55 protein-coding genes are annotated in these 54,052 nt (G+C 67.5%); 43 read left to right on the top strand and 12 right to left on the bottom strand.

What is annotated here, in order from left to right:
* The first annotated feature begins 130 nt into the window (after positions 1–130).
* The 16 genes from BSZ39_RS02285 to BSZ39_RS02215 all read left to right on the top strand — a co-directional run bounded on the left by BSZ39_RS02285 (position 131) and on the right by BSZ39_RS02215 (position 17,349).
* Complete coding sequence (locus tag BSZ39_RS02285) at positions 131–358, top strand: hypothetical protein (RefSeq protein WP_073715777.1); 228 nt, start codon at positions 131–133, stop codon at positions 356–358.
* A 36-nt stretch (positions 359–394) separates the two neighbouring features.
* Positions 395–1,732, top strand: a complete 1,338-nt coding sequence (locus tag BSZ39_RS02280; RefSeq protein WP_073715776.1) for a glycoside hydrolase family 1 protein — start codon at positions 395–397, stop codon at positions 1,730–1,732.
* A 7-nt stretch (positions 1,733–1,739) separates the two neighbouring features.
* Positions 1,740–3,029 carry an MFS transporter gene (locus BSZ39_RS02275; RefSeq protein ID WP_073715775.1) on the top strand — a complete coding sequence of 430 codons (1,290 nt, stop codon included), beginning with the start codon at positions 1,740–1,742 and terminating at the stop codon, positions 3,027–3,029.
* Positions 3,030–3,033: 4 nt separating this feature from the next.
* The gene (locus tag BSZ39_RS02270) at positions 3,034–4,164 is read left to right on the top strand and encodes a glycoside hydrolase family 27 protein (RefSeq protein WP_083602871.1); all 1,131 of its coding nucleotides are present in this window, start codon (positions 3,034–3,036) and stop codon (positions 4,162–4,164) included.
* 81 nt (positions 4,165–4,245) lie between these two features.
* Positions 4,246–5,523: a hypothetical protein gene (locus BSZ39_RS02265; protein WP_073715773.1), complete on the top strand. Its 1,278-nt coding sequence runs from the start codon at positions 4,246–4,248 to the stop codon at positions 5,521–5,523.
* A gap of 2 nt (positions 5,524–5,525) precedes the next feature.
* The gene (locus BSZ39_RS02260; RefSeq protein WP_073715772.1) at positions 5,526–6,530 is read left to right on the top strand and encodes an HAD-IIA family hydrolase; all 1,005 of its coding nucleotides are present in this window, start codon (positions 5,526–5,528) and stop codon (positions 6,528–6,530) included.
* On the top strand, positions 6,527–6,688 hold the full coding sequence (locus BSZ39_RS13820) for a hypothetical protein (protein ID WP_158025072.1): 162 nt from the start codon (positions 6,527–6,529) through the stop codon (positions 6,686–6,688). The genes BSZ39_RS02260 and BSZ39_RS13820 overlap by 4 nt, the downstream gene beginning before the upstream one ends.
* Positions 6,688–7,533: a TlyA family RNA methyltransferase gene (locus BSZ39_RS02255; RefSeq protein WP_073715771.1), complete on the top strand. Its 846-nt coding sequence runs from the start codon at positions 6,688–6,690 to the stop codon at positions 7,531–7,533. The genes BSZ39_RS13820 and BSZ39_RS02255 overlap by 1 nt, the downstream gene beginning before the upstream one ends.
* Positions 7,530–8,360 carry an NAD kinase gene (locus BSZ39_RS02250; RefSeq protein ID WP_073715770.1) on the top strand — a complete coding sequence of 277 codons (831 nt, stop codon included), beginning with the start codon at positions 7,530–7,532 and terminating at the stop codon, positions 8,358–8,360. Before BSZ39_RS02255 ends, BSZ39_RS02250 begins: the two co-directional genes overlap by 4 nt.
* Positions 8,361–8,367: 7 nt before the next feature.
* Entirely contained in the window at positions 8,368–10,044 is a 1,677-nt protein-coding gene (gene recN, locus BSZ39_RS02245; protein WP_073715769.1) for a DNA repair protein RecN, read from the top strand.
* A gap of 10 nt (positions 10,045–10,054) precedes the next feature.
* The gene (gene steA / locus BSZ39_RS02240) at positions 10,055–11,239 is read left to right on the top strand and encodes a putative cytokinetic ring protein SteA (RefSeq protein WP_222842843.1); all 1,185 of its coding nucleotides are present in this window, start codon (positions 10,055–10,057) and stop codon (positions 11,237–11,239) included.
* 13 nt (positions 11,240–11,252) lie between these two features.
* Positions 11,253–12,227: a copper transporter gene (locus tag BSZ39_RS02235; protein WP_073715767.1), complete on the top strand. Its 975-nt coding sequence runs from the start codon at positions 11,253–11,255 to the stop codon at positions 12,225–12,227.
* 2 nt (positions 12,228–12,229) lie between these two features.
* A complete protein-coding gene (locus BSZ39_RS02230) occupies positions 12,230–13,015 on the top strand; it encodes a hypothetical protein (protein ID WP_073715766.1) in 786 nt (261 codons plus the stop codon).
* Positions 13,016–13,018: 3 nt separating this feature from the next.
* Entirely contained in the window at positions 13,019–14,614 is a 1,596-nt protein-coding gene (gene murJ / locus BSZ39_RS02225) for a murein biosynthesis integral membrane protein MurJ (protein ID WP_073715765.1), read from the top strand.
* On the top strand, positions 14,615–15,694 hold the full coding sequence (locus tag BSZ39_RS02220) for a glycosyltransferase (protein WP_073715764.1): 1,080 nt from the start codon (positions 14,615–14,617) through the stop codon (positions 15,692–15,694).
* Between the two features lie 11 nt (positions 15,695–15,705).
* The gene (locus BSZ39_RS02215; protein ID WP_187343223.1) at positions 15,706–17,349 is read left to right on the top strand and encodes a CTP synthase; all 1,644 of its coding nucleotides are present in this window, start codon (positions 15,706–15,708) and stop codon (positions 17,347–17,349) included.
* Positions 17,350–17,367: 18 nt separating this feature from the next.
* Here BSZ39_RS02215 and BSZ39_RS02210 read toward each other — a convergent pair whose 3' ends face one another.
* Positions 17,368–17,547: a hypothetical protein gene (locus BSZ39_RS02210; RefSeq protein ID WP_073715762.1), complete on the bottom strand. Its 180-nt coding sequence runs from the start codon at positions 17,545–17,547 to the stop codon at positions 17,368–17,370.
* Between the two features lie 236 nt (positions 17,548–17,783).
* On the opposite strand from BSZ39_RS02210, the gene BSZ39_RS02205 reads away from it, so the two are divergent.
* A complete protein-coding gene (locus BSZ39_RS02205; protein ID WP_073715761.1) occupies positions 17,784–18,701 on the top strand; it encodes an NUDIX domain-containing protein in 918 nt (305 codons plus the stop codon).
* On the top strand, positions 18,664–19,179 hold the full coding sequence (locus BSZ39_RS02200) for a pyridoxamine 5'-phosphate oxidase family protein (protein ID WP_073715760.1): 516 nt from the start codon (positions 18,664–18,666) through the stop codon (positions 19,177–19,179). The genes BSZ39_RS02205 and BSZ39_RS02200 overlap by 38 nt, the downstream gene beginning before the upstream one ends.
* Positions 19,180–19,895: 716 nt before the next feature.
* Here the strand turns inward: BSZ39_RS02200 and BSZ39_RS02195 are convergent.
* The 3 genes from BSZ39_RS02195 to BSZ39_RS02185 are packed head-to-tail and all read right to left on the bottom strand — an operon-like array spanning position 19,896 to position 22,465.
* On the bottom strand, positions 19,896–20,822 hold the full coding sequence (locus BSZ39_RS02195; protein ID WP_158025071.1) for a COX15/CtaA family protein: 927 nt from the start codon (positions 20,820–20,822) through the stop codon (positions 19,896–19,898).
* Positions 20,823–20,846: 24 nt separating this feature from the next.
* Positions 20,847–21,563: an ABC transporter permease gene (locus BSZ39_RS02190; protein ID WP_073715758.1), complete on the bottom strand. Its 717-nt coding sequence runs from the start codon at positions 21,561–21,563 to the stop codon at positions 20,847–20,849.
* The gene (locus BSZ39_RS02185) at positions 21,560–22,465 is read right to left on the bottom strand and encodes an ABC transporter ATP-binding protein (RefSeq protein WP_073715757.1); all 906 of its coding nucleotides are present in this window, start codon (positions 22,463–22,465) and stop codon (positions 21,560–21,562) included. The genes BSZ39_RS02190 and BSZ39_RS02185 overlap by 4 nt, the downstream gene beginning before the upstream one ends.
* 131 nt (positions 22,466–22,596) lie before the next feature.
* Here BSZ39_RS02185 and BSZ39_RS02180 point away from each other — a divergent pair, with 131 nt between their 5' ends.
* From BSZ39_RS02180 to BSZ39_RS02145, 8 genes are read left to right on the top strand one after another with little or no spacing between them, the layout of a single operon-like run.
* Positions 22,597–23,352, top strand: a complete 756-nt coding sequence (locus BSZ39_RS02180) for a helix-turn-helix transcriptional regulator (RefSeq protein WP_245792401.1) — start codon at positions 22,597–22,599, stop codon at positions 23,350–23,352.
* Positions 23,349–24,794: a Fe-S cluster assembly protein SufB gene (sufB, locus tag BSZ39_RS02175; protein WP_073715756.1), complete on the top strand. Its 1,446-nt coding sequence runs from the start codon at positions 23,349–23,351 to the stop codon at positions 24,792–24,794. The genes BSZ39_RS02180 and sufB overlap by 4 nt, the downstream gene beginning before the upstream one ends.
* Positions 24,795–24,796: 2 nt before the next feature.
* Entirely contained in the window at positions 24,797–25,990 is a 1,194-nt protein-coding gene (sufD, locus tag BSZ39_RS02170) for a Fe-S cluster assembly protein SufD (protein ID WP_222842840.1), read from the top strand.
* 13 nt (positions 25,991–26,003) lie between these two features.
* Entirely contained in the window at positions 26,004–26,762 is a 759-nt protein-coding gene (gene sufC / locus BSZ39_RS02165; protein WP_073715755.1) for a Fe-S cluster assembly ATPase SufC, read from the top strand.
* The gene (locus BSZ39_RS02160) at positions 26,762–28,033 is read left to right on the top strand and encodes an aminotransferase class V-fold PLP-dependent enzyme (RefSeq protein ID WP_073715754.1); all 1,272 of its coding nucleotides are present in this window, start codon (positions 26,762–26,764) and stop codon (positions 28,031–28,033) included. Before sufC ends, BSZ39_RS02160 begins: the two co-directional genes overlap by 1 nt.
* Positions 28,034–28,477 (top strand): Fe-S cluster assembly sulfur transfer protein SufU, encoded by a 444-nt coding sequence (gene sufU, locus BSZ39_RS02155; RefSeq protein ID WP_073715753.1) that lies wholly within the window; start codon positions 28,034–28,036, stop codon positions 28,475–28,477. It abuts the gene before it with no gap.
* Positions 28,478–28,491: 14 nt separating this feature from the next.
* The gene (locus BSZ39_RS02150) at positions 28,492–28,818 is read left to right on the top strand and encodes a metal-sulfur cluster assembly factor (protein WP_073715752.1); all 327 of its coding nucleotides are present in this window, start codon (positions 28,492–28,494) and stop codon (positions 28,816–28,818) included.
* A gap of 17 nt (positions 28,819–28,835) precedes the next feature.
* A complete protein-coding gene (locus BSZ39_RS02145) occupies positions 28,836–30,059 on the top strand; it encodes a CapA family protein (RefSeq protein WP_158025070.1) in 1,224 nt (407 codons plus the stop codon).
* Here BSZ39_RS02145 and BSZ39_RS14960 read toward each other — a convergent pair whose 3' ends face one another.
* On the bottom strand, positions 30,060–30,281 hold the full coding sequence (locus BSZ39_RS14960; RefSeq protein WP_222842839.1) for a neutral zinc metallopeptidase: 222 nt from the start codon (positions 30,279–30,281) through the stop codon (positions 30,060–30,062).
* 48 nt (positions 30,282–30,329) lie between these two features.
* On the bottom strand, positions 30,330–31,124 hold the full coding sequence (locus tag BSZ39_RS02135) for a class I SAM-dependent methyltransferase (RefSeq protein ID WP_158025069.1): 795 nt from the start codon (positions 31,122–31,124) through the stop codon (positions 30,330–30,332).
* 218 nt (positions 31,125–31,342) lie between these two features.
* On the opposite strand from BSZ39_RS02135, the gene BSZ39_RS14475 reads away from it, so the two are divergent.
* From BSZ39_RS14475 to BSZ39_RS02115, 4 genes are all read left to right on the top strand, one after another.
* Positions 31,343–33,103, top strand: a complete 1,761-nt coding sequence (locus tag BSZ39_RS14475) for an HNH endonuclease signature motif containing protein (RefSeq protein ID WP_073715750.1) — start codon at positions 31,343–31,345, stop codon at positions 33,101–33,103.
* Between the two features lie 89 nt (positions 33,104–33,192).
* Entirely contained in the window at positions 33,193–34,806 is a 1,614-nt protein-coding gene (locus BSZ39_RS02125) for an ABC-F family ATP-binding cassette domain-containing protein (RefSeq protein ID WP_073715749.1), read from the top strand.
* Between the two features lie 53 nt (positions 34,807–34,859).
* Positions 34,860–35,414, top strand: a complete 555-nt coding sequence (locus BSZ39_RS02120) for a hypothetical protein (RefSeq protein WP_073715748.1) — start codon at positions 34,860–34,862, stop codon at positions 35,412–35,414.
* A complete protein-coding gene (locus tag BSZ39_RS02115; protein WP_073715747.1) occupies positions 35,411–35,851 on the top strand; it encodes a hypothetical protein in 441 nt (146 codons plus the stop codon). The genes BSZ39_RS02120 and BSZ39_RS02115 overlap by 4 nt, the downstream gene beginning before the upstream one ends.
* Here the strand turns inward: BSZ39_RS02115 and BSZ39_RS02110 are convergent.
* Positions 35,848–36,612 carry an SURF1 family cytochrome oxidase biogenesis protein gene (locus tag BSZ39_RS02110; protein WP_073715746.1) on the bottom strand — a complete coding sequence of 255 codons (765 nt, stop codon included), beginning with the start codon at positions 36,610–36,612 and terminating at the stop codon, positions 35,848–35,850. The genes BSZ39_RS02115 and BSZ39_RS02110 overlap by 4 nt on opposite strands.
* Complete coding sequence (locus tag BSZ39_RS02105) at positions 36,609–36,986, bottom strand: DUF3099 domain-containing protein (RefSeq protein WP_073715745.1); 378 nt, start codon at positions 36,984–36,986, stop codon at positions 36,609–36,611. The genes BSZ39_RS02110 and BSZ39_RS02105 overlap by 4 nt, the downstream gene beginning before the upstream one ends.
* Before the next feature lie 74 nt (positions 36,987–37,060).
* Here BSZ39_RS02105 and fabG point away from each other — a divergent pair, with 74 nt between their 5' ends.
* The 3 genes from fabG to BSZ39_RS02090 are packed head-to-tail and all read left to right on the top strand — an operon-like array spanning position 37,061 to position 39,101.
* Positions 37,061–37,765 carry a 3-oxoacyl-ACP reductase FabG gene (gene fabG / locus BSZ39_RS02100; protein ID WP_073715744.1) on the top strand — a complete coding sequence of 235 codons (705 nt, stop codon included), beginning with the start codon at positions 37,061–37,063 and terminating at the stop codon, positions 37,763–37,765.
* A gap of 25 nt (positions 37,766–37,790) precedes the next feature.
* Positions 37,791–38,561, top strand: coding sequence for an enoyl-ACP reductase FabI (gene fabI / locus BSZ39_RS02095; RefSeq protein ID WP_073715743.1), 771 nt, complete (start codon positions 37,791–37,793; stop codon positions 38,559–38,561).
* A gap of 42 nt (positions 38,562–38,603) precedes the next feature.
* Positions 38,604–39,101: a SixA phosphatase family protein gene (locus BSZ39_RS02090; RefSeq protein ID WP_073715742.1), complete on the top strand. Its 498-nt coding sequence runs from the start codon at positions 38,604–38,606 to the stop codon at positions 39,099–39,101.
* On the opposite strand, the gene serB is transcribed toward BSZ39_RS02090, so the two are convergent.
* Both serB and BSZ39_RS02080 read right to left on the bottom strand, forming a co-directional pair.
* Positions 39,098–39,967, bottom strand: coding sequence for a phosphoserine phosphatase SerB (gene serB / locus BSZ39_RS02085; protein ID WP_245792400.1), 870 nt, complete (start codon positions 39,965–39,967; stop codon positions 39,098–39,100). The genes BSZ39_RS02090 and serB overlap by 4 nt on opposite strands.
* Complete coding sequence (locus tag BSZ39_RS02080; protein ID WP_073715741.1) at positions 39,964–41,202, bottom strand: glucose-1-phosphate adenylyltransferase; 1,239 nt, start codon at positions 41,200–41,202, stop codon at positions 39,964–39,966. The genes serB and BSZ39_RS02080 overlap by 4 nt, the downstream gene beginning before the upstream one ends.
* An 85-nt stretch (positions 41,203–41,287) precedes the next feature.
* On the opposite strand from BSZ39_RS02080, the gene glgA reads away from it, so the two are divergent.
* The 5 genes from glgA to BSZ39_RS02055 are packed head-to-tail and all read left to right on the top strand — an operon-like array spanning position 41,288 to position 45,399.
* Complete coding sequence (gene glgA / locus BSZ39_RS02075; protein WP_073715740.1) at positions 41,288–42,493, top strand: glycogen synthase; 1,206 nt, start codon at positions 41,288–41,290, stop codon at positions 42,491–42,493.
* A gap of 9 nt (positions 42,494–42,502) precedes the next feature.
* Positions 42,503–43,306: an ABC transporter ATP-binding protein gene (locus tag BSZ39_RS02070; protein ID WP_073715739.1), complete on the top strand. Its 804-nt coding sequence runs from the start codon at positions 42,503–42,505 to the stop codon at positions 43,304–43,306.
* A 26-nt stretch (positions 43,307–43,332) separates the two neighbouring features.
* Positions 43,333–43,782, top strand: coding sequence for an NfeD family protein (locus BSZ39_RS02065; RefSeq protein ID WP_073715738.1), 450 nt, complete (start codon positions 43,333–43,335; stop codon positions 43,780–43,782).
* Complete coding sequence (locus tag BSZ39_RS02060) at positions 43,775–44,971, top strand: SPFH domain-containing protein (protein WP_083602866.1); 1,197 nt, start codon at positions 43,775–43,777, stop codon at positions 44,969–44,971. Before BSZ39_RS02065 ends, BSZ39_RS02060 begins: the two co-directional genes overlap by 8 nt.
* Positions 44,968–45,399, top strand: a complete 432-nt coding sequence (locus BSZ39_RS02055; protein WP_073715737.1) for a thiol-disulfide oxidoreductase DCC family protein — start codon at positions 44,968–44,970, stop codon at positions 45,397–45,399. The genes BSZ39_RS02060 and BSZ39_RS02055 overlap by 4 nt, the downstream gene beginning before the upstream one ends.
* On the opposite strand, the gene BSZ39_RS02050 is transcribed toward BSZ39_RS02055, so the two are convergent.
* Entirely contained in the window at positions 45,396–46,604 is a 1,209-nt protein-coding gene (locus BSZ39_RS02050; protein ID WP_073715736.1) for a TsoY family (seleno)protein, read from the bottom strand. The two genes, BSZ39_RS02055 and BSZ39_RS02050, sit on opposite strands and share 4 nt — an antisense overlap.
* Positions 46,605–46,686: 82 nt before the next feature.
* Between BSZ39_RS02050 and BSZ39_RS02045 the strand changes: the two genes are divergently transcribed.
* Entirely contained in the window at positions 46,687–47,535 is an 849-nt protein-coding gene (locus BSZ39_RS02045; RefSeq protein ID WP_158025068.1) for a pseudouridine synthase, read from the top strand.
* Here BSZ39_RS02045 and BSZ39_RS02040 read toward each other — a convergent pair.
* Positions 47,516–48,046: a YbhB/YbcL family Raf kinase inhibitor-like protein gene (locus BSZ39_RS02040; protein ID WP_073715734.1), complete on the bottom strand. Its 531-nt coding sequence runs from the start codon at positions 48,044–48,046 to the stop codon at positions 47,516–47,518. The two genes, BSZ39_RS02045 and BSZ39_RS02040, sit on opposite strands and share 20 nt — an antisense overlap.
* Before the next feature lie 162 nt (positions 48,047–48,208).
* On the opposite strand from BSZ39_RS02040, the gene BSZ39_RS02035 reads away from it, so the two are divergent.
* From BSZ39_RS02035 to BSZ39_RS13355, 4 genes are all read left to right on the top strand, one after another.
* The gene (locus BSZ39_RS02035; RefSeq protein WP_143180327.1) at positions 48,209–48,823 is read left to right on the top strand and encodes a hypothetical protein; all 615 of its coding nucleotides are present in this window, start codon (positions 48,209–48,211) and stop codon (positions 48,821–48,823) included.
* Entirely contained in the window at positions 48,820–50,364 is a 1,545-nt protein-coding gene (locus tag BSZ39_RS02030) for a DNA polymerase Y family protein (RefSeq protein ID WP_158025067.1), read from the top strand. Before BSZ39_RS02035 ends, BSZ39_RS02030 begins: the two co-directional genes overlap by 4 nt.
* Positions 50,357–53,524 carry an error-prone DNA polymerase gene (locus BSZ39_RS02025; protein ID WP_073715731.1) on the top strand — a complete coding sequence of 1,056 codons (3,168 nt, stop codon included), beginning with the start codon at positions 50,357–50,359 and terminating at the stop codon, positions 53,522–53,524. Before BSZ39_RS02030 ends, BSZ39_RS02025 begins: the two co-directional genes overlap by 8 nt.
* 73 nt (positions 53,525–53,597) lie before the next feature.
* Positions 53,598–53,864: a hypothetical protein gene (locus BSZ39_RS13355; protein ID WP_143180326.1), complete on the top strand. Its 267-nt coding sequence runs from the start codon at positions 53,598–53,600 to the stop codon at positions 53,862–53,864.
* Positions 53,865–54,052 lie beyond the last annotated feature (188 nt).

The following is a 54,052-nucleotide window of genomic DNA, read 5'->3' as shown; positions in this document are numbered from 1 at the left end:
ATGGTACTGCACCCGAAGGGGTGTGGGAGAGTAGGACACCGCCGACACACCCCAAAACCGTGTGGCCCCACCAACAAGGTGGGGCCACCGGCATAGCTAGGCCATTATTGCCAGCTCCTTCAATGACGCTATGACGCAATATCTGGCCGAATCTAGCTCTATCACCCCCGATATGATTGACGGATTCTTCGTCGGCTGGCCTAATCCACCAAGCGCTGGGACGCTTATCAAGGTCATGGACAGCAGCGCCATCGACCGGTGCTGTGACGCTGACGTCCTGCCGTATTACGAAAAGCTAGGCTTCATCACCGGCGAGTCGGCCTGCATTCGAAACCCCCAAGCCCTCACCGCTATTTGACGCCGATCACGGGTGCGCTCATGGATAATAGAGGGCATGACTGTGACACCTCGGCCCCTCAACGGGCTCCTCATCGGAACCGCCTCGGCAGCGACCCAGATCGAAGGAGGTGACACCAACAACAACTGGTATGAGTGGGCCGAAACCGGACACATCGCCGACGGATCCTCACCGGTACGAGCCAATGACCACTGGAACCGGTGGCAGGAAGACAACGAGCTCATGGCCGAACTCGGCTTCCCGATTGCCCGCATCGGTCTGGAATGGTCGCGAATCGAACCGAGCCCGGGCGAATTCTCGACCGCAGTCCTGGACCGCTACCGCGAGGAGATCAGCGACCTGGTCAACAAGGGCATCCGGCCGCTCGTCACGCTCCACCACTTTTCCAACCCACTCTGGCTGCAGCGCGCCGGCCAATGGACCAACCCCCACGTCGTCGACCGCTTCCTGCGCTACACGCGCGTCGTCGTGAGTGCCCTCAGTGACCTTGTTTCCGAATGGTGCACGATCAACGAACCCAACGTTTACGCCGTCCAAGCGCACCTGCTTCGCGAAGCACCGCCCGGCAACGTCAACTTGAGGCACGTGCTTGCGGTGCTACGGCACATGGCGATCGCGCACTTGAAGGCCTATGACCTCATCCACGAGATCAGCCCCGACGCTACGGTGACGTTCGCGCATCATCTGCGCGAATTCGAGCCGAAAAACCCCAAGAATCCGATCCACCGCGCCTTCAGCGCCTTTGACGCCTACGCCTTCCAGGACATGGTAACGAGCGCCTTCGGGCAGGGTATCTTCGGGCCGCTGCTCGGCCGCTCCCCGGTCGGGCGCGGAACCTACGTCGATGTGATTGGGATGAACTACTACACCCGCAGCGCCGTCATGGGCCTGACCGACGGCGTCTTCGACGGTGTCCCCGTTAACGATCTCGGCTGGGAGATCCGCCCCGACGGGCTCGTCGTCTGCGCACGCACCCTGCATGAGGCGCTCGGTGTGCCGGTATGGATCACGGAAAACGGCTGCGCCGACAACGGCGACGAAACCTCGCTGGAGAGCTTCCGGCCCCGCTTCCTCGCCGACCACCTCGCCGCGATCCTCGATTCGGACGTCCCGATTGACCGCTATTACCACTGGTGTTTCGTCGATAACTGGGAGTGGTCCGAAGGTGAGATCCCGCGGTTCGGGCTTGTCTACCATCACTACCCGACGCACCGGCGGATCGTGAAGCCCTCGGCCCGGATGCTGCGAGACATCATCGCTGCCGATGCGCTGGACGCCGAGATCGTCGCCGCCTACACCTCCGGCCAGCGCTACCGCACCCCGGAGACCATCAACGCTGCCGGCACGAACCATGCCACCGACCCGACAGCCTAGGGCGACCATGGACGCGACACTCGCCGATGATCGTCCCCTCGTCTCAAAGGGGTGGATCGGCTCCTACGGGGTCATGTACCTCGGCATCAACATCGCCTGGTCCGCGCCCTCCCAGCTCCTCATCGCCAACCAGATCCTCGCCTGGCATCCGGAGGACAAGGAGGCGCGGTTCGCTTTCATCATGTCGCTCGGCGGCCTGCTAGGACTCGTCGTCAGCCCGCTCGTCGGCATCCTGTCCGATAAGACGCGCACGCGGTTCGGCCGGCGGGCGCCCTGGATCGTCATCGGTGCGGTGTGTGCTGCCGCGAGCCTCGTCGCTCTCGCCTTCAGCCCCAACTACGTGCTGCTCGTCATCGGGTGGGCGGCCTTCCAGATCTTTATCGCGGCGGCGGTGAATGCGTCGCAGGCGATTCCGCCCGACCGGGTCTCGCGTCAGCAGTACGGCGTCGTCTCCGGCGTGATGGGCATCGGCTGGACGATGGCACTCGTCGTCGGAACCCTGCTCGGCGAATCGTTGCCGCTCGTCGCCGCGTATCTCGCGAGTGCGGCCCTGCTGCTCGCGCTGTGCGTTCCGTACCTCATCTGGCATAACAAGGCCTCGGTGCTGCCCACCCAGGACGACCAGGTCGCGGAATCCTCGGCGCTCACAGCGGCGAGCCGAGGAGCCGTCATGGACGCCGAACTCGTCGGCGGGTTCACCCACCGCACAGAAACGGCGGCGCGGTCGCTCGCCGACTACCGAGACTTCATGTGGGTGTTTATCTCCCGACTCGCGGCGACGCTCGGCAACACCGTCGCGCTGTTCTACCTGCTGTACTACCTGCGCGACCACATCAAGCTCGCCGACCCCGACCAGGGAGTCCTCATCCTGACCGTGATCTACGCGGTCGTCGTCATCGGTGCCTCCATCCTTTCTGGCCGAGCCTCGGATGCGGCCGGCGTGCGGAAACCCTTCGTGTTCTTCAGCTGCCTGGGCCTCGCGGGTGCCTGTCTCGTCATGGCGTTCGCGCATTCCTTTACTGCCGTCATCATCGCCGCCGTCGTGCTCGGAGCGAGCTGGGGGACGTTTACGGCGATCGATCAGGCACTCATCAACCAGGTGCTGCCGTATGCCAACACGCGCGGGCGCGACATTGGGTTCATGTCGATGGCCGTCGCGCTCCCGAACCTCGCCTCGCCCGTCCTCGCCGCATTCGCACTCCTCGTGCTCGGCGGCTACCCGGGCCTGTACCTGATCTCCGGGCTGTTAGCCGTCATTGGCGCGATCAGCGTGCTCGCCGTCCGGGGCTCGCGCTAGTGGCATGCTGAGTACGCGCCCGGCGCCGACAATGGGGTGGAACTCGTGGAATGCCTATCGCTGTTACGACATCAACCAGCACGTCATACTCGCCAACGCCGACGCCCTCATCCGCCTCGGACTGGTCGAGTCCGGCTACGACACCGTCGTCGTCGATGACGGCTGGCAGGCGCCCGAGCGCGACGGCGCAGGCGCGTTGCGGGCGTGTCCCCGGCGGTTCCCGCGCGGAATGGCCTGGCTCGGAGAACAGCTGCACGCCCGCGGCTTGAAGTTTGGCCTCTACCTGGCTCCGGGGCGGCGTACTTGCGCGCAGTATTGGGATGCCTACGGGCGCACGACCCGCAGCGGAGCCGCGAGCAGACCGCGATGGCCTATCACGCTTCGCGCTCGCCTCGGGCTGCTGGCACCGGATATCGCCGACGTCTCGGCACCGCCCGCGAGCGGCGACCTCGGCTCTTATCGGAGCGAAGCGGCCGACCTGAGCCAACTGCTCGACTGGGGCGTGGACTACCTGAAATACGACTGGTGTCGAGCCGAAATCGGCACCGCCTATACCGAGCGCCGCGAGGCATTTGCCCTCATGGGGCACCTGATCGAAGACTCGGCCCGCGAGATGACGTATTCGATCAGCGAGTACGGCGAAAGCGAGCCGTGGCGGTGGGCGGGCCAATTCGCGAACTCCTGGCGGATGACCCCGGATATCGCCGCGCGGCCGTCCGCCATCTTCGCCATTGCCCGCGCGAGCGCCGCTCACGGAGCCGCGACCCGCCCCGGGCATGTGGGCGACGCCGACATGCTCCAGGTCGGCAACGTCGCCCTGCCAGCACGCTTGCGCCGCGAGCTCGACCGCACCCACTTGCTGCTGTGGGCCATGCTTGCCTCCCCGCTCATGATTGGCACCGACCTTCGTCAGCTGGCCGCGACCGATCCCGTCGTCGCGGCGCTGCGCAACCCCGAGGCACTGGCGGTCAGCCAGCACGCGGACGTGAGCTGTGCGGAGCTGGTGGCTCAGGAGGGAGCCGTTGATGTCTACGAGCGGAGCCTTGCAGGCGAACGCGTGCGATTACGTGTTAATACTTCGTGGCGGTGGCGCGGCGGGCTCCCGGGTTACGGATCTGAGCTGCGCAGGTTGTGAGATCACCGATGCCGCCCATTCCTGTCTGGACGCGGTCCGTCCATTAGGCTTAGGGGAGTAGATAACCCGATAGAGGACACCATGAACGAACACGACTCTTCCGACCGCCGCAACGACGACGGCGATCGATACGACAAGCCCCGAGGCAACCGCGAGGGCAGGGACCGTTACCGGAAGAGTTCGGGATCCTACGGGGACCGGGACGACCGCCGTGGCGGGTACCGCAAGAACTACGGGGATCGTGATGATCGCCGTGGTGGTTATCGCAAGAGCTGGGGCGATCGGGATGATCGTCGTGGCGGCTACCGCAAGTCCTATGGGGACCGCGATGACCGTCGTGGTGGGTACCGCAAGGACTTTGGCGACCGGGATGATCGTCGTGGCGGCTACCGCAAGTCCTATGGGGACCGCGATGACCGTCGTGGTGGGTACCGGAAGGATTTCGGGGATCGGGATGGTCGCCGCGGCGGCTATCGCAAAAACTTTGGCGATCGCGACGATCGGCGCGGTGGATACCGCAAGGACCATGGTGATCGGGATGATCGTCGTGGCGGCTACCGGCGCGGCAGCGATCGCGATGACCGCCGGGGTGGCTACCGTAAGGACTTAGGAGATCGCAAGGACCGCCAGTTCCGGGACCGCGACCAGCGCGACGAGGCCCCGATCAACACCAAGGGGGACCCGGAGCTGAGCGAGGAGATCACGCCGGACCTGCTGGATCCGGCGATGCGTAAGCATCTGCAGACGCTGTCGAAGGAAAACGGCGACCTCGTGGCGCGTCACCTCGTCATGGCGGGCGCGCTGCTGAACGACGACCCGCAGACCGCCCACGAGCACGCGCTCGCCGCGCAGCGTCACGGTGGCCGCGTCGGCATCGTGCGCGAGGCCCTCGCGATGACGTCCTACGCCGTCGGCGCCTATAACCTCGCGCTGCGCGAGATCCACGCGCTGCGGCGCCTCACCGGGACGAACGCGCACGTCGTGATCGAGGCCGACTGCGAGCGCGGCATGGGCCGGCCCGAGCGGGCTCTGGAAGTCATTTCCGAGGTCGACCGGGACACGCTCACCGACCAGTTCAGGGTCGAACTCGCGCTCGTCGAATCCGGCGCGCGCTCCGACCTGGGCGAAAGCGAAGCGGGCCTGCTCGTCGTCGAGGACGAGCTCACGCAGTCCTATGACGATGACCTGAAGGCTCGGCTGCTGTCGGTGAAGGCCGACCGGCTAGAAGAACTCGAGCGCACCGAGGAGGCCGAAGCGGCCCGCGCCGAGGCGCTCCGTCTCGACCCGGACGTGCTCGGCGCCGAAGGCCCCGAAGGTGAAGCGATCGACGAGGAGATCACCCTCGTCGAAGACGAGTAGCCATGAGCGCACTCGGCTCCCAGTTCGACCTGGCGCTGTGCGACCTCGACGGGGTCGCCTTCCACGGGCAGAACCCGATCCCGAGCGCCGTTACCGGTATCGCGGCGGCGCGGGAGGCGGGCCTGCCGTTCGTGTTCGTCACCAATAACGCCTCGCGCACACCGGGCCAGGTCGCCGACCACCTGAGTGGCCTCGGCGTGCCGACCCCGCCCGAGCAGATCATGACCTCGGCAATGGCCGCCGCGTACCTGTGCGCGAAGCGCTACGAGCGCGGCACGCTCGTCCTCGTGGTCGGTGGCGACGGGCTACGCGAGGCCCTGACGAACGAGGACATGCGCCTGACCGAATCCGCGGCCGACCGGCCCGACGTCGTCGTGCAAGGTCTCGCCAAGGACGTGGGGTGGGCGCAGCTGTCGGAGGCGGTCCTCGCGATCAACGCGGGCGCGGAGCACATTGCGACGAACCTCGACTCGACGCTGCCCACCGAGCGCGGCTTTGAGATCGGCAACGGCTCGCTCGTCGCCGCCGTCGTCAACGCCACCGGCATCACGCCGACCTCGACCGGCAAGCCGGAGCCCGAGATCTTCCTCGCGACCGCCGCCAAACACGGGGCTAGCGCCCCCGTCGTCATCGGCGACCGGCTCAATACCGACATCGCCGGGGGAGTGGCGGCCAAGCTCCCGACCGTCCACGTCCTCACGGGCGTGAGCGATGCCCGCGATGTCGTGCTCGCGGCGCCGCACGAGCGCCCCACCTATCAGTTGCTCGACCTCACTGAGCTCACCGAGCCCTACGAGGCGGCCGAGGTGGCTGCCGACGGGCGCGCCACGTGCGGCGATGCGAGCGCCAAAGTCACCGGCGGACGACTCACGGTCGGTGACGACCAGGTCCTCGCCGACGGCGTCGCCGTGGACCGCTATACCTACCGCGCGCTCGTTGCTGCGGCCTGGCACGCCGCTGATGCGGGCGAGAGTATCGAAGCCCCGATTTTTACGGTGACATCATGAGCCAGCCGACCCCGAAGGACCACGCGCGGCAAACCGCGAGCCCCGCCGAGCTTCTCGCCTCGCTCGAGGACACCCCGCTCGAGCAGCACCCGGAGGTCTTCACGGCCATCCACGAGCGCCTCACCGATACCCTGAGCCGAGGCGAGCAGGAGCGCTAATGGCGAAGCTGGCCCGGATCGATGCGGAACTCGTGCGCCGCAACCTCGCCACCTCGCGCACGCATGCGCGCGACCTCATCGAGGCCGGCCGCGTCACCCTCGACGGGACGAAAGTCGACAAGGTCGCGCGGCAGGTCAACCCCGCCCAGGCGATCGAAGTCATCGAAGCCGCCGGCGAGCGGTGGGCCTCGCGCGGTGCCCACAAGCTCCTAGGCGCGCTCGAATACTTAGGCGATGATGCGCCTGTCATCGAGGGCGTGCGGGCCCTGGACGCCGGAGCGTCCACGGGCGGATTCACCGACGTGCTGCTGCGCCGCGGCGCGGCGAGCGTCGTCGCGGTCGACGTCGGCTACGGCCAGCTGGATTGGCGGCTGCAATCCGATGACCGCGTCGAGGTCCACGACCGCACGAACGTGCGCCACCTCGAGGCCGCGGACATTGCGCCCGCGCCGAGTCTCGTCGTCGCGGACCTGTCGTTCATTTCGCTCACCCTCGTGATCCCCGCGCTCGCGCGGTCGGTCGCGAGCGACGCGATGTACCTGCTCATGGTCAAACCCCAGTTCGAGATCGGCAAGGACCGGCTGCCCAAGGGCGCCGTCGTGCGCGATCCCGAGATGCACTACGAGACGGTCGCCGCGGTCGCCGCCAGCTCGCTCGACGCCGGATTGCGGCTGTGGGCGGTCGCGCCGTCCCCGCTGCCGGGGCCGGCCGGTAACGTCGAATACTTCATCGCCCTCGCCGGGCCCAAGGTGCACCCGCCGCGGCCCGCGCTCACCGGCGATGATCTGGCGGCCGCGATCCGGGCCGCCATCGCCGATGGACCGGCGGGAAGGAGCGCCCCGTGAAGACCATCGGCATCGTCTGCCGTGCCGCCGAGGCCGACCGGGCCCGCATTCCCATGGTCACGCGGCTCATCGAAGAAGCCGGCGGTCGCGTCGTCGGTGAAGAAGACCTCAAAACCTCCGACGTCGTCCTCGTGCTCGGCGGCGACGGCACGATCCTACGCGCCGCCGAGGGCGTGCGCGGCACGGAGATCCCCGTCATCGGCGTGAATTTCGGCCACGTGGGCTTCCTCGCTGAGGCCGATCCCGAATCGCTCTCCGATGTCGTGTCCCGCCTCGTCGCGGGCGAGTACACCGTCGAGACCCGCACGACGCTCGCCGTCACCGTCACCCAGCCCGACGGGTCCACCGAAGAGGGCTGGGCGCTGAACGAACTCGCGCTCGACAAGGTCGAACGCGCCCGGATGGTCGACCTCACGATCGGCGTTGACGAGCACCCGATCTCCTCCTACTCCTGCGACGCGCTCGTCGTGTCCACCCCGACCGGGTCGACCGCCTACGCGTTTTCCGCGGGCGGGCCCGTCGTCTGGCCCGACGTCGAGGCCCTGCTCATCGTGCCCATCGCCGCGCACGCGCTGTTCGCTCGCCCGCTCGTCGTCGCACCCGATTCGATCATCACCGTCGTCATGAACGAGACCGGCTTCGTCGACGGCGAACTGTGGTGCGATGGCCGCCGCTCCCTTGCCGCGCCCGTCGGCTCCCACATCGAAATCCGGCGCTCGGCCGAGCCCGTCCACCTGGCACGCCTGTGGACATCGCCCTTCTCAGGCCGCCTCGTGGCAAAATTCAAACTGCCCGTCCGCTCCTGGAAACACCCCGATAAATCCTGACGCGTTCATGATCGAAAAGCTCACGTGCACGAATATCGGCGTCATCGCCCGCGCTGACCTGTCCCTCGCCGAGGGCCTCACGGTCATCACAGGCGAGACCGGCGCCGGTAAAACGATGCTGCTCACCGCGATCGGGCTCATCGCGGGCGAACGCGCCGAGTCCTCCCGCGTGCGCGCCGGTGCCGAGCGCGCCACCGTCGACGCAGTCCTCACCGATCCGGCCGACGCCGCCGCGCTGCAGACGATTGCCGACGGGGTCGACGGGGAGCTCGACGATGACGCCCTGCTCATCTCGCGCACCGTGCCCGCGAGCGGTCGGGCGCGCGCGATGCTCGCCGGGCGGCCCGTGCCCGCCGGGGTGCTCGCCGAGGTCGCCGAACGCTACCTCACGATCCACGGCCAGTCCGAGCAGCTGAAACTGCGCAGCGAAGCCCAACAGCGCGCGATCCTCGACGGCTATGGCGGCGATGCCATCGCCGCGGCACTGGCCACCTACCGCGAGGCGTACCGGGCCGCGAAGGCCGCGCGCGACCATCTCGCGGGCCTGCAGGAGTCCTCGACCGAACGCGCCCAGCGCGCCGCCGCCCTAAACGCGGGGATCGCCGCGATCGACGAGGTCGAACCCGAGGTAGGGGAGGACGAGGCGCTGAAGGCGCGCGCCGAACGCCTCACCAATATCGACGAGCTGCGCCGCGGCGTCGAAAACGCCTACGGCCTGCTCACGGCCCGCGAGGACGCGGCCACCAATGTCCTCGCGGAGGCCGAACGGGCCCTCACGCAGGCGAGCCAGGTCGACGAGACGCTAGAGCCGCAGCTCTCCCAACTCTCCGATGCGGGAACGCTGCTCGCCGACGTCGCCGCGCACCTGTCGAGCTACCTGTCCGACCTCGACGTCGCGCCCGGCGAGCTCGACCAGATCCACGCGCGCCGCGCCGCGATCACCCAGCTGCTGCGCCTGTACGGCCCCAAAATCTCCGACGCACTTGCCTGGCGCGAGTCGGCCAAGGCAGAGCTGCACGCGATCGACGATTCGCCCGCGGCCATGGCCGAGGCCGAAAAGGCCGCCCGCGAGACCGCCGCAGCGCTCGCCGCCGCCGCGAAGGCCCTCACCTGCGCCCGCGCGGCCGCCGGAAAGGAACTCGGCGAGGCGATCACGGCCGAGCTCGCCGGCCTCGCGATGCCGAACGCGCGCGTGCGCATCTGGCTGGAGGAGATCGAGCCCGCGCCGCACGGCGCCGACCGCATCGCCTTCGAGCTGTCCGCGCACGCAAAGGCGGCCTTCGTGCCGCTCGCGCAGGGTGCTTCCGGCGGCGAGCTCTCCCGCCTCATGCTCGCACTCGAAGTCTGCATCGCCGCGTCCCAGCCGCCTCGCACGTTCGTCTTCGATGAGATCGACGCCGGCATCGGCGGCGAGACCGCCACCCGCGTCGGCGCCCGCCTCGCCCGCCTCGCCGCCCACCACCAGGTCATCGTCGTCACCCACGTCGCCCAGGTCGCCGCGTTCGCCGCCGGCCACATCGTCATCCGCAAGGACGAAGACGCCTCCGGCGCGACCACGAGCGCGAGCGAAGTGAGTGGTAGCGAGCGCACGGCGGAGGTCGCGCGCATGCTCGGCGGAACCGACTCGGATGTCGCACTTTCGCATGCCAATGAGCTGATCCGGGCCGCAACCGTGGCACGATAGCCCCGTGAGACTGTTTTCTTCCCGCCGCTCCCCGGCGGTCGTTGCCGACGATGGGACCATCACCGGTCCGGTCCAGGTCGACCCGCGCACGAAATACCTCACGAAGCGCCTCACGCCCGGCTCGATCGCTGTGATCGACCACGCCGACCTCGATCGGGTCGCCGCCGAGGGCCTCGTGCTCGCGCGCCCCGCGGCCGTGCTCAACGCGGCCAAATCGACGACGGGCCGCTACCCGAACCTCGGACCCGGCATCCTGCTCGACGCGGGCATCCCGCTCATCGACGACCTCGGCGGCACCGTCATGGACCTGCGCGACGGCCAAGAGGTCCGCATCTCGGGCGAGGAGGTCTACGCGGGCGACGAACTCGTCGCCGCGGGTTCCATGCTCACGGCCGCAAAGCTCGCCGAAAACATGCAGGCCTCCCGCGCCGGGCTGTCCCATCAGCTCGAGGCATTCGCCGCGAACACGATGGACTACTTGAACCGCGAGCGCGACCTGCTGCTCGACGGCGTCGGCATCCCCGACGTGAAAACGAACTTCGAGGGCCGCCACGCGCTCATCGTCGTACGCGGCTACCACTACAAAGAAGACCTCACGATGCTGCGCTCATACGTGCGCGAATACAAGCCGATCATCATCGGTGTCGACGGCGGCGCCGACGCGGTCTTCGAAGCAGGCTTCACGCCCGACATGATCGTCGGCGATATGGACTCCGTATCCGACAAGGCCCTGCAATCGGGCGCCGAGATCGTCGTGCACGCCTATCGTGATGGCCGCGCGCCCGGCAAATCCCGCGTCGAGAACCTCGGCGTCGACCACGTCGTCTTCCCCGCCGCCGGCACGAGCGAGGACATCGCGATGTTGCTCGCCGACGAGCGCGGCGCCGAACTCGTCGTCGCCGTCGGCACCCACGCCACCCTCATCGAATTCCTCGACAAGGGGCGTGCGGGCATGTCCTCGACGTTCCTCACCCGGCTGCGCGTCGGCTCCAAACTCGTCGACGCGAAGGGCGTCTCGCGCCTGTACCGCACCCGCATCTCCACCTGGCAGCTCTTCCTCCTCGCGTTCGCGGGGATCGTCGCGCTGCTCGTCGCCATCATCTCCACGACCGCGGGCCAGACCCTCCTCGGGCTATCCGGCGCGTGGTTGGACGACCTGTGGAACTTCATCCGGCAACTTTTTAGCTCCTCTTGACACGTAGGTATCCATGATTGATTTTCGCTACCACCTCGTCTCACTGATCTCGGTCTTCCTCGCGCTCGCGGTGGGGATCGTGCTCGGTGCCGGACCGCTTCGCGAAGGCATCTCCGACACCCTCACCGGTCAAGTCCAGGAGCTGCGCACCGACCGCGATAACCTGCGCAAGGATCTCGACAAGACCCAGCGCGAGGTCACCGGCCGCGGCGATGTACTCGGCGCCGTCCAAAACGAGGCCGTCACCGGCCTGCTCGCGGGCCAGAAGGTCACGATCGTGACCCTACCGGGCGCCGGCGATATCGACGCCGTGAGCGCCGCCCTCACCCAGGCGGGCGCCGAGGTCGTCGCGCATTCCACGGTCTCCGACGCGATCGTCAACCCCGATACCGCGGCCTTCCGCTCCTCGTTCGCCTCCCAGCTCACCGGCTACCTCGCGAAGCAGCCCGCGGCCGACGCCACGACCGAGGAGATCCTCGGCCAGGCCCTCGCCCAGTCCTTCGCCAAGGGCAAGCAGGGCAACGAGAACGCCGCGACGCTGCACGAATTCCTCACGAAGAACGACCCGCCGTTCGTCACCGTCGTCGCCGAGGCGAGCCACAAGCCCACGGCCGCCGTCGTCATCGGCCCGCCACACACCCAGGTCAAGGCCGAAGACGCCGCCAAGGTGCGCGAGGCCGACCTCGCCTATGCGCGCCTCGCGCAGGGTATCGCCGATGTCATGCCGACGGTGCTCGTCGGCTCCGCGACCGCCGATACCGACCTCGTCAGCGTCCTGCGGGCCTCCGCGCTCGTGGAGACCATGACCGCCGTCGACTCCGTCGGTACGCCCGTCGCGTCGATCAACGTCCCGCGCGCGCTCGCGGCGGCGATCACCGGCACGAAGGGCCAATACGGCATCGAGACCGGCGCGGCGAGCCCACTCGCCCCGCACACCCCCGTGCCGAGCGAGCCCGCCCCGAGCGAGAGCCCGACGGGCGGAGAGTAGCGATGCCCGCCCTCCTCGCCGCCCTCGCCGGTGGCACCGTCACGGCTTTCACCGCGAAGACCCTCGACGAGGGACAAACTCGCGACGTCTTCGTCCGCACCAACCACGCGGGTGAGCCCGTGAGCCTGTCGGAGGGGACCGGCGTCGCCGTCTCGTGCGCGACGACCGCGCTGCTCGTGCGCGATGACCCCGCCCTGCTCGCAGCCTGCGCTGCGGGCGCGCTCGGCGCGCTCGATGACCACCGCGAGGACACGAGCGCCAAAGGCCTGAAGGGCCACCTGCAGGCCCTGTCGCGCGGCCAGCTCACCACGGGCGGCGCGAAGCTCCTCGGCATCTCGGCCGCCGCGCTCGTCGCGGCGACGATGATCGCCCGCGAGCGCGATGGCGGCGCCCACGTCGTCGATATCGCGACCGATGCGGCGCTCATCGCCGGGGGAGCGAACCTCATGAACCTCTTCGACCTGCGCCCCGGCCGCGCTCTGAAGGTCGGCGCGCTGCTCACCGCGCTCGGCTCGCACCGCCGCAGCCACGCCGCGGGCCTCGCGGGCGCGATCGCCGCCGCGCTGCCGGGCGACCTGAAGGGCCGCACGATGCTCGGTGATACCGGCGCCAATGCGCTCGGCGCCTCGATCGGCGCTCTGCTCGCGCGCCTGCCCTCCCGGTCCGCGCGCCTCGCGCTCGCCGCGTCCTTCGTCGGCCTCATCCTCGCGAGCGAAAAAGTCTCGTTTTCCGCCGTCATCGACGCAAACCCGGCGCTTTCCGCCATCGATATGTGGGGCCGGAGCTAACCCATGGCGCGCCGCCCGCTCCTGACGTCGATCGTCGGGGCCGCCTCGATGATCGCGATCATCACGCTGGCCTCCCGCCTGGTCGGCTTTGTGCGCTGGCTCGTCCAGTCCTGGACGCTGCACGGCGGCTCGCCCACCGCGGGCGGCTATGCCGCGGCGAACCAGATCCCGAACGTCCTATTCGAGGTCGTGGCCGGCGGCGCCCTCGCTGGGGTCGTCGTGCCCCTCATCGCCTCGCCGCTCGCGACGAAACTGTCCAAGGACGTCAACCGGACCGCCTCCGCGCTGCTCACCACGACGCTCGCGATTCTCATCCCGCTCGCCGTCATTGTCTGGGCGGCCGCGGAGCCGATCGCGCATCTGCTGCCGCCGCCCGCGGGCGCCACGCCCGAACTCGCCGCCGACCAGTACGCGCTGATGGCGCGCCTGCTCGCGATCTTCGCCTGGCAGATCCCGCTGTACGGCATCTCGATCGTGCTCTCGGGCATCCTGCAGGCTCACCGTGCCTTCTTCTGGCCCGCGACCGCGCCGCTGCTGTCCTCCCTCGTCGTCATCGCCTCCTACCTGTGGTTCGGTGTCCTCGCGGCAGGCAACCAAAAGGACCCCGGAGCGCTGTCCGACCTCGCGGTCTCGGTCCTGGGGTGGGGCACGACGCTCGGGGTCGCGGCCCTGTCGCTGCCGCTGTTCTTCCCCGCCCACCGGCTCGGCGTGCGCTGGCGCCCGACGTTCTCCTTCCCACCGGGAGCGGCAAAGCGCGCGGGCCGGCTCGCCACCGCGGGCATCGGCGTCCTGCTCGCCCAGCAGGCCTCCGTCGTCGCGATTCTGTGGCTCTCACCGTTCGGGGGAGATGCCGGAACCCTCTCGATCTTCCAACTCGCCCAGGCCGTCTACGTCCTGCCGTACGCGATCGGCGTCGTCCCGATCGTAACCGCCGTCTTCCCGGCGCTCTCCGGCGCCGCGGCCGCGGGGGAGTCCGTCCGCGCCGCCCAGCTCACGACCCGCTCCACGCGCCTCATCCTCGCCGTCTCGCTCGCCGGGGTCGGCGTCCTCATCGCCTCCGCCCCCGCGATCCCGACGCTCTTTCGCGTCGGCGACGAGATGGCCTTCGCGATCTACGCCTTCGCGCCCGCCCTGCCCGGCTACGCGCTCCTGCTGCACTTCACGCGCGTCCTATACGCGCTCGAGCGCACCGCGCTGGCGGGCGTTGCCGGGATCGTCGGCTGGGGCGGCGTCGCGCTCGCGTCGATCATCGGCGTCCTCCTCGTGCGCGGCGAGGACGGCTCACGCACCGACACGCTCATCGCGTTCGGCATCGCCCACGTCATCGGCCTCAGCATCGCGGCCGTCATCCTTTCGCTCGGCGTCGTGCGCGCCGCCGGCCGCGAAGCCGTCGCGGGGCTCGCCCGCTCCGCCGCCATCGCGCTCATCCCGGCCGCGCTCGGGGCCGGCATCGGCCACCTCGCAGCCACCGCCATCCTTGGCCCGTCGGTGCCGATCGCGCTCGTCGCCGCCGCGGTCGGCGCTCTCATCCCGCTCGCGCTTGTCGCGGGCGCCGTCTGCCTCACTGATCGCAACGTCCTGAAGGCGGTGTCGGTGTAAATGCGCCTCATCGAAATGACCGGAACGACCGCCGGGGGAGTGCGCTCCCACCTCATCGACGTGCTCGGGCTGCTCGGCGCCGACCACCAGGTCGCGCTGCTCGCGCCCACCTCCGTCATCGACTCCCTCACCGACGCCGAACTCGCGGGCGCCCGCACCGTGCCGATCCAGGTCTCGACGCGCCCCTCCGCACGCGACGCCGCGAGCCTGGCGCTCGTACGCCGCTGGGCGCGCAGCTGCGACGTCATCCACGCCCACACCCTGCGCGCGGGCGCGCTCGCCGTCCTCGCTTGCATCGGCCTGACCGACCCGCCGCGCATCGTCGTCACGCTGCACAACATGCCCGTCGGCTCCACCGCCGTGCGCGCCACCGGCGAGGCGCTCTTTCGCATCGTCGCCTCCGGCGCCGACCGCATCCTCGGCGTCTCCCCGGATCTCGTCGCCAAGGCCGAGTCCCTCGGGGCGCTCGCCGACCTCGCGATCGTGCCCGCCGCGCCCGACCCGACGATCGCGCCGACTCCCGCGCGCTCGCAATCCCCGACGCTGCTCACGGTCGGGCGGCTCAGCCACCAAAAGGGTCTCGACCTGCTGCTCGACGCCGCCGAGATCCTTGTTCAGTCCCAGCCGAAGCTCCAGTGGCTCGTCGCGGGCGATGGACCGATGCGCGAAGCGCTGCGCGCCGAGACCGAGCACCGCAACCTGCCCGTCGAACTCCTCGGCCGCCGCGATGACATCGCGAGCCTGCTGCGTTCGGCCACCCTCGTGGTGCAAACCTCGCGCTGGGAGGGCCAGCCCGTCGCGATCCAAGAAGCGCTGCACGCCGGCGCGGCCATCGTCGCGACCGACGTCGGCGGCACGGGCGTCGTCCTCGGAGAGGACTACCCGCTCGTCGAACCGAGCGCCGAAGCCCTCGCCGCCGCGATCGACATTCTGCTCGACGACGACACGCTGCGAGAGGAACGCGAAAAGATGAGCATAAAACGCGCGAGTCAGTTGCCGACTCTTGCAGGTCTTGCGGACCAGCTCACGAATGAGCTTCGCCTCTTCCCGCCGCTACAATCAGGGGCGCAGACGCGATAAACTGGTGGTCCGTGGTAAAACTTTCTGAACCCGGACCCGCCCACATCTTCGTCACCGGCGGCGTTGCTTCTTCTCTTGGTAAGGGCCTGACGGCCTCCTCTCTCGGTCGCCTCCTGCGTTCGCGCGGCCTGTCGATCGCGATGCAAAAGCTCGACCCGTACGTCAACGTCGATCCCGGCACGATGAACCCGTTCCAGCACGGCGAAGTCTTCGTCACGACCGACGGCGCCGAAACCGACCTCGACATCGGCCACTACGAACGCTTCCTCGACGTCGAACTCACCGGCGCCGCGAACGCGACGACCGGCCAGGTCTACTCGACGGTCATCGCAAAGGAACGTCGCGGTGACTACCTCGGCGACACGGTCCAGGTCATCCCGCATATCGTCGACGAGATCAAGGCGCGGATGCGCGCCCAGGCGAGCGATGACGTCGACGTCATCATCACCGAGATCGGCGGCACCGTAGGTGATATCGAATCGCTGCCGTTCCTCGAAGCGGCCCGCCAGGTCCGTCAGGACCTCGGCCGCGACCGCGTCGCCTTCCTGCACGTCTCCCTTGTCCCGTTCCTGCCCAGCGCGGGCGAGCTGAAGACCAAGCCGACGCAGCATTCCGTCGCGCAACTGCGCTCAATCGGTATCCAGCCCGACGCGCTTATCTGCCGCACCGACCGCGACCTGCCCGAGGGCGTGAAGAAGAAGCTCGCGCTCATGTGCGACGTCGACCGCGACGCCGTCATCACGTGCCGCGACGCCTCCTCGATCTACGAAATCCCCGCCGTGCTGCACGCCGAGGGGCTCGACGCCTACCTCGTCCAGCGCCTCTCGATGCGCTTTTGCGACGTCGATTGGCGTGAATGGGACACCGTCCTTACCGCCGTGCGCGAACCCAAGGCCGAGGTCGAGATCGCGCTCGTCGGCAAGTACATCGATTTGAAGGACGCCTACCTATCGATCACCGAGGCGCTCGCCGCGGGCGGCTTCGCCCACCGGGCCCGCGTGAACATCCGTTGGGTTGCCGCCGATGACTGCGAAACGCCCGAGGGTGCCGCTCGCGCGCTCGCCGGGGTGGACGGCATCATCGTGCCGGGCGGTTTCGGCGCGCGCGGCATCGACGGCAAGATTGGCGCGCTGCGCCATGCCCGCGAGAACGGACTACCGGCGCTCGGTATCTGCCTTGGCCTGCAGGCCGCCGTCATCGAATACGCGCGCAACGTGCTGGGCCTTGAACACGCGTCGTCGACCGAGTTCGATGAGAACTCCGCCGTGCCCGTCATCGCGACGATGGCCGAACAGGAAGACGTCCTTGCCGGCGGCGACCTCGGCGGCACGATGCGCCTTGGCGCCTATCCCGCGACCCTCACCGAGGGCAGCCTTGTCGCCGAGACCTACGGCGCCACCCAGGTCAGCGAGCGGCACCGCCACCGCTACGAGGTCAATAACTCCTACCGCGAGGCACTGTCCGATGCCGGACTCGTCTTTTCCGGCACGTCACCGGACGGCGGCCTCGTCGAGTTCATCGAACTGCCGCGTGAGGTCCACCGGTACTACGTCGCGACGCAGGCGCACCCGGAATTCACGTCCCGACCGACGCGCCCGCACCCGCTGTTCGCGGGCCTCATCGGCGCAGCGCTTACGGGCGCTGGATCACGCTGAGCCTGTTGCCCTCCTGAATCAACAGGCGAGGAGCCGAAGCTCCGAGGTTCGCGTCTCGAACGGCGTGGTAAAGCCGACCGTTCCGACGTTGGACAGCAGGACGTGGGACGTTTGCTGCAGCGCGGGTGGCACCGATTCACCTAGCAGAGAGATCGTCGTCGCGTTGTTACTGTTCTTTTCGAATTGGCGTGCCGTCACGTCCTTCGGCCCGGCGACCGGGTCTCCTCGACACTCGCAGCCGAGGGCTCGCCTTACGCATCGGTCGTCCACTGCATGCGAACCGCCGTGTTCTTCTCCAGCACGAGGCGCTGCTGCGCATTGGCCTCCCTGGCAAGGGCTACGAACGGTCAAAGGTGGCGAGGCATCATCGACTCGAATGGGAACGTCATAAAACTCCCGATAGTGATCCGGCTTTTCGGCGCCATAATGGAGGCATGAGACACCTTCCGGGACGCCGCGAATCCGCCATTGCTGACCGTCACGATGTCGAGCGGGAGGTCATCTCCTCCCGCCGAGCGTTTGAGGGGAAGGTCGTGAACGTTCGGATCGATGAGGTCCAGCTTGCTGCCGGGCAGGAATCGGTGCGACGGGACGTGGTGGAGCATCCCGGAGCCGCCGCCGTCATCGCGATCAATGACCAGGATGAGATAGCCTTCATCCAGCAGTACCGGCATCCCGTCCGCGCCGAGCTGTGGGAAATCCCAGCCGGGCTGCTCGATGTCGAAGGCGAAGACCCGAAAGAGACCGCGCGCCGCGAGCTGCGCGAAGAGGTCGATCTTATTGCGGGACGGATCGACAAGCTCATGACGCTCGCGCTCAGCCCGGGCGGTTCGGATGAGTTCGTCCACGTCTATCTCGCAACGGACCTGACCCCAGCCGAGAAACCCTTTGATCGGGGCGAGGAAGAAGCCGAATTCGAACTCACCTGGGTGCCGGCTAAGGAAGCGATAAGGGCCATCATGAGTGGCAATATCGCCAACGCGAGCACGGTCGCCGCGGTCATCGCCGGTTTCGCGAAGAAAGAGCAGCTGGCGGCCGCGCAGCAGCCCAGACCGAAGGCGGCGGAAAAACCCACGATGCGGCTCATGGTGGACTACTCGGGCCCCGCGCTGTGGTTACTGGGCGGCGACGCGCCCGAAGTGAGCGATGAGAAACTCGCGGCAGATCTTGACAACTGGAACGAGCACTTCCAGAACTCCTATGACTGGGAGACGGGTTGGCGTACGAAGGCGGACGCCGATCAGCATTTCGCGGCCGCGCAAGAACTCCTGCCGCGCGTGCAAGCGCATTTCCCGAACTACTACGTCTATCACGATGTCTGGGAGACCCGGTATCAGGCCGACGAGTCATGAGGCGCGCGGAAAAAGTTTTTCGGATATCTGCGCGCGGCTTGCTACGGCGACCACGGAGCGGACCGCCTTCACTGCCGGCTACCTCGGCACGGTCGATGCCGACCAGAGCCCTCAGGTCCGCACGGTCATCCTGCGGAGCTTCGAATCTGACCAGTTCGTCGTCTCCTTCGCGACCGCCCGGCGATCACATAAGTTTTTCGAGCTTTCTGCCAACCCCGCGGCAGCGTTCACGCTGCACGACGATATGGTCCAGCTGCGCCTGACGGGACACGTGGCAGAAGACTGCGCAGCCGCGACGCGCAATCGGATCTGGCAGGGCTTCGCGGAGCATACGCGCGCGCAGTTCGCCTCGTTTGAGGATTTCGCGTGGCTGAATCTCACCGTCGCAGCATTCGACTGGCTCGACCTCACGGCGAGTGAACGGTGGCGCGGGCAGCGCGCCGAGCCGGGTTGGCAGATCCGGCCGGTCGCGCTCTAAGCGAGCATCGCACGGATTCTGGTCGACGACAGATGGGGGCGACACATCGTAAGAAACCATTGAAAGGATGGTAAGTAGTCGCCAGAATTGAGTAAAGAACTCTTCCCCTCGGGTTCGTCACATCATGGCGTCCCTGTTCACTGCCGGAAGGAGGAAAATTTACCAGCGTTTTGGTGTCGCGCGGCGAGGAAAGCTACAGCTGGGACAAGTACGCGACGCTTAAGGCGCCGGAAGTCACGTTGTCTGGCGACGTGTGGACGCTCAGTGGCCAACTGCAGGAACACCTCGGGCCGACGGACGGATCACTCCGATCACCGAGGTTCCGGGCGAGGTCACGGGATCCGTTGACCACCTCCTGGCGGCAGACAAAAAGGTCTTCACACTCGACGGTAAGGAAGCGACGAAGATTTCGCTCACGACCTGCTTCCGTAAAGGCGGCCCAAATGGGTTCGTTAAGAGGTTCGAGATGACTGGCGATTTCGACGACCACCTGGCGACCGTGACCGTCAACTACCTAGATAACGGTGATCCCGACCGGATCGACCTGTTGCAGGCTGATCGGAAGACTAAGACTCCGAGCAGCTTCGTGTGGAGCTCTCTGCAAAAATCGGGCCCTGCCTTTGGTAAGGAAGGCAAAAAGTTTGCCGTGGGTGGCAACATGGCGGACAACATGGACGAGAGCCACTCGATCGAACTCGCGACCGAATGCGACGAGTTTAGAGACCAAGACGACTATTGGGTTCGCGCGAGTTCGAACGAGTATCGAGCGCGTAGCTGCGCGCGATCGCCCACGTGATGGCGACGACGGTCAGGCCCGAACCGAGCATATGCGCAACGACGAGAGCCGGATGCAGTCCGGTGAAGTACTGGATGTAACCGAGCAGGCCCTGGGCGAGTAAAACGCCCACGACAACGAGCCACGGCCGGGCAGCCAACGAACTGCGCTTGGCAACGAGGTAGGTCGCGATGGCGACGAGAATGACGAGCACCCAGGCGGCGCCCGCGTGGATGCGGGTGATGAAAAGCGGATCGATCGCGAACCGGTACGGCTTATCGGCATCCCCCGAGTGCGGGCCGGTGCCCGTGACGACGACACCGATGATGGCGACCGCGACCTTCACAGCAGCGATCGCAACATGTAGAGACGTTTCGAGGCGGGGGAGCGCAGCGGGGTCCGTTGCACGCGGCCGGTAGAGCCGGTAGACGAGATACGTCGAAAGCGAGACGAGCCCGAGGGATAGCGCCATGTGCAGGCCGACGACGGCCGGATGGAGCGTCACCCAGACACTGATGCCACCGACGACCGCCTGCACGATAATGAGCGCGAGGACCGCCCAGGCATAGGGACGCACATCGCGCCGCGTGGGCGCGGACTTACGGTACAGCGACCAGATCAGCGCGAGAGCAATAATGCCGAGCACCCCCGTGAGCGTCCGGTTGCCGAACTCGATGATCGGGTGCCACGTGGACTCCTCGTGGAAGACCGGCGCGAACTGCCCGGGCTCGCACATCGGCCACGTCGAGCAACCGAGCCCGGAGCCGGTCACGCGCACGGCACCTCCGGTCACGATAATGCCGACTTGGGCCACGAGGTTTGCGATCGACAGGCGTCGCTGAAGGGCGTCATTCACGGGGGTATCCACGCTTGCCATCCTATCGCGGGCCGCCTATTCCCAACGAAAGACGCGCACCGCGAGGGCCGAGAGCACAGCCGCCCACGCGGCTACGACGATCAGGGGAACGAGCGCGAGATTCCCGAGCGCGGCGGCACGCATCGCCTCGCCGAGCGCCCCGAAGGGAGTGAACGCGAGGAAGTAACCCGTCAGGTGCTTTCCGACGGGCACGAGGACGCCGCCGGCGACCACCATGAGGACGAACGCAATATTCGCGACGGCGAGCACGGCCTCGGTGCGCAGCGTACCGCCCAGGCACATTCCGAGCGCGACGAAGGCGAGCGTCCCGAGGGCAACGGTGATGGCGATCAGGAGCAGGCTCGCGCCGCTTACCGGACGCCACCCGCCAAGGATCCACGCGATGGCACACAGTACGAGGACCTGAGCCGCGACGATGATCGCGACGGCGATCGCCTTGCCCAGCAGCAGGCCGCGCGGACCCAGGGGTGTCGTCGCGAGCATACGCAGCACACCCCAGCGGCGATCGAAGGCGACCGCGATCGACTGCGAGGTGAACCCCGAGGCGATGACGGCCATCGCGAGCGAACCCGCGAGGGCGTGGGCGGCCTTCGGCTCGGGCAGGCCGAGCGCGTCGATATGCAGGAGCGCGACAAGCGCGATGATCGGCATGATGAAGGCGACCATGAGCTGTTCGCCATTGCGCAAGATCGCACGCGTCTCCCACGACGCCTGGGTCAGTGCGGTGCTCACTTCTCGTCCTCCCTCGTCAGCGCCAGGAACACGTTCTCCAGGCTCCGCGGCCGCACGTTTACCTCGAGATCGCTAAGCCCGCGCGCGAGCAGTTCACTCGTGAGGCGGTGCATGACCTCGGCGCTCGATCGCGGCACCTCGATCGTCGTATCCGCGCCATCGATGAGCTGGCCATCCACGGCGCGCGCTAGCGAGTCTGCGTCCGCGACCTGCCCACCGAGCGTGATGAGGGTGCCGCCGGTGAGGTCGGCGACGGTGCCGTTCGCGACGACCGTGCCGCGGTTGATGACGACGATCCGGTCGGCGAGCTGCTCGGCCTCATCCATGAGGTGGGTCGTGAGCACGATCGACGCGCCCCGCTCGCGCACCCGCTGCAGCAGCTGCCACAGCTCTCGGCGCGAATGGGGGTCGACACCCGCGGAGGGCTCATCGAGGAAGAGGAGATCCGGCTCGCCGATCATCGCGCAGCCAATCGCGACCCGCTGGCGTTCACCGCCCGACAACCGGCGCACGGCCGTCGAGAGCCGATCGGTCAGCCCGAGGGAGGCAGCAAGCGCACGTTCCGCGCCCGCGCGCCGGTGCAGTTTTGCCACGTGGGCCAGCACGGCGCCCGCACTCGGTGCCTGCGGCAGGCCACCTCCTTGCACCATGACGCCGACACGCCGACGCAACTCGGGGGCGCTCGCGGGATCGAGCCGGTCTTTGCCGAGCACGCGGATCGCGCCGGAATCGGGGGAGCGAAGGCCCGCGCAGCATTCGATCGTCGTCGTCTTGCCGGCGCCATTAGGGCCGAGCACCGCGGTGATCTCGCCCCCTTCGGCAGTAAAACTCACCTCATCGACGACGCGGCGAGTGCTATAGGACTTCACGAGGTCCAAAACCTCAAGAGCTGGGGATGGCACCCACCCAGCCTACCTATGGGCGGATGGGGCGATTAGATGAGAACTGCCCCATGAAGGTATACCTTGGTTGTCGGGAATGAATTAAGCAATAAAAATGTTGTTTTAGTCAGGACCGGAAGGAGGAGCGCATCGTGTCAACCACACTGCCACCGCGTAGCGAGGACGACGGAACGCGCCTCGTTCCGCGCCGCTCCGGCGATCACGAGCTCACTGAGGACGGCGCCACCCGCGCCCGTATCCTCGACCTCATTATCGAGCGCGGTCCGATTACCGCGCGCGAGCTCGCCAAGCACCTGGATCTCACCGCGGCGGCCGTCCGCCGCCACCTGGGGACCCTCGAAACGCACGGAGAAATCACCGACTACGAGGGCGCGAGCCACACCGTACGTGGCCGTGGCCGCCCCGCCCGTCACTTCGTCGCCACCGACGAGGGGCGCGGGGGAGCCGCCAATCCCTACAGCGCCCTCGCCTCTGACGCGCTTTTGCAGCTGGCGACGATCGCCGGCGACGAGGCCGTCCAGACCTTTGCCCGCAACCGCTTCGATACGCTCGCCGAGTCCTACCGGCCCGTTGTCGAAGCCGCCGGTGACGACCCGCTGGCACGCGCCGAGGCCCTCGCCGCAGCGCTCACAAAGGACGGTTTCGCCGCGACGGTTCGCCCCGTCGGCGACGGCGGGATCGCCCTGCAGCTGTGCCAGGGCCACTGCCCGGTACAGGCCGTCGCCGAAAACTTCCCGCAGCTGTGTGAGGCCGAAACCGAGGCCTTCTCGCGACTCTTGGGAGTCCACGTGCAGCGCCTCGCGACCCTCGCGTCCGGCGAACACGTCTGCACCACACACGTTCCCCTGTTCATCCCCCCTCGCCGAGATTCGGAAGGAAATTCATGACGACAGATACCAGCCAGGCACCCCAGCCGGCTCCGAGCACCGATGAGGAGATCATTAACTCCATCGGTGCATACAACTACGGCTGGCATGATCCCGATGTCGCCGGCGCTTCCGCTCGGCGTGGCCTGAGCGAGGAAGTCGTCCGCGATATCTCCGCACTGAAGGGCGAACCCGAGTGGATGCTCAAGCGCCGCCTGCGTGCCCTCGACCTGTTCGACAAGAAGCCGATGCCCACGTGGGGCGCGGACGTCTCCGACATCGACTTCGACAACATCAAGTACTTCGTGCGCTCCACGGAAAAGCAGGCCACCAGCTGGGAAGACCTGCCCGAGGACATCAAGAACACCTACGACCGGCTCGGCATCCCCGAGGCGGAAAAACAGCGCCTCGTCGCGGGCGTTGCCGCGCAGTACGAATCCGAAGTCGTCTACCACCAGATCCGCGAGGACCTGGAGCAGCAGGGCGTCATCTTCCTCGACACCGACACCGGCTTGAAGGAACACCCCGAACTGTTTCAGGAGTACTTCGGCACCGTCATTCCTGCCGGCGATAACAAGTTCGCGGCCCTGAACACCGCCGTGTGGTCGGGCGGCTCCTTCGTCTACGTCCCGCCCGGCGTGCACGTGGAGATCCCGCTGCAGGCCTACTTCCGCATCAACACGGAAAACATGGGCCAGTTCGAGCGCACGCTCATCATCGCCGACGAGGGCTCCTACGTGCACTACGTCGAGGGCTGCACCGCGCCGATCTACAAGACCGACTCGCTGCACTCGGCCGTCGTCGAAATCATCGTGAAGAAGGACGCCCGCGTCCGCTACACGACGATCCAGAACTGGTCGAACAACGTCTACAACCTCGTCACCAAGCGCACGACCGTCGAGGCCGGCGGCACCATGGAATGGGTCGACGGCAACATCGGCTCCAAGGTGACCATGAAGTACCCGGCCGTCTACCTCATGGGCGAGCACGCCCGAGGCGAGACCCTGTCGATCGCGTTCGCGGGCGAAGGCCAGCACCAGGACACCGGCTCCAAGATGGTGCACATGGCGCCGCACACCTCCTCGTCGATTGTCTCCAAGTCGGTGGCGCGTAACGGTGGCCGCTCCTCCTACCGCGGACTCGTCCAGGTGATGGAAAACGCCAAGCATTCCAAATCCAACGTGCTGTGTGACGCGCTACTCGTCGACCAGATCTCCCGGTCCGACACCTACCCGTATGTCGACGTGCGCACCGACGACGTCGAGATGGGACACGAAGCGACCGTCTCCAAGGTGAGCGAGGACCAGCTGTTCTACCTCATGAGCCGCGGCATGGAAGAAACCGAAGCCATGGCCATGATCGTGCGTGGGTTCGTCGAACCGATCGCGCGCGAGCTGCCGATGGAATACGCGCTCGAACTCAACCGACTTATTGAACTTCAGATGGAAGGATCCGTGGGCTAACCGTGACCACACTGTCAACCGATCATTCGCGAGCCGAACTCGCCGGCGACCACACCCACGGCTCAACTCCGGCAGCTGACAAGGCGGATAAGCCGCGTTCCTTCGAGCTCGCAGACTTCCCGGTCCCGGCCGGCCGCGAAGAAGACTGGCGCTTCACGCCGATCAAGCGGATGTCCGACCTCTTCGCCGATACGCTCACCGGCCCGGCACCGTCGATTAGGTTCGAGGGCTCCGACCTGACGGCCGAGGGCCTGCCGTTTGACGTCACGACCGACGAGTGTCCGTGCGTGGGCTCGGTCGGCGCGCCCGCCGACCGCACCTCCGTCGTCGCCTGGGCCAACCGTGGCACCCCGACGTGCATTACCGTCGGCGAATCCGCCTCCCGCCCGCTCGTCTTCGACATCGTCGGCGACTCGCGCGAGGCCGCGGCTCAGCACGTGACCATCAACATCGCCGACGGCGTCGAGGCGACGATCGTCTTGCGCCACACCGGCAGCGTTCAGCTGACCCAGACCGTCGAGATCGACGCGGGCGCCGATTCGGACGTCACGATCGTTAGCACCCAGGAATGGGACGACGACGCTGTGCACGCCGCCTCGCACCGCATCTCGGCTGGGAAGGACGCCGTCGTCAAGCACATCGTCGTCACCCTCGGTGCCGACCTCGTGCGGATCACGACCGACGTCGAATTCGCCGGTGAAGGCGCCGACGTCGAGCTCCTCGGCGTCTACTTCACCGACGCCGGCCAGCACCACGAGCACCGCCTTTTTGTGGAGCACCGCCTGCCGAACTGCGTCTCCGATGCGACCTACAAGGGCGCGCTGCAGGGCAAGGACGCGCACGCCGTATGGGTCGGCGACGTCCTCATCGGTCACGATGCGACCGGCACCGACACCTACGAGCTGAACCGCAACCTGCTGCTGACCGAAGGCGCCCGCGCCGACAGCGTGCCGAACCTCGAGATCGAAACCGGCGAGATCGCCGGCGCCGGCCACGCCTCTGCGACCGGCCGCTTCGACGACGAGCAGCTGTTCTACCTCATGAGCCGCGGCGTGCCCGAAGACCTCGCCCGCCGCCTCGTCGTGCGCGGCTTCTTCGCCGAGCTCATCAACCGCATCGGCGTGCCCGAGGTGCAAGACCGCCTCATCGCCGCGATCGAAGCGGAACTCGACCAGACCATGGCCCTCATCAAGTAAGGAACACGCAACCTTGTCCACTCTGGAAATTAAGAACCTGCACGTCCAGGTCGAGACGAACGACGGCCCGAAGCAGATCCTGCGCGGCGTCGACCTCACCATCAACTCCGGCGAGATCCACGCCATCATGGGCCCGAACGGCTCTGGCAAGTCCACCCTCGCCTACTCGATCGCGGGCCACCCGAAGTACGAAGTTACCGAGGGCGAGATCCTGCTCGACGGCGAAGACGTCCTCGAGATGAGCGTCGACGAGCGCGCCAAGGCGGGCCTTTTCCTCGCGATGCAGTACCCGGTCGAGGTCCCCGGCGTGTCCGTCTCCAACTTCCTGCGCACCGCCCGCACCGCGGTCGACGGCGAAGCCCCGAAGCTGCGCACCTGGGTCGGCGAAGTCAAGGACGCCATGGAGCGCCTGCGCATGAACCCCGACTTCGCGAACCGCGACGTCAACTCGGGCTTCTCCGGCGGCGAGAAGAAGCGCCACGAGATCCTGCAGATGGAGCTGCTGCGCCCGAAGTTCGGCATTCTCGATGAGACCGACTCCGGCCTCGACATCGACGCCCTGCGCATCGTGTCCGAGGGCGTCAACCGCGTCCACGAGGAGACCAACACGGGCATCATGCTCATCACGCACTACACGCGCATCCTCAACTACATCAAGCCCGACTTCGTCCACGTCTTCGTCGACGGTCGCGTCGCTGAACAGGGCGGCGGAGAGCTCGCCGAGCGTCTCGAAGCCGAAGGTTACGACCGCTTCTTGCAGGCAGCGCACTAATGCCGACTTCGCCCGTGGTGACGCGCTCCGACTTTCCCGCGTTGGAGCGCAACCTCGGCGATGTCCAGCTGACGTACCTGGATTCGGCGGCGACGGCGCTCAAACCGCAGGTCGTCATCGACGCCGAATCCGATTTCTACGCCCGTCTGGATGGCGCCGTGCATCGCGGCGCCCACCAGGTCGCCGTCGAAGCCACCGAAATCTACGAGGGCACCCGCGCGAAAGTCGCGGCCTTCATCGGCGCGGCTACCGAGGAAATCGTCTGGACCAAGAACGCGACGGAGGGGTTCAACCTCGTCGCCTACGGCATCCTCAACGCGACCCTCGACGATAGGGCTAACCCGGGCAGCGTCGATGAGCGCCTCGCGATCCGTCCCGGCGACACGATCGCCGTGACGCAGGTCGAACACCACGCGAACTTCGTGCCGTGGCAGCAGCTCGCCGCGCGCACCGGCGCCGAGTTCCACGTCGTGCCCGTCCGCCCCGACGGCACGATCGACCTCGAGGCGCTTGCCGACCTTCCCGAGCGCACCCGCGTGCTCGCGTTCACGCACGCCTCGAACGTCACCGGCGCCCTCACCGACGTCGCGGCGATGGTCGCGGTGGCCCGCGAACGCGGCGCTCTCACGGTGCTCGACGCGTGCCAATCCGCGGCGCATCTGCCGCTCGACATGGGCGAGCTGGGCGTCGATTTCGCGGCGATGAGCGCGCACAAGATGATGGGGCCGACGGGCGTCGGCATCCTGTACGGCCGCTCCGAGCTTCTGGCCGCGCTGCCGCCGTTCATCACGGGCGGCTCGATGGTCGCCCTCGTGACCGAACAGGCGACGCGGTTCATGCCCGCGCCGATGAAGTTCGAGGCCGGCACGCAGATGACCGCGCAAATCGCGGGCCTGTCCGCCGCCATCGATTATTTGAACGGCGTCGGGATGGGCAAGGTCGCGGCCTACGACCTCGAACTCGGCGACTACCTCCTGCAGGCCGTGCGCGCCACGCCCGGCGCCCGCATCATCGGTCCCGAGTCCGGCGAGCGGCTCGGCCTCGTCGCCTTCGCGCTCGGCGACGTGCACCCGCACGACGTCGGCCAGTACCTCGACGCTGCCGGCATCGCGGTGCGCGTCGGGCACCACTGTGCCCAACCCGTCCACCGCGCGCTCGGCGTGCAATCCTCCACGCGCGCGTCGATCGGCCCCTACACGACCCGCGCCGACATCGATCGCTTCGCCGATCGCCTCGCCGGCGTCCGGCCCTTCTTCCAAGGAACCGCCTAAATGGACGCAATGGAACAGCTCTACCAGCAGATCATCCTCGACCACTCCAAGGCCCGCCACGGCGGGGCCCTGCTCACTGACTACGACGGTGAGTCCTTCCAGGTCAACACGACGTGCGGCGACCAGGTGCTGCTGCGCGTCGACATGGACGGGGACCGCGTCGCGCGCATCGGCTGGGAGGGCGAAGGCTGCTCGATCTCGCAGGCATCGCTGTCCGTGATGCACGACATGACCGAGGGCGAAGCCGTCGCCGACATCGACCACCTCGCCGGAATTTTTCGCGACATGATGCATTCGCGCGGCGATTTTCCGGACGATCTGCTCGACGAGCTCGACGACGCCTCGGCCTTCGTCGGCGTCGCGAAATTCCCCGCCCGCGTCAAATGCGCGCTGCTCGGCTGGATCGCCCTGGCCGACGCCATCGCCGACGCGAAGCAGAAATAGGAGACAATAGCCCCATGACTACCGACCCGCAGCCTACGACCGCCGCCGACGTCGAAGAGGCGATGCGCGACGTCATCGACCCCGAGCTCGGCATCAACGTCGTCGATCTCGGCCTCGTCTACGGCGTCAACATTGAGCCCGACGGCACCGCCGTCATCGACATGACGCTCACGTCCGCCGCCTGCCCGCTGACGGACGTCATCGAGGACCAGACGTACTCGTGCCTCCAGGGCCTCGTGAAGGACTCGCGCATCAACTGGGTCTGGATGCCGCCGTGGGGTCCGGACAAGATCACGCCGGAGGGCCGCGACCAGCTGCGCGCCCTCGGATTCAACGTCTAGCACGGTACGCTAGCGGGGTGAAACGCCGCCTGATTTCTGCCGCCTTCGTGGCGTGCGCACTGTCCGCTTGTACCGCGTCGTCGGCTCCGAACGAGCCGTTGGCGAGCCCGACGACGATCACGCCGTGGCCCTCCGATGCCGCCACGACGACGCAGCCGGCGGTCACGTTCACCCTCGTCTCGGCGGGCGACGTCCTGCCGCACACCTCGCTGTTCCAGGCGGCGAAGACGGCCGACGGCTATGACTTCACGCCGAACATGGCCGCGTCGAAGCCCTTCGTTGAGGGCGCGGATATCGCGCTGTGCTCGCTCGAGGTTCCGATCGCACCCGAGGGCACGAAACCCAGCGGCTACCCGATGTTCGGCGCGCCCAAACAGCTCATCGGCGACCTGAAAACCCTCGGTTGGGACGGCTGCACCTTCGCGACGAACCACACCGCCGACCGTGGCTGGGACGGCCTGAAAACTACGCTCGACGCCTTCGACGCGGCGGGACTCGGCGTCACCGGCGTCGGCCGGACGAACGACGAGCGCCTCGCCCCGCGCTACTACCGCGTCGAAAAAGACGGCCGCAGCTTCACGCTCGCGCACGTGTCCGGCACCTATGGCCTGAACGGCATGCCCGACCCCGGCAAGAAGCAGGGCTTCCAGGCCGTCAACATGCTCGAAGACATCGCCGACGCGGCCAAGCGCGCCAAGGACGCCGGCGCCGACATCGTCATCGCGAGCCCGCACTGGGGCATCGAATACCAGATGAAACCGAACGACGAACAGCGCGCCATCGGCCAACAGCTCGCCGACACCGGCGTCGTCGACGCGATCATCGGCACCCACCCGCACGTGCCGCAGGAGGTCGCCGAACTTGCCGGCAAGGACGGCAAGAAGGTCCCGATCGTCTACTCGACGGGCAACTTCTGGTCCGGGCAGGACGAAAAATGCTGCACGCGCGAGACCGCGACGGGCCTCATCGCCCAGCTGGCCATCACCGTCGACGACGACGGCGCGCGCGTCGGCGCGATGAAATACACGCCCGTGACGATGGACCTCGACGCCCGCCGCCACCACTTCATGCTGTCCTCGCTCGTCGACGGCGACCGCCCGAAGGGCGTCACGCTCAAGCCCGACCGCATCAAGGCACGCTGGGACGCGCTCCTGAAGGTCATGGGCGACGAGCACCTGGAGAAGAACCCGCCCAAGGGCGGCGCCAAGGTCACGCTCGTCGACGCCCCCAAGAAGGGCTAGCTAGGGCTGCTGGACCGACCAGGTATCGCACGCCTGCATCCAGCCATGCTTGAACCCTTGCGTAAACCACTTCATGCGCTGCTCGGCGCTGCCGTGCGTCCACGTCTCGGGCGAGACCCGGCCCTGCTGCTGGGCGCTGCCGCGGCCCGGTGCCGCCGATCGGCGCGGTCGAGGGATCGCCGCCCAAGAACATGTAGAGCAAGAGGAATAACAGGCCGCCAAGACCGCCGACGCCGCCGGCGACAAGGTGGTGAGCCGTAACCGCTCTCGTTAAGGCGTCAGGCGTTCGTATACCCAGGCGACGCACGTGTACGGCAGGCTCACGAGGTCGTCCTCGCCATAGCCGAGATGCTCGTTGAGGTACCACCGCAGGTTGTCCTGCATGCGACCGCGCACGGCCTCGCTCGCGGCGAGATACGACGATCGGGTCCGCGCCAGAGCCATGACGTCGCGGGGGAGGAGGTCCTGGGTGAAGGACGACGTGAGACGCCGCGGCACGCCAAAATACGGCGCCAGGTCGCGGTAGCCGCGGGTGAGGTGGACATCGCCGCTGCGCATGATCCGCGTGAGTCGGTGCACCCACGCCACCTCGGTATCGAACTGGTTCCAGATGAGAACGAGATGGCCGCCGGGCGCTAGCAGCCGGTGCGCCTCAGCGCTCGCCGCGATCTCGTCGACCCAATGCCAGGATTGCGCATACGTCATGACCGACGCGCACCCGTCCGCGAGCCCGGTCGCCTCGCCGCGGGCATCGACGACGCACACGTGGGGGAGCCGGGCCGCCAGCTGCCGCGCCATTGCTTCGGCGGGCTCGACGGCGATTACCTCGCAGCCGCGTGCCAGCAGCATGTCCGTGAACTTGCCGGTCCCGGCCCCGCAGTCGATGACCGTCCCACCCTCCTGCTGGGCGAGCTCGGCGACCGCATCGGCGATCTCAGCAGGGTAGTCCGGGCGATATTTCTGGTAGCTCTCATCGGCCTGACGAAACGCGGCCGCGCGCCGCTCGCGCGTCCGCCGATCGCGCCGCGTCGCGCGGATGGGCTCAATCGGCTTCTCGGAGATCACGCAGCTACTGTAGCGCCTTGGTGATAGCCGCAATCTGGCCGCCGCTACCCACAGGGAGGCGATAGGGCATTACCCGCATGCTGATGCCCGACGCGCACCACAGTCCGCGCCCGCCCCACCTCAGCGTTATCCACAGGCAACTGTCGAGTGCCGTCAAACTTTAGCGAGATGCCTTGTAGGCCCTATCGCCATTATTCGAACAGCTGTACGATCGTGTCATGAGCATCACCGGCACCCTCGCCACCCTGCAGCAGGTCGAAGCGGCCCTGCAGGGGATCAGTGCGAGCGATATTGCCACGCTCAGTGATGCCGAACGGCTCGACGCTACCCGCGTCATCCTGCGCCTGGAAGCGAGCCTCGCGGGCCTAAAAGCAGGAACCCTGTCGGATCTCGAACGCGATGAGACGACGACGAGCGAAACCGGCCTTCCGACCTCAAGCTGGGTCCGCATCGAAACGAACACGTCCCAGTCCGCCGCCCGCAGCCAGATCAAATCGGCGAGCACGTTCGCCCGCTACCCGGCAATCCTCGATGCCATCCGCGCCGGCGCGATGACCTACGCTCATGCGAAGACCGCCATCGCGACTCTCGACGCCATCAAAGAAGATCCGCATGCCATCGCCGATCCCGCCATCATCGCCGGGGCGCAGCGCACACTGCTCGAGCTCGCCCGCGACCACGACCCCGCATCCTTCGCCACCCAGGCCGCAGCGCTGTCGGCCCATATCGCCGAAGACTCCCTTGCCGAGCAGGAAGAACACGCCGCGCGCGAAGCCCAGCGCGCGTTCAACAACCGGGGCCTGTTCATCAGCCAGTCGGCCGATGGCCGCACGACGACGATGACGCTGCGCTACCCGACGACGGCGGTGCTCGATGTCCTGGCGATCATCAACGCCCGCGGCGAAGCCAAGTTCTACGAAGCCACCAAGGCCGCCGACGCCACGAACACCGACGCGACTAGCGCCGGCGCGACGAACTCGCCCGCGACGAACGCCGAGGCGCCCGTCGGTACTCGTGCCCAGTATTGCGCCGACGCCCTCATCGAGCTGCTGGGCGAAAACCACCAGGACACCCGGTCCCCGTCGGTGGGCGGAGACCGCCCCCGCATCATCGTCACGGCCGATTTCCGCTCCTGGCTCGCCGAATCCTGCCAGCTCCTCGGCCTCGACCCGGTCGAGACGCGCATCGACCCGTTCGCCCGCCCCCAGCTGGACCTCGACATCTGCACCGACGAACTCCACGCCGACGACCTGCCAGCCACCGACCGAAGAATCGCAGGGCCGCCACCTACCGACCCGCCTGACGGGGACCCGCCAGGCGCGGACCCACCAGCCGATCGTTCGTTCCCGCCGCATCTGATCCCACCACCCGAGGAACTCGAGCACGAACGCGCGGCCCGCGAGCGCTCCAGAGAATTCCTCGAAGCCCTCCGCACCAACGCCTCACGGCACTGGCACCGCCGAACCGAAGACGGCACCCCCATCTCAGCCCTCGACCTCAGGCTGCTGTCCTGCGACGCCGAGATGATGTTCGTCGACATCGACGACCTCGGAGTACCCCGCGGCTCGACCGCGAGATCGCGAACCATCAGCGTCAAACTGCGACGCGAACTCGCCGTCCGCGACCGTGGCTGCATCTTCCCCGGCTGCCTCGTGCCCGCCTCCTACTGCGACGTGCACCATATCGTCCCGTGGGCCGCGGGAGGGCCGACCGTACGTGACAACCTCGTCCTCGTCTGCCCGCACCACCACCGCCAGTTGCAGCACGACCCGGGCGATTACGAGAACTGGACCGCACGCATGGGAAGCGACCATGTCCCCGTCATCATCCCGCCGCGCCGCTTTGACCCGGACCAGCGCCCGATCACCCACGACCGCTACAAGCCCTACCGCTCACCCCAGCCCACGAGGCAAACCGAGCCAGGGGACCAGACCGACCCGGCGAGCCAGTCGGAGCCGGGGGAGAACGCCGCAGCGTGAGGTAACTAGCACCGTCGGCCACAAAAACAATGCGGGCTTTTGCCGCCTTCGTCGCTACGATGGGACGCGGCCAAGGAAAGGACCACCTCATGATCTCCGCGAAGAACGTCTCGGTGCGCATCGGCGCACGCGAACTCATCGCGGACGCAACCTTCCATGTCGGCCCCTCCCAGCGCATCGCCCTCGTCGGCCGCAACGGCGCCGGCAAGACGACCCTGACGAAGCTCCTTGCCGGTGAAGAATCGACCTCCAGCGCCATCTCCCACGAGGGCACGATCATGCGCAAGGGCGAAATTGGCTACCTGCCGCAAGACCCTCGCACTGGCGACCTCGAGCAGCTTGCCAAGGACCGCGTCCTATCCGTGCGCGGCATCGACGAGATCGTCCGCCGCATCGCCAAAGCCGAACACGAGATGAGCACCGCGACCGGCGCCCGGCAGCAAAAAGCCATGGAGCGCTACGTGCGTCTCGACGCCGAGTTCACCGCCCAAGGCGGCTGGGCCGCCCACGCCGAAGCCGCCCGCATCACCTCCAACCTCGGCCTCCCCACCCGCGTCCTCGACCAGCCGCTCAAAACCCTGTCCGGTGGCCAGCGCCGCCGCGTCGAACTCGCGCGCATCCTGTTCTCCGACGCCACCACGCTGCTGCTCGACGAGCCCACCAACCATCTCGACCACGACTCGATCATCTGGCTGCGCGACTACCTCAAGACGTATTCGGGCGGACTCATCATGATCTCCCACGACGTCGATCTCGTCCGTACCGTCGCCAACGAAGTGTTCTACCTCGACGCGACCCGCGCCGAACTCGACATCTACAAGATGGGCTGGGACGCCTACCTCAAGCAGCGCGACGCCGACGAGCGCCGCCGCAAGCGCGAACGCGCTAACACCGAAAAGAAGGCCTCCGCGCTTCTCGCCCAGGCCGACAAGATGCGCGCCAAGGCCACCAAAGCCGTCGCTGCGCAGAACATGGCCCGCCGCGCCGAACGTATGCTCGCAGGCCTGTCCGATGAGCGCCGCGCCGAGCGCGTCGCCAACCTGCGCTTTCCCGACCCGGCCCCTTGCGGCAAGACGCCCCTGACTGCCCAGGGCCTATCCAAGTGGTACGGCTCTCTCGAGGTCTTCACCGGCGTCGACCTCGCCATCGATCGTGGCTCCAAAGTCGTCGTCCTCGGACTGAACGGCGCCGGCAAGACCACCCTGCTGCGCCTGCTCGCCGGAATCGAAGAGCCCGACACCGGCAAAGTCAAGGCCGGCCACGGTCTCAAGCTCGGCTACTACGCCCAGGAACACGAAACGCTCGACATGAGCCACACCGTCGTCGACAATCTGCGCAGCGCCGCCCCCGAACTCGACGACACCGGAGTGCGCAACATCCTCGGCTCGTTCCTCTTTTCGGGCGACGACGCCGACAAACCCACATCCGTGTTGTCCGGCGGCGAGAAGACGCGCCTCGCGCTCGCGGTCCTCGTCGTCTCCTCGGCCAACGTCCTGCTGCTTGACGAGCCGACAAACAACCTCGACCCCGCCTCACGCGACGAGATCCTCGCGGCGCTCGCGGCCTTCAGCGGTGCCGTCGTCCTGGTCTCGCACGACGAGGGAGCGGTCCGGGCCCTCGACCCCGACCGCGTCCTCCTCCTACCGGACGGTGACGAGGACCTCTGGAGCCCCGACTACGAGGAACTCATCTCCCTCGCTTAATCAGTCATAACTGGCTGATATGCAGAAATCAGTCATTTTTGTATGATGAGGGCATGTTCGTCCTGACCGCCGACCAGATCGACTCCGGATCCAACCCGGACCGCGTGCCGGAGGCGACGCGCGCGCTCAACGCCCTTGCACCCACGCTCGCCTTCGAGCGCACCGTCGGCGACGAATTCCAGGGCGCCTTTGACAAGGGCGAGGCCGTCGTCGCGGCATTGCTCGCCTTGATCGAGATGGACTGCTGGCACATCGGCGTAGGCGTCGGCGAAATCGACACCCCGCTGCCGAAACACTCCCGTGAGGGGGACGGCCCCGCATTCCGGTCCGCGCGCGAGGCGGTCGAACGCGCCAAACGCCAGCGCCAACCCGCGATCGAGGGCGCCCCCGATGCCCAGGCCGTCTTGCGCCTCATGAACGCCCTGCTCGCCGGTCGCACCGAGCGCCAGTGGGAGATCGCCGCGCTTGCCGAAACCCTCTCGGGCGCCGATATCGCCGCCAAGCTCGACATCGCCCCGCAGACTGTCTCGGACGTCTTGAAAGCGGGCCATGCCAAAGAGATCGCTGAAGCGCGCCCGACGCTCGCCCGCCTCTTGGAGTCCGCATGATCAACCACCCGCAATTGGCTCTCCTCCTTGCGAACTGGGCCGCCTTCCTCCTCATCTCGATCGGACTGGGCTGGCTCATCACCGTCGGCGTCCTGCGCATCGCGCAGGTCACGAAGTCGGTCGCCCCACCCGAGCCCATCCCGAAGCTCGAGCGCAAGCCCCAGCCACCGGAGGTCATGCGCGGCGGCACCCTCATCGGGATCCTCGAGCGTTTCCTCATCACGAGCGCCATCATGTCCGGGTTCTTCAGCCTCATCCCGGTCGTCCTAGCGATCAAGGGCCTCGGCCGCTATCCCGAACTGAAGTCCGCACCCGGCGCCTCCGAACGCTTCATCATCGGAACGCTCACCTCGGTCGCGGTGGCCGTCGTCATCGGCATGATCGGGCGCGAAGCCCTCGCCTACGTCGACCCGGGTCTGTTTAACCGGGCGTTTTAAAGCTGCGAGTCGAGCAGCGCGTCTTCTTCGCGCTCCAGGCTTGCCCGCTTCGGACGCGGCGCAATCCTCCCCGCATTTTCGGCGGCTTCCCGACGCGCCAAAATCACGAGCCCGACGACGGCGCCGAGCGCAAAAACCCACCACTGGAACGCATACGACAGGTGCGGGCCGAGGTCTCGCTCCGGAGTGGGGTAGCCGCGCAGGCCATCCAGTCCGTCGGTCACCTGCACATAGCCGTTGAGCAGCGCGCCCTGGCCGAGCTGATTCGGGTTGATCGCGTGCGCCTGGCCCTGCGTGATACCACGCGAATCGGCGGGCTCCGGCGGACGGAGCCGGCCAACAAAGCTCACCTGCCCGCTCGGCAGCGGCGGGGGAGTCGGCGCCGTTTCCTCGACGGGCAGCCACCCGCGGTCGACGACGACGTTGATGCCCGGCGTCTGCAGCACGGCGACGACGCGGTAGGCGTTCTTGCCACCCACGGCGCGGTTGCGGATGAGGATTTGCTCGCCGGTCCACTGGCCGGTGAGCTCGACGGGCCGCCATTCGCGCGTCCCGTCGATCGACACGCCCTCGGCGACGACGTCCGCAAGGGGTATCGTCGGCGCGTTGTAGGCGCGATCGAACTGGGCGACGAGGTCCCGCTTGTGTTCATAGCGTCCCCACTGCCACATCCCGAGCAGGATGCACGTGACGACAACGATGAGCGCGGTGAGCATGAGCCCGACCCAGCGGCCGCTGGTCAGGAAGCGGTAACGGTTCACCGCAGGAACTCCGAATCGTCGTGAAACCATGAGGGCTTATTTGGGGCAGCCTCAAGCAGCCGACCCTCAACGGGGGTGCCATCCGGGTCGATAATCGGGCCCGACGGGGGCGGGATCGAAGGTTCCGCCGTTTCGTCGATCTTTCCGGCGGGTTCGCGCCCCGCATTGGCGACCATCACCGCGAGCATCGGCAGCAGAATCGCCCCCGCGGCGAACAGCCAGCGATACCAGCCGGGCACGAGCGCGCACGCGATCAGGCAGACCGTACGAATGGTCATCGTGAACAGGTAGCGCGTCGTGCGATCATCGACGTCCTCCGACAGGGCACGCCGGGCGGAGGTGATGTGATAAATCCGCTCGGCCTTTGTGCCCATACCTGCAGGCTATCGCGTCCTTTTGTGGGGTGTGTACCAAGCGTGCCTGCCAGGAGCGCGGTAGCGTCGAAGAGATGAATACTACAGCCGTCGTTACCGGCGCGAACCGCGGAATCGGACGCGCGATCACCACCCGACTGCTCGCCGACGGTTTCACCGTCGCCGGGCTGCACCGCTCCGGCGACCTGCCCGAGGGAGCGCACTCCTACACCGCGGACCTCACCGATGCCGCCTCCGTGAGTGCAGCGTTTGAGCAGATCCGCGCCGACCTCGGGCCCGTCGGTGTCCTCGTCGCCAATGCCGGCATCACGAAAGATGGGCTGCTGGCGCGCATGAGCGAAGAGGACTTCGCCGCCGTGCTGGATACGAACCTCACCGGCACGTTTCGCTGCGTGAAGGCCGCAGCGAAGGACATGATGCGCGAGCGCTACGGCCGCATCGTGCTGATCTCCTCGGTCGTTGCGACCTATGGCGGTTTCGGCCAGGTCAACTACGCCGCGGCCAAGTCGGGCCTGATCGGCATGGCCCGCTCGATCGCCCGCGAGCTCGGCGCGCGCGGCGTTACGGCGAACGTCATCGCCCCCGGATTTGTCGAAACCGACATGACCGCGAGCCTGCCGGACAAGATCGTCGCCGATTACAAGTCGCGCATCCCGGCGGGGCGCTTCGCCGCCCCGGAGGAGATCGCCGCGGCCGTGGCATTCCTAGCCTCGAAGGATGCCGGATACGTCAACGGCACGGTAGTAAACGTTGACGGCGGCCTCGGGATGGGCCACTAGGCAGCTAGCAGATTAAGGACTACATATGAGCACCCTCGTTAAGGACAAGACCCTCTTAATCACCGGCGTCTTGAAAGAAACGTCAATCGCTTTCCACGTGGCGCGTCTTACCCAGGAGCAGGGTGCCAACGTCATCCTCACGGCGCCGGGCCGTCAGACCCGGTTGCTGAGCGCGATCGCCCGCCGCCTGCCGAAGCCCGCGCCCGTCCTCAAACTCGACGTGACCAACGATGACGACCTGGCCTCGCTCGCCGACCGCGCCCGCGAGCACACCGATGAGCTGCACGGCGTCGTCCACTCCATCGGGTTCGCGCCGCAGTCGGTCATGGGCGGCAACTTCCTCGCCGGCACCTGGCCCGACGTGTCAACCGCGGTCGAAGTCTCGGCGTTTTCGCTCAAGAGCCTGGCCGTCGCGGCAAAGCCGCTCATGAAGCCGGGCAGCGCGGTCGCGGGGCTGACCTTCGATGCGCAGTTCGCTTGGCCCGTCTATGACTGGATGGGCGTCGCGAAGGCCGCCTTCGAGGCAACCGCCCGCTACCTCGCGCGCGACCTCGGGCCCGACGGCATCCGCGTGAACCTCGTCTCGGCCGGCCCCCTGCGTACTGTCGCGGCGACGTCGATCCCCGGGTTCGATCAGATGGAGAACACGTGGGATGAGCGCGCCCCGCTCGGCTGGGACGTCACGAATCCGGAGCCGGCGGCCAAGGCCGTGGTCGCGCTGTGCTCCGATTGGTTCCCGGCGACGAGCGGCGAGATCGTGCACGTCGATGGCGGCGTGCACATCATGGGCCAGTAGGGTGTTTGTTTCGCCCCGCGCACGTGTGCGATAGTAGGCGCCGTGAAAACACTCGTGCTGCTTCGCCATGCCAAGGCTGAGACCGAAAATGAACTCGGCGACCACCTGCGTGCCCTGTCCGCCAAGGGCCGGACGCAGGCCGCGCGCCTGGGCGAACTCATCCGCGCCGAGACCGAGGTCGACACGGTCCTCGTCTCATCCGCGCTGCGGACCAAGGAGACCTACCGGCTGCTGAGCGCCGAAGAAGCCGAGTGGCCCTCGGGCACCTCGATGGACGCCCTGTATGAGGCCGGGCCGCGCGAGCTTATGGATATCCTCGGCGAACTGCCGGAGGACAAGACCTCGGTCATGGTCGTCGGTCATGAGCCGACGATGAGTTCGCTCGCGCACCTGCTGCACGACGCGAAGGACGAGATCGCCCAGCAGATCCGCCTTGGCGTGCCGACGGCGACGGCGTGCGTCATCGACGTGCCGGTCGCGTGGAGCGAGCTCGAGCGCAACTCCTGCCACGTGCGCGCGGTCATCCGCCCCGAAGACTAAAGCAGGCCGAGCAGCGCCGCGACGGCGTCGAGCCGTCGCATCGGCACGACGCAGTCGGCGCTCTCGCGCAGCGCCGGTTTCGCATCGAACGCGATGCCGATATCGGCCGAGCGAATCATCGCGATATCGTTCGCGCCATCGCCGACCGCCGCGGCAAATCCGCGCTTCCATGATTGGAGGCTTGCCGCCTTCGCGGCGGCATCGACGATTGGCCCAGCGACCTTACCGGTGATGTGCCCGTCGCGGATCTCAAAGCGGTTCGCGCGCACGTGGTCGACGTCGAACATGGGGTCCATGAGCTCGTGGAAGCCGCCGGAGACGACGCCGACGGTGCAGCCCGCTGCCTTCGCCGCGGCAAGAAGCTCGCGGGCCCCGGCCGTGAACGTCAGCCGCTCGCGCACGGTATCAAGCACGGATGTGGGTGCGCCGGCCAGCAGGGCGACGCGCTCGCGTAGCGCCGCGGCAAAATCCAGTTCGCCGCGCATCGCCCGCTCGGTAATCTCGGCGACCTCATGTCCGACGCCGACCTCGCGGGCGATCTCGTCGAGCCCCTCCTCATTAATGAGCGTGGAGTCCATATCGAGCACGATCGTCCCGACCGGGCTAGTCGTGTGCAGGCAGGCGAGCCCAAGCGCCGTCAGCGAGGCGCGCAGCTGCGCGAACATATCGTCGTGATCGTGGTCCGCATGCGTCGGAACGAGCGGCGGCACCTTTCCGCGGTAGTCGATGACGGTGAGGTCGCCGACGCTACGACGTTCGGATGCCAGGCCCAGCCATCCGATGTGGGCGAGGACGTGCTCGACGTCGGGCAGCAGGTGTTCCGGCAGCGCGTCCGGGGAGACAATCGTGAAGCGATGAGCGATCACCGCGTCACGCGCCAGCCCTTGGGCACGACGGTGATGCCGCCCTCGGTGACGGTGAAGCCGCGGGCGCGATCGTATTCGTGGTCGACGCCGACGTGGGCGCCTTCCTCGACGACGACGTTCTTATCGAGGATCGCGCGCACGACGGTCGCGTTGCGGCCGACGTTGACGTTGTCGAACACGACGGATTCGCGCACCGAGGACCACGAGTTCACGCGCACATGCGGGGAGACGACCGAGCCGAGGACCTCGCCGCCGGAGATGATGACGCCGGGGGAGATGATCGAATCGAGGGCGTGGCCGAGGCGTTCGCGATGCCCGTAGACGAACTTCGCGGGCGGCAGGCCGGTGTAGCCGGTGTAGACAGGCCACTGGTCGTTATACAGGTTGAACACGGGCGTGACGGCGATGAGGTCCTGATGCGATTCGTAGAACGCGTCGAGGGTTCCGACATCGCGCCAGTAGTTGCGGTCGCGTTCGTTCGAGCCCGGCACCTCGTTGAACGTGAAGTCGTACAGGCCCGCGGCGCCCTGCCCCACGAAATAGGGCACGATGTTGCCGCCCATGTCGTGGGCGGTATCCGCGTCGGCGTCCTGCGTCACGGCCTCGCGCAGCGCGTCGGCATTAATGACGTAGTTGCCCATCGAGGCAAGGACCTCGTTGGGGGAGTCGGCCAGGCCCTCGGCGCTCTCGGGCTTTTCCAGGAACTCGGCGATCTTATGCGGGTTATCGGCGTCGGCCTGAATAATGCCGAACTGGTTGGCAAGTTCACGCGGCTGGCGAATACCTGCGACCGTCATCGGGAATCCCGAGTCGATATGCTGGTCGACCATCTGGCTAAAGTCCATGCGGTAGATGTTGTCGGCGCCGCAGATGACGACGATGTCCGGTTTTTCGTCGTCGAGCAAATTGAGCGACTGGTAGATCGCATCGGCGCTGCCGAGGAACCAGTTCTTGCCCATGCGTTGCTGCGCGGGCACCGGCGCGACGTAATTGCCGAGCAACGTCGACATGCGCCACGTCTTCGTGATGTGGCGGTCGAGCGAGTGCGACTTGTACTGCGTGAGCACGACGACGCGCAGATAGCCGGAGTTCACGAGGTTCGACAGCGCGAAATCGACGAGGCGATAAATGCCGCCGAAAGGTACGGCGGGTTTCGCGCGTTCTGCCGTAAGCGGCATGAGACGTTTGCCCTCGCCACCAGCGAGGATGATTGCCAGGACGCGAGGTTTAGCCATAGCCCAAGCGTAGGCATAAAAAGGCACGCAAAGGGGCGTTTTTGAGGCGCAACTATAGGACAATGTAGACGTGACTGGAGATAGTTTGCGAGTAGATCTATTAACCAGAGAGTTCCCGCCGCATATCTACGGTGGGGCCGGCGTCCACGTGGCCGAGCTCTCCCGCGTATTGCGGCAGCATATCGACGTTAGAGTGCACGCCTTCGACGGGCCGCGCACCGACGCGCCGGCGGGCGTCACGGGCTTTTCGGACCTGCCGGAACTGGCCGACGCGAACCCCGCGCTGCGCACCTTCGGCGTCGACCTGCTGCTCGCCCAGGCGTGCGAGGGCGCCGACCTCGCGCATTCGCACACGTGGTACGCGAACCTCGGCGGCCATCTCGCCTCGCTCCTGTTCGATATCCCGCACGTCATCAGCGCCCACTCTCTCGAACCGCTGCGGCCCTGGAAGGCCGAGCAGCTCGGCGGCGGCTATGCGCTGAGCTCGTGGGCCGAACGCACCGCCTATGAGGCGGCCGCGGGCATCATCGCCGTCTCCGGTGGCATGCGCGAGGACATCCTGCGCACCTACCCGAACGTCGACCCGGCGTGCGTCCACGTCGTCCACAACGGCATCGACCTGCAGGGCTGGCAGCCGCCGAGCGATGCCGAGCATCGCGCGCAGGTGCTCGCGCGCTACGGCATCGACGAAGACCGGCGGGCCGTCGTATTCGTTGGGCGCATCACGCGCCAAAAGGGCCTGCCGTATCTGCTGCGGGCGGTGCGCCGCCTCGCCGACGATGTCCAGATCATCCTGTGCGCGGGCGCGCCCGACACGCCCGAGATCATGGCCGAGGTCCAGGGCCTCGTCGAAGAGCTGCGGGGCGAGCGCGACGGCGTCATCTGGATCGAGGACATGCTCCCGCGCGCAGGCCTCATCGCGGTGCTCTCGGCCGCGACGACGTTCGTCTGCCCGTCGATCTACGAGCCGCTCGGCATCGTGAACCTCGAAGCGATGGCCGTCGGCCTGCCGGTCATCGGCTCCGCCACGGGAGGCATCCCCGAGGTCATCGACGATGGCACGACGGGCCTGCTCGTCCCGATCGACCAGGTGAGAGACGGCACCGGCACGCCCACGGACCCGAAGCGTTTCGTTTCCGACCTCAGCGACGCCCTGAACCAGGTGCTCGACGACCCGCAGCGCGCCGCCGAGATGGGACGCGCGGCACGCCAACGGGTCGAGGACCATTTCTCCTGGGAAGCGATCGCCGAGCGCACGCTTGAGGTCTACCGGAAGGTGCTGGCCGGGTAAGCTGGAGCCATGACCGACGCAGTCCTCGCTCTTGACGACGTCACCGTCGTTCGCGGTGAAAAAACCATCCTCGATTCGATCTCGCTGCGCGTTGAAGACGGCCAGCGCTGGGTCGTCCTCGGCCCGAACGGCGCCGGAAAGACGACGGTGCTTCAGCTCGCGACCGGCCGGATCTATCCGTCGAGCGGCGAGTTGCACGTCCTCGGGGAAAAGCTCGGGCGCCTCGACGTCTCCGAGCTGCGCAGCCGCGTCGGGCTCGCCTCCTCCGCCCTCGAAGGGCGCATCCAGGGCCGCGAACGCGTCAAGGACGTTGTCCTCACCGCCGCCTACGGCATGATCGGCCGCTGGCGCGAGGCCTATGACGACTTCGACGAGACCCGCGCCGAGGACCTCCTTGCCGCCTTCGGCGTCGGCCACCTCGCCGATCGGGACTTTGGGACGCTGTCCGAGGGCGAGCGCAAACGCGTCCAGGTGGCGCGCGCTCTCATGAGCGACCCCGAACTCCTGCTACTCGACGAGCCCGCCGGGGGACTGGACCTCGGCGGCCGCGAAGAACTCATGTGGGCCCTGACCGAAATCGCGGGCGACCACCGTAGCCCCGTCATCATACTGGTGACGCACCACGTCGAAGAGATCCCGCAGGGCTTCACTCACGCGCTCCTCATGCGCGATGGCCGCACCGTCGCCGCGGGCCCGATCGAAGAGACCCTCACGCCGCATTTGCTGTCGGAAACGTTCGGTCTCGAACTCGAAGTCGAACGGCACCGCGGCCGCTGGTCGGCGCGCGCTGCCGGCCGCGCGCGGGTAGAATAGCCCCAAACGTAGAAAGAAGGAGCGTCATGGGTTGGCTTTGGTGGCTCGGCGCCGTGCTCGTCCTCGTCGTGGTGGAAATGCTCACCGTCGACCTCATCTTTCTTATGCTCGCTGGCGGCGCACTCGCCGGCATGATCGTCCATCTCGCCGGCTTCGAACTGTGGGTCCAAGTGTTGGCCTTCGCGCTCACCTCGGTGATCTTGCTGTTCGCCGTCCGGCCGGGCGCCAAGCGCTGGATGCTGCGCCATACTCCGACGACGCTCACGAACGCGCACGCGCTCGTCGGTCGCGAGGCCGTCGTCGTGCACGACGTGTCGAAGAAGGGCGGCCGCGTCAAACTCGCCGGCGAAGTCTGGACCGCCCGCTCGAAGGATGACCTCGTCATCCGCGAAGATTCCCGTGTCTACGTCCACAAGATCGACGGCGCCATCGCGATCGTCGACGAAGCCCCACCCATTGGAGGCCCCCATGCCTGATATTGGCTCCTCGCTCCTGCTCATCATCCTGATCCTGCTCGCGGTCGTCGTCGTTGTCGCGATCGCGCGTGCGGTTCGGATCGTGCCGCAGGCCGTCGCACTCATCGTCGAACGCTTCGGTAAATTCCAGACGGTGATGTACGCGGGCATCCACTTTCTCATCCCGTTCGTTGACCGCGTGCGCGCGGGCGTCGACCTGCGCGAACAGGTCGTCTCCTTCGCCCCGCAGCCGGTCATCACCTCCGATAACCTCGTCGTCTCGATCGACACGGTCATCTACTTCCAGGTGACGGACCCGAAGTCCGCGACGTACGAGATCGCCAACTACATCACCGGTATCGAGCAGCTGACCGTCACGACGCTGCGTAACGTCATCGGCTCGATGGACCTCGAACAGACCCTCACCAGCCGCGACCAGATCAACGGCCAGCTGCGTGGCGTCCTCGATGAGGCGACGACGAAGTGGGGCATCCGCGTCAACCGCGTCGAGCTCAAGGCGATCGACCCGCCCGCCTCGGTGCAGGGTTCGATGGAGCAGCAGATGCGCGCCGAGCGTGACCGCCGCGCCGCGATCCTCACCGCCGAGGGCGTCAAGCAGTCCCAGATCCTCGAGGCTGAGGGCGAAAAGCAGTCTGCCATTTTGCGCGCCGAGGGCCAGGCCCAGGCCGCAATCCTGAAGGCGCAGGGTGAATCCCGCGCGATCCTTCAGGTCTTCGAGGCGATTCACCGCGGCAACGCGGATCCGAAGCTGCTGGCCTACCAGTACCTGCAGACGCTGCCGAAGATCGCGAACGGCTCGTCGTCCAAGATGTGGGTCGTCCCGACGGAGTTCACCGCCGCGTTCGGTTCGATCGCGCGCGCCTTCGGGGGCGAAAATGGCGGCGAGAACCCGCTCGCGAAGTCGCCCGTCGGCCCGCTCGACGGCCCCGGCTTCAGCGACGACTTCCCCGAGACGAGCCTGCAGGACCCGAAGGAAGCCCTGGCCGAGGCGCGCGGCGAAGCCGAGCGTGCCGGCGATGAAGCCTCCGTCGCGGGCGAAGGCAGCGGCATGCCGTATTCGCGTCGCGCCCAGTCGGGCCAGGCGCCGCACGGCCAGTCCTCGCCGTCCGATCCGCGCGATCACGCGTGGAACGTCGACGATGACGAGGTCGAGGCCATCAAGCGCGGCGAGGAACCGCCGCAGCCATGAGCATCCTCGCGCATGAGGCCGAAATCCTGATCGTCTACGACGGCAACTGCCGGATGTGCACGGTCATTGCCGACGCGCTCGCGCGCCGCTCCGACCTGATGACGCATATCATCGCGGTCCCCAGCCAGGACCTCGCTGAGTTCTCGACCGTGGACCTACCGATGCTGCGGGCCCACGGGGAGCTCGAGACGCTCTTGTCGGCGGAGGATTTCGATGCGAACGTCGTCGCCGTCGAAGTGCGGCGCGGCGCCACCCCCGTCATCTACCGCGGGGCGCGCGCCATCGGTCGCTTGTCGCAACTGCTGCCCGGCCCGTGGCCGCTGCTCGGACGCATCTTGCGTACCGGGCGCGGCCAGCAGGTCGGGGAGAAGGTCTATGGCCTGGTGGCCCGCAACCGTCCGGGCTGCGGGCCCACCTGCGAGCGCTAGCTCGTCGCGAGCGCCAGGGCTTCTGACGGCCGACGCTCACGCAGCAGTTGGTTGCGCACGAGCGCGACCATGAGCACAATCGTTGCGAACTGCACGACGTACGCGCCTGCCAGCACGAGGTAATAGACAGCGGAGCCGGCGGCGAAGATGCCGTTTTTCACGAGGCCGATGTTCAGGAAGAAGAACGTGAGGACGCCGAGCGCGACGCCGGGGCACACGAGCGTGAACGCGGCCGGGGACTGCTCGGTGCGCGAGAACACGAACCGGCGGTAAAAGCCGTTCGTCGACATCGCGACGTGCCCGAGGAACAGGAACACGAGCTGGGCGAGTAGCGCCGTGAGCAGCACGACGAAGAGCGCGATAGAGCTCGGGCCCGCAGGGTTGCCATCGAGCGTGATGAGGCCGTGGCGCGAGCGCAACACCGTGATCGCCCACAGCGTGATGATCGGGATGCCGAGCCACAGCGTCGCCGAGTTCGCAAGCGACAGGCCGTAGCGCAGCATGCTCATGACGCCCATCGGCAGGAAGATCGCGAACAGCAGCGCCGAGATCACGCCGAAGAAGATCGCGCCCGCAAGACCGAGGACGACGGTGAGTGTCACGTGGCTCATCGCGGCCGGGGCGGCAAAGCCGACGGCGACCATCGCGAACGCGAAGGACGCGAGCAACTGGTTGAGGCCGCCGTTGGCGCGGAAGTCGAAGCCATGGTGTAAGACGCGGTTGAGGTAGCGGCCCAGGTAGTACAGCGCGAGCGCGCCGACTAGGCCATAGGCGAGCAGGGCGGCGGGCAGGAGGTATTCGATGGCGGACCACAGGCCCGGGACGGTGACGGCGCCGACGACGAACAGGCCGTTGATCGTCATCCCGATCGTCAGCGGCACGGCGAGCAGCGTGACCTCGGCGTTCGAGGAGACCGTCTGGCGGTAGGAGGCCGTCGTGCGCCACAGGCGGAACTCGCGGATATTCCACGCGAGCAGCGCGAGGTGGATCAAAAAGAAGGGGATGATGCCGGCATAGGCGAAGACGATCGGGCCGGTGATGCCGTCGGCCCACGCCGCGGCGATCGACTCGACGGTCGGCATTGGCGTGTCAGGGTGGGGCGTCAGGTGCATGAGGTTCATGAAGAACAGGACGGACATGCCGCCGAAGCCCAGGGATGCAAGGAAATACAGGGGCGAGTACCGCTCGCCAAGGTTGTGGATCATGGTGGTCCTTCTCGGGAATGGGAACACCTTAGATATACCCCGGGGGGTATATTTGGTCAACCGGCATGTCACGATAGATGACATGCCTGTACCCATGCGCGGCGGCCTGCCCGCCCGGCCCCTGCCCGCCGATACGGCGATGGGCGCCCGCGAGCGCGTGGCCCACCTGTTGGGGGGAGTCGTCGGCGAGGCGGGCGTGGACCGGGCGTTTGCTGCCGGGTGGGTCGTCGGTGACGATGACGTGGCGATTGAGCCGTCGCGAATCATGGGGCCGGACGAGCCGCTGTATATTCACCGGCCGGTACCCGACGAGACCCACGTGCCGATCGAGATCATCGCCGAGGGGGAGGGCTGGATTGCGGTCAATAAGCCGGCGGGGCTTGCGACGATGCCGCGCGGCGCCTACGTTGCGCGCTCCGTCGTCGTGCAGGCCAGGCGACAGTTTGACAACGACGACATCGTGCCCGCGCATCGCCTCGACCGGTTAACGTCGGGGGTCCTGCTGCTCGTCACGGAGCGGGCGTCGCGCTCCCGCATCCAGGGGTGGTTTCAAGACGGCCTGGTCCACCGCCGCTACCGCGCCGTGAGCCATCCCGGGGGCCGCGAAGAGCTGCTCGACGGTGCGTGGCATGAGGTCGCGCTGCGGCTGGAAAAATCCGGGCTGCAAGTCGAGGTCGTCGCGGGGGAACCGAACGCGCGCACGCGGCTGCGCGCACTTAGCGTCGGCGAGGAAATTGAGTGGGATTTGGCGCCGCTGACCGGGCGCACGCATCAACTGCGGGTGACGCTTGCGTATCTCGGGTTCCCGATCATCGGCGATCCACTGTATCCCGGGGTGCGTGAGTCCGAGGAGCTGCGCCTGCACGCCTACCACCTGGCCGGGCCGGGCTTCGAAGTGCAGGCGCCGCTGCCTACTTCTGCTGATAGGTGACGGTGAGGGTCGCGCGCGCGAGCGTGTGGAACAGCATCGTGAATGCCGCGACCGTCGGGGTGGCGTCCTCGTCGAGGTCGAGGGTTTCGGTGTCGAGGGCGTGGATTGCGAAGATATAGCGGTGCGCGCGGTCGCCGGCCGGCGGAGCCGCGCCCATGTAGGAGTGTTCGCCGCCGTCATTGCGGACGTGGAAGGCGGCGCCGTCGAGGTCGAGGTCGGAGGCGCCAGCGCCGGTCGCGAGCTCGGTCGTCTTGGCGCCAATATCGAGGATCGTCCAGTGCCAAAAACCGGCGGGTGTCGGCGCGTCGGGATCAAAGCACGTCACGGCAAAGGACTTGGTCTCTTTCGGGAAGCCAGACCAGGACAGGTGCGGGGAGATGTTCCCCCCAGACTGAGTCTGATCGTCGGGCATCGTCTGGCCATCGCGAATATCGGTCGAGGTCACCGAAAACGCGGGGACCTCGGGGAGCATCTCGTAGGGTTCTGGGGCCACGGGGCGGGACAGGTTCATGTCTCCTCCAAATGCGTTGGGTGTCACCTCAAGGCTAATGGGGGATGGGCTCGAACGTCGGGTATCCACGCGAGTGCCACATCATTCGAACAGGTGTTTGATCTTGCGGGGGTCGCTGTCCGTCAGGCATTCTAGAATCGAACACATGTTCGTAGGAGGTGCGTGATGGATCGCTTGGCGCAGGCGCGTTCCATTTTGCAGGAAGCGGAAACCCGCACTGGGCTGCGCATGGCCGATGACGCCTGGCCGGTGCCGCCGACGCTGCGGCCGCTGCTGCCGGGTGGGCTGCCGCGCGGCAGTGCCGTGCACGTTGCCGGATCGCGCATGATCCTGTGGTCTCTTGCTGCCGCGATCATGGGGGAAAACCGCTGGTGCGTCGTCATCGGGATGCGGGACGTCGGCTGGTATGCGGCCGGGCAGGCCGGTGTTGGCCTGGACCGCGTGCTGTATTTGCCGACGGGGGCGACATCCGCGGTGCTCGCGGCCGCGATTGACGGCGCGGACGTCGTCGTCTTGGGCTCCGGTGGGGCGCTCGGCGCGGGCGATCGGCGCGCACTCGCCGGGCGGCTGCGCAACCGCGGCACGACGCTGCTGACGACCGTCGCATGGCCCGGGGCGATCTCGATCGCGGCCGAGGTCGTGCAGGCCAGCGGCTGCGAGGACGGCGCCGGATACGTCACGCAGCGGATCATCCAGGTGCGCACCCAGGGGCGGCGGGTCATGGTGGCGGCGGGTGAGAAGCTCGAGCCGTATCGGCACCTGGCGGTCGTATCGTGACCCGGCAGGTGTGCCTGTGGGTGCCGTCGTGGCCGATCGCGGCGGCCATCGCCGAGGGGCTGATTCCACCGGACGCACCCGCGGCGATCCACGATGCGCGCGAGGTGCGCGACGTGACGCCCGCCGCGAGCCGGGCGGGCGTGCGGCGCGGGATGCGGCGCCGCCAAGCGGCCGCCACCTGCCCCGAGCTCATCGTGCTCCCGGACGATCCCGTGCGCGAGGCCCGCGTCTTTGAAACGGTCCTTGGCGGGATCGAACGGGTCATCGCGCTGCCACTCATCGTACGGCCCGGGCTCGTCCTTGCCGATGCTCGCGGACCCGCCCGCCACTGCGGCGGCGAATGGCCCCTTGCCGAACAGCTCATCGGCGCCGTCATCGAGGCCTCCGGCGCGGAAGCCTTCGTCGGGATCGCCGACGGGACGCTCGCGGCGATTCTCGCGGCGCGGTCGGGCTGCGTGATCGAGGATGCGCAGACGCGCGAATTTTTGGCGCGCCACCGGATGACGGCGCTGCAGGCCATCTCACCCAACCGTGAGATGGCCGAGCTTATCGAGTTGTGCGAGCGTTTCGGGATCCGCACGCTCGGCGATTTCCTGGCACTACCGCGCGGCGCCGTCGCCACCCGGTTTGGAGCGCGCGGCACGCTCGCCTATGACCTCGCGTCGGGCCGGGACGTCGTCGTGCCCCGCGCGAGCCAAGAACGCAGCGAGGTCAGCGCGGGCCGGGAGGTCGACCCACCGCTCGCCACGAGCGACGCCGCCGCCTTCCTCGCCCGCACGCTCGCCGAGGAACTCGCGGGTCGGCTCGCGGGCCGCAGCTGTACCCAACTGCGCATTACCGCCCGCACGACCGCGGGCACCACGCACGAGCGCACCTGGATGATCACGCCGGATACGCAGCTGACGCCCGCGGCCATGACGGACCGGGTGCGCTGGCAGCTCGACGCCTGGCTGGGCGGCACCGATCGGCCCGACGGGCAGCTCACCCACCTGCAACTGTGCTCCCAGGGACGCGGCGCCGAGTACGGCACCCCGCTGTGGGGCCGGGGCACGGACCGCGAACGCATCGACCGGGCGCGCTCCCGGCTCCAGTCGCTCGCAGGGATCAGCACGGTGCACGTCATCGCCGAGCGTGGCGGGCGCGACCCGCGTTCGCGCATCGCCGTCGTGCCCGCGGTCGCCGCCACGAGCGAACCGGTGCGCTCCGGGCCGTGGGCCGGGACCCTGCTCGGGCCGGCGCCCACCGTCGTGCTGGAAAAAACCCTGCCGGTGCGCCTGTTCGATGCCGACGGGGCAGCCATCCCCGTGCCGCCCGCACACCGCGGATGGATGAGTGCGCCCGCGAGCTACCGCATGAGCGGACTGCCGGCAGTGCCCGACGCGGGACGCATCGTGCAGTGGGCGGGGCCGTGGCCACTCATCGAGCGGTGGTGGGAGGGCGTCCCCGAACGCTGCTACCTCCAGCTCGTGATTGAGGCGGGGCCGCCGCTGCTCGTCGTTGGGGTCGGCGGCACGTGGCGGATCGAGGGCTACTATGACTAGCTACGCCGAACTGCACAGCCACTCGGCGTTCACGTTCCTGCGCGGCGCGAACGAACCCGCCGAACTCGTCGAGCGCGCCGCCGAACTCGAGCTCACCGCCCTCGCCCTGACCGACCGCGACGGCCTGTACGGCGTCATCCAGCACGCGCGCGCCGCCGCCGAGGTGGGGCTTGCCGCCGTCACCGGCGCCGAACTCACGACGACGAGCCCAACCGGGCCGACGAACGTCGTCGCACTCGCCCGCAACGCCGTCGACTATGCTCACCTGTCGCGCACCCTCGCGGCCGCACACCTCGCGACGGGCGACGAGCACGAAAGCCGCCAACGCGACCTTCGGGTGGACCTCGCCGAGCTCGCCGCGGGCGGCGACTTCCTGATCCTGACCGGGGGGCGCGACGGTTACCTGCCGCGGCTGCTGCACGAAGGCACAGCGCGCGCGGGGCTCGACCGCCTCATCGCGCTGTTCGGAAAGGAGAGCGTCGCGATCGAAATCGTCGCGACCGGCCGCGGCGATGACGCCCACCTGCACGATGCCCTCGCGGACCTCGCTCGCGACTACCGGGTGCCGCTCGTCGCGACCGGCGACGTCTACTGCGCGCGTCCCGAAGATTTCCCGCTGCTTACCGCGCTGCAGGCCACCTCCCACAACGCTTCGCTCACCGATGCCGACGCCCACCTGCCGCCCGCGCCCGCCTACCTGCGGGGCGCGAGCGAGATGGCGCGCCTGCACCGTCGCCACCCGCAGGCCGTCGCCACCGCCGCGGCCCTCGGCACCGAATGCGCCTTCGACCTGTCCCTTATCGCACCCAACCTGCCGCCGCATCCCGTCCCCGACGGCCACAGCGAAGCGAGCTGGCTGCGCGAGCTCACGATGCGTGGCGCCGAACAGCGCTACGGACCCCCGCACGCCGAGCGGGTGCCGGGCGCCTATCGGATGATCGAACACGAGCTCGCCATCATCGAAGAGCTCGGCTTCCCCGGCTATTTCCTGATCGTCCACGAGATCGTCGCCTTTTGCCGCCGCAACAACATCCTGTGCCAGGGCCGTGGCTCGGCAGCGAATTCCGCGGTCTGTTTCGCGCTCGGGATCACCGCCGTGGACGCCGTCACCCACAAGCTCCTATTCGAGCGGTTTTTATCGCCCGGCCGCTCCGGCCCACCCGATATCGATGTCGACATCGAATCGGGCAGGCGCGAGGAAGTCATCCAGTTCGTCTACCGACGCTACGGCCGCTCCCACGCCGCCCTCGTCGCGAACGTCATCACCTATCGCACCCGCTCCGCCGTCCGCGACGCCGCGCGGGCCCTCGGCTACAGCGCGGGCGCCTCGGATGCGATGACGAAAAAACTCGAACGCTGGGGCGCCGTCGATGAGGGCGTCCCCGCACCCGTCGCCGATCTTGCCGAACGGTTCATGCGGCTGCCGCGACACCTCGGCATCCACCCCGGCGGCATGGTGCTGTGCGACCGGCCCGTCGTCGACGTCTGCCCGATCCAGTGGGCAGCGATGCCCGGGCGCACCGTCTTGCAGTGGGACAAGGATGATTGCGCCGATGCCGGCCTCGTGAAATTCGACCTCCTTGGCCTCGGCATGCTGACCGCGCTGCGCTACGCCTTCAACGACCTGGCCGCCCGCGGCATCACGCACGACGGGCGCCGCATCGACCTGCACGACATCCCGCAGGAGGACCCCGGCGTCTACGACCTGCTGTGCGCCGCCGATACCGTCGGCGTCTTCCAGGTCGAATCTCGTGCCCAGATGCAGACGCTGCCGCGCATGGCCCCGCGCTGTTTTTACGACATCGTCGTCGAGGTCGCCCTCATCCGCCCCGGACCGATCCAGGGCGGCTCGGTCAACCCCTACCTGCGCCGCCGCCTGGGGCGCGAAGAGGTCACCTACCTGCACCCGCTGCTCAAACCCGCGCTAGAAAAGACGCTCGGGGTGCCGCTGTTTCAAGAGCAGCTCATGCAGATCGCGGTCGACGCGGCAGGTTTCACCCCGGCGCAGGCGGATAAGCTCCGCAAGGCGATGGGGGCGAAGCGCTCCCTGGAACGCATGGCGGCGCTGCACGACCAGCTCATTATCGGCATGGCCGAGCGCGGCATCAGCGGGGAGGTCGCCGAGCAGATCTATGCGACGCTCGAGGGGTTCGCGAGCTTCGGCTTTCCCGAGTCGCACTCGTTTTCCTTCGCCTACCTCGTCTACGCGTCGGCGTATTTGAAGGTGCACCACCCGGAGGCGTTTTATGCGGGCCTGCTTGCCGCCCAGCCGATGGGGTTTTATTCGCCGGCCTCGCTCGTCGCCGACGCGCGCCGCCACGGCGTGACCGTCCTACCCGCCGACGTGCTCACCTCCGATGTGCACGCGAGCGTCGTCGCGCACGAGGGCGAGCGGCACCCGGAATACGACGAGAGCGTCGCGCGCCTCGTGCATCCCTCAGGCGCCGTCCTGCTCGGCCTTGCGCCCATCCGCGGGATCGGCGAGCAGGCCGCCGAACGCATCGTGGCAGCCCGAGCGCAACGCCCCTTTTCCGACCCGATGGACCTTGCCGCGCGCGCCCGGCTATCGGTCACGCAGATCGAAAACCTCGCCAGCGCCGGCGCGCTGCAGGCCTTCGGCTCCCGCCGCGAGATGCTGTGGTCGGCCACGTGGACGAGCGGGCGGCGCCACCGCAGCGGCGACGTCGTCTACGAGCAACTTCCGATCCCAGGCATCGACACGCCCGCGACGCTACCCGAACTGCCGGCCCTCACGACGCTCGAGCGCAGCGTCCTCGACGTGCGGGCAACCGGCACATCGAAGGAACATCCGATCACGTTTGTCCGTCCCCAGCTGCGCGCCGACGGCATCTACTCGATCGCCGAATTCGGGCGGCTGCCCGATGGCATGCGCGCCCGCACGGCCGGCGTCGTCACACACCGCCAGCGGCCGGGCACCGCATCGGGCATCACCTTCCTCGCGCTAGAAGACGAGACGGGCATCCTCAACGTCGTCTGCTCGCCCGGCGTGTGGCAGGCCTACCGACCGATCGCGCGCGGCCAGGCGGCGCTCATCATTCGCGGCGTGGTACAAAAAGCCGACGGCGTGATCGCGCTAAGGGCCGACCGGTTCGAGCCACTCAGCTTGGCTGTCCCGTCGACCTCCCGGGACTTTCACTAAGGCCCAACGGTATTGTCCACAGCCTTGCATCGAAGGGTTTCACGAACGCATGCGGTCCACTAGTGTGACCTACATGGCATTTTCGGCGCGTCCCCTCGCCCGCGTATCGATTGCCTGCGCGGCTGCCGCCCTCGCACTGTCATCCTGCTCTGGCAAGGGCTCGACCGAAGGTCCGAGGACGCCCACGCCGTCAGCGTCTGCATCAGCGAGCGAGTCAGCCGAGGCCACGCCCGCCCCGGGTGAGTGGACGCTCGAGGACCTCAAGGTGGGAGCCAAGGTCCCCAAAGAAGACCTGGAGCGTCTCTTCCCGAAGTGGGACTGTCTGAATAATGGTGTGTGAGGGTCCGGCCTGATCCGAAAGGAGATGGCCGTGGCTGACACGACCACTGTCGTTGTTGACGACGAGATGATTGATCCCGTGACCGGGGAGATTATCGATCAGAAGGAACTCGCAGAACGCTTGCTCGCGCAGGCGAAGGAGCAGGGCGTGAGCTTGACGGGGCCGGGCGGCCTGCTCAGCCGGCTCAC

Origin of the sequence: Bowdeniella nasicola (assembly GCF_001907295.1) — a bacterium.
GTDB lineage: Bacteria > Actinomycetota > Actinomycetes > Actinomycetales > Actinomycetaceae > Bowdeniella > Bowdeniella nasicola.
Note: the sequence above shows the minus strand (reverse complement) of the source record. Positions and strands in the feature narration are given on the sequence as shown.

Coding starts and splice junctions, on each gene's coding strand:
- BSZ39_RS02205 (WP_073715761.1), top strand. CDS start 17,784: ATGAGACACCTTCCGGGACGCCGCGAATCCGCCATTGCTGACCGTCAC.
- BSZ39_RS02270 (WP_083602871.1), top strand. CDS start 3,034: ATGCTGAGTACGCGCCCGGCGCCGACAATGGGGTGGAACTCGTGGAAT.
- BSZ39_RS02275 (WP_073715775.1), top strand. CDS start 1,740: ATGGACGCGACACTCGCCGATGATCGTCCCCTCGTCTCAAAGGGGTGG.
- BSZ39_RS02120 (WP_073715748.1), top strand. CDS start 34,860: ATGTTCGTCCTGACCGCCGACCAGATCGACTCCGGATCCAACCCGGAC.
- BSZ39_RS02150 (WP_073715752.1), top strand. CDS start 28,492: ATGACTACCGACCCGCAGCCTACGACCGCCGCCGACGTCGAAGAGGCG.
- BSZ39_RS02080 (WP_073715741.1), bottom strand. CDS start 41,202: ATGGCTAAACCTCGCGTCCTGGCAATCATCCTCGCTGGTGGCGAGGGC.
- BSZ39_RS02060 (WP_083602866.1), top strand. CDS start 43,775: ATGCCTGATATTGGCTCCTCGCTCCTGCTCATCATCCTGATCCTGCTC.
- BSZ39_RS02255 (WP_073715771.1), top strand. CDS start 6,688: ATGGCGAAGCTGGCCCGGATCGATGCGGAACTCGTGCGCCGCAACCTC.
- recN (WP_073715769.1), top strand. CDS start 8,368: ATGATCGAAAAGCTCACGTGCACGAATATCGGCGTCATCGCCCGCGCT.
- BSZ39_RS02050 (WP_073715736.1), bottom strand. CDS start 46,604: ATGATCCACAACCTTGGCGAGCGGTACTCGCCCCTGTATTTCCTTGCA.
- fabI (WP_073715743.1), top strand. CDS start 37,791: ATGAGCACCCTCGTTAAGGACAAGACCCTCTTAATCACCGGCGTCTTG.
- BSZ39_RS02065 (WP_073715738.1), top strand. CDS start 43,333: ATGGGTTGGCTTTGGTGGCTCGGCGCCGTGCTCGTCCTCGTCGTGGTG.
- BSZ39_RS02025 (WP_073715731.1), top strand. CDS start 50,357: ATGACTAGCTACGCCGAACTGCACAGCCACTCGGCGTTCACGTTCCTG.
- BSZ39_RS13355 (WP_143180326.1), top strand. CDS start 53,598: ATGGCATTTTCGGCGCGTCCCCTCGCCCGCGTATCGATTGCCTGCGCG.
- BSZ39_RS02055 (WP_073715737.1), top strand. CDS start 44,968: ATGAGCATCCTCGCGCATGAGGCCGAAATCCTGATCGTCTACGACGGC.
- sufU (WP_073715753.1), top strand. CDS start 28,034: ATGGACGCAATGGAACAGCTCTACCAGCAGATCATCCTCGACCACTCC.
- BSZ39_RS02280 (WP_073715776.1), top strand. CDS start 395: ATGACTGTGACACCTCGGCCCCTCAACGGGCTCCTCATCGGAACCGCC.
- BSZ39_RS14475 (WP_073715750.1), top strand. CDS start 31,343: ATGAGCATCACCGGCACCCTCGCCACCCTGCAGCAGGTCGAAGCGGCC.
- BSZ39_RS02220 (WP_073715764.1), top strand. CDS start 14,615: ATGCGCCTCATCGAAATGACCGGAACGACCGCCGGGGGAGTGCGCTCC.
- BSZ39_RS02265 (WP_073715773.1), top strand. CDS start 4,246: ATGAACGAACACGACTCTTCCGACCGCCGCAACGACGACGGCGATCGA.
- BSZ39_RS02230 (WP_073715766.1), top strand. CDS start 12,230: ATGCCCGCCCTCCTCGCCGCCCTCGCCGGTGGCACCGTCACGGCTTTC.
- sufB (WP_073715756.1), top strand. CDS start 23,349: ATGACGACAGATACCAGCCAGGCACCCCAGCCGGCTCCGAGCACCGAT.
- BSZ39_RS02045 (WP_158025068.1), top strand. CDS start 46,687: ATGCCTGTACCCATGCGCGGCGGCCTGCCCGCCCGGCCCCTGCCCGCC.
- BSZ39_RS13820 (WP_158025072.1), top strand. CDS start 6,527: ATGAGCCAGCCGACCCCGAAGGACCACGCGCGGCAAACCGCGAGCCCC.
- BSZ39_RS02160 (WP_073715754.1), top strand. CDS start 26,762: ATGCCGACTTCGCCCGTGGTGACGCGCTCCGACTTTCCCGCGTTGGAG.
- BSZ39_RS02200 (WP_073715760.1), top strand. CDS start 18,664: ATGTCTGGGAGACCCGGTATCAGGCCGACGAGTCATGAGGCGCGCGGA.
- BSZ39_RS02285 (WP_073715777.1), top strand. CDS start 131: ATGACGCAATATCTGGCCGAATCTAGCTCTATCACCCCCGATATGATT.
- BSZ39_RS02125 (WP_073715749.1), top strand. CDS start 33,193: ATGATCTCCGCGAAGAACGTCTCGGTGCGCATCGGCGCACGCGAACTC.
- fabG (WP_073715744.1), top strand. CDS start 37,061: ATGAATACTACAGCCGTCGTTACCGGCGCGAACCGCGGAATCGGACGC.
- BSZ39_RS02235 (WP_073715767.1), top strand. CDS start 11,253: ATGATTGATTTTCGCTACCACCTCGTCTCACTGATCTCGGTCTTCCTC.
- BSZ39_RS02105 (WP_073715745.1), bottom strand. CDS start 36,986: ATGGGCACAAAGGCCGAGCGGATTTATCACATCACCTCCGCCCGGCGT.
- BSZ39_RS02260 (WP_073715772.1), top strand. CDS start 5,526: ATGAGCGCACTCGGCTCCCAGTTCGACCTGGCGCTGTGCGACCTCGAC.
- BSZ39_RS02040 (WP_073715734.1), bottom strand. CDS start 48,046: ATGAACCTGTCCCGCCCCGTGGCCCCAGAACCCTACGAGATGCTCCCC.
- BSZ39_RS02115 (WP_073715747.1), top strand. CDS start 35,411: ATGATCAACCACCCGCAATTGGCTCTCCTCCTTGCGAACTGGGCCGCC.
- murJ (WP_073715765.1), top strand. CDS start 13,019: ATGGCGCGCCGCCCGCTCCTGACGTCGATCGTCGGGGCCGCCTCGATG.
- BSZ39_RS02070 (WP_073715739.1), top strand. CDS start 42,503: ATGACCGACGCAGTCCTCGCTCTTGACGACGTCACCGTCGTTCGCGGT.